This window comes from Caballeronia arationis (genome assembly GCF_001544975.2).
Classification (GTDB): Bacteria; Pseudomonadota; Gammaproteobacteria; order Burkholderiales; family Burkholderiaceae; genus Caballeronia; species Caballeronia arationis.
The window spans coordinates 112,798-154,274 of the sequence record NZ_FCOG02000008.1; the positions used below are offsets into that span (position 1 = coordinate 112,798).

General features: G+C 64.7%; 43 protein-coding genes (1 of these 43 running past the window's edge). 21 read left to right on the forward strand and 22 right to left on the reverse strand.

All coding sequences use genetic code 11. From position 1 onward, the window contains the following. The 3 genes in view from AWB81_RS07110 to AWB81_RS07120 are tightly spaced (each overlapping or abutting the next) and all read right to left on the reverse strand, a layout consistent with a single transcriptional unit that may run on beyond the window. A protein-coding gene (locus AWB81_RS07110) for a LutC/YkgG family protein (RefSeq protein WP_062633609.1) crosses the window boundary here: on the reverse strand, window positions 1–454 show its 5' portion. 131 nt of this gene lie to the left of the window's left edge; only the first 454 of its 585 coding nucleotides appear in the window; its start codon is at window positions 452–454; the stop codon falls past the left edge of the window. Next, entirely contained in the window at window positions 451–1,842 is a 1,392-nt protein-coding gene (locus tag AWB81_RS07115; RefSeq protein WP_062633611.1) for a lactate utilization protein B, read from the reverse strand. The genes AWB81_RS07110 and AWB81_RS07115 overlap by 4 nt, the downstream gene beginning before the upstream one ends. Further along, the gene (locus AWB81_RS07120) at window positions 1,839–2,582 is read right to left on the reverse strand and encodes a (Fe-S)-binding protein (RefSeq protein WP_062633613.1); all 744 of its coding nucleotides are present in this window, start codon (window positions 2,580–2,582) and stop codon (window positions 1,839–1,841) included. Before AWB81_RS07120 ends, AWB81_RS07115 begins: the two co-directional genes overlap by 4 nt. 152 nt (window positions 2,583–2,734) lie before the next feature. Between AWB81_RS07120 and AWB81_RS07125 the strand changes: the two genes are divergently transcribed. The 6 genes from AWB81_RS07125 (at window position 2,735) to AWB81_RS07150 (ending at window position 7,230) form a co-directional block, all read left to right on the forward strand. Beyond that, window positions 2,735–3,481: a FadR/GntR family transcriptional regulator gene (locus AWB81_RS07125; protein WP_062633615.1), complete on the forward strand. Its 747-nt coding sequence runs from the start codon at window positions 2,735–2,737 to the stop codon at window positions 3,479–3,481. Between the two features lie 269 nt (window positions 3,482–3,750). Further along, the gene (locus AWB81_RS07130; RefSeq protein WP_062633617.1) at window positions 3,751–4,239 is read left to right on the forward strand and encodes a CreA family protein; all 489 of its coding nucleotides are present in this window, start codon (window positions 3,751–3,753) and stop codon (window positions 4,237–4,239) included. Window positions 4,240–4,324: 85 nt separating this feature from the next. After that, on the forward strand, window positions 4,325–5,146 hold the full coding sequence (locus AWB81_RS07135; protein WP_062633619.1) for a helix-turn-helix transcriptional regulator: 822 nt from the start codon (window positions 4,325–4,327) through the stop codon (window positions 5,144–5,146). Window positions 5,147–5,318: 172 nt separating this feature from the next. Beyond that, window positions 5,319–5,987 (forward strand): AzlC family ABC transporter permease, encoded by a 669-nt coding sequence (locus AWB81_RS07140; protein ID WP_087134849.1) that lies wholly within the window; start codon window positions 5,319–5,321, stop codon window positions 5,985–5,987. Further along, window positions 5,984–6,334, forward strand: a complete 351-nt coding sequence (locus tag AWB81_RS07145) for a branched-chain amino acid transport AzlD family protein (protein ID WP_062633623.1) — start codon at window positions 5,984–5,986, stop codon at window positions 6,332–6,334. Before AWB81_RS07140 ends, AWB81_RS07145 begins: the two co-directional genes overlap by 4 nt. A 131-nt stretch (window positions 6,335–6,465) precedes the next feature. Next, complete coding sequence (locus AWB81_RS07150) at window positions 6,466–7,230, forward strand: DUF4088 family protein (RefSeq protein WP_062633625.1); 765 nt, start codon at window positions 6,466–6,468, stop codon at window positions 7,228–7,230. Window positions 7,231–7,245: 15 nt separating this feature from the next. Here the strand turns inward: AWB81_RS07150 and AWB81_RS07155 are convergent, their stop codons facing one another. The 3 genes from AWB81_RS07155 to AWB81_RS07165 form a co-directional block, all read right to left on the reverse strand. After that, complete coding sequence (locus AWB81_RS07155; RefSeq protein WP_087134842.1) at window positions 7,246–9,414, reverse strand: ATP-dependent helicase; 2,169 nt, start codon at window positions 9,412–9,414, stop codon at window positions 7,246–7,248. A 102-nt stretch (window positions 9,415–9,516) separates the two neighbouring features. Beyond that, entirely contained in the window at window positions 9,517–9,771 is a 255-nt protein-coding gene (locus tag AWB81_RS07160) for a hypothetical protein (RefSeq protein ID WP_062633627.1), read from the reverse strand. A gap of 80 nt (window positions 9,772–9,851) precedes the next feature. Next, entirely contained in the window at window positions 9,852–10,262 is a 411-nt protein-coding gene (locus AWB81_RS07165; protein WP_062633629.1) for a hypothetical protein, read from the reverse strand. A 308-nt stretch (window positions 10,263–10,570) separates the two neighbouring features. On the opposite strand from AWB81_RS07165, the gene AWB81_RS07170 reads away from it, so the two are divergent. The 4 genes from AWB81_RS07170 (at window position 10,571) to fumC (ending at window position 15,892) form a co-directional block, all read left to right on the forward strand. Further along, window positions 10,571–10,792, forward strand: coding sequence for an RNA-binding S4 domain-containing protein (locus tag AWB81_RS07170; protein WP_062633690.1), 222 nt, complete (start codon window positions 10,571–10,573; stop codon window positions 10,790–10,792). Between the two features lie 220 nt (window positions 10,793–11,012). Continuing rightward, a complete protein-coding gene (locus tag AWB81_RS07175; protein ID WP_062633631.1) occupies window positions 11,013–12,446 on the forward strand; it encodes an MATE family efflux transporter in 1,434 nt (477 codons plus the stop codon). A gap of 458 nt (window positions 12,447–12,904) precedes the next feature. After that, the gene (locus AWB81_RS07180; protein WP_062633692.1) at window positions 12,905–14,470 is read left to right on the forward strand and encodes a phospholipase D family protein; all 1,566 of its coding nucleotides are present in this window, start codon (window positions 12,905–12,907) and stop codon (window positions 14,468–14,470) included. Between the two features lie 15 nt (window positions 14,471–14,485). Continuing rightward, window positions 14,486–15,892, forward strand: coding sequence for a class II fumarate hydratase (fumC, locus tag AWB81_RS07185; RefSeq protein WP_062633633.1), 1,407 nt, complete (start codon window positions 14,486–14,488; stop codon window positions 15,890–15,892). 67 nt (window positions 15,893–15,959) lie between these two features. Here the strand turns inward: fumC and AWB81_RS07190 are convergent, their stop codons facing one another. From AWB81_RS07190 to AWB81_RS46380, 3 genes are all read right to left on the reverse strand, one after another. Continuing rightward, window positions 15,960–17,501, reverse strand: a complete 1,542-nt coding sequence (locus AWB81_RS07190; protein WP_159938839.1) for a class I SAM-dependent methyltransferase — start codon at window positions 17,499–17,501, stop codon at window positions 15,960–15,962. Window positions 17,502–17,681: 180 nt separating this feature from the next. Then, window positions 17,682–18,215, reverse strand: coding sequence for an acyl-CoA thioesterase (locus tag AWB81_RS07195; RefSeq protein ID WP_062633637.1), 534 nt, complete (start codon window positions 18,213–18,215; stop codon window positions 17,682–17,684). A gap of 111 nt (window positions 18,216–18,326) precedes the next feature. Then, a complete protein-coding gene (locus AWB81_RS46380; protein ID WP_167306315.1) occupies window positions 18,327–18,479 on the reverse strand; it encodes a hypothetical protein in 153 nt (50 codons plus the stop codon). Window positions 18,480–18,629: 150 nt separating this feature from the next. On the opposite strand from AWB81_RS46380, the gene AWB81_RS07200 reads away from it, so the two are divergent. Further along, window positions 18,630–19,376 (forward strand): ArsR/SmtB family transcription factor, encoded by a 747-nt coding sequence (locus AWB81_RS07200; RefSeq protein WP_062633639.1) that lies wholly within the window; start codon window positions 18,630–18,632, stop codon window positions 19,374–19,376. A 139-nt stretch (window positions 19,377–19,515) separates the two neighbouring features. Beyond that, on the forward strand, window positions 19,516–22,092 hold the full coding sequence (locus tag AWB81_RS46385) for a DUF6600 domain-containing protein (RefSeq protein ID WP_062633641.1): 2,577 nt from the start codon (window positions 19,516–19,518) through the stop codon (window positions 22,090–22,092). 75 nt (window positions 22,093–22,167) lie between these two features. Here the strand turns inward: AWB81_RS46385 and AWB81_RS07210 are convergent, their stop codons facing one another. Then, window positions 22,168–23,139 carry a thymidylate synthase gene (locus tag AWB81_RS07210; RefSeq protein WP_062633643.1) on the reverse strand — a complete coding sequence of 324 codons (972 nt, stop codon included), beginning with the start codon at window positions 23,137–23,139 and terminating at the stop codon, window positions 22,168–22,170. A 144-nt stretch (window positions 23,140–23,283) separates the two neighbouring features. After that, complete coding sequence (locus AWB81_RS07215; protein WP_062633644.1) at window positions 23,284–24,672, reverse strand: sigma-54 dependent transcriptional regulator; 1,389 nt, start codon at window positions 24,670–24,672, stop codon at window positions 23,284–23,286. Between the two features lie 511 nt (window positions 24,673–25,183). On the opposite strand from AWB81_RS07215, the gene AWB81_RS07220 reads away from it, so the two are divergent. Then, on the forward strand, window positions 25,184–25,597 hold the full coding sequence (locus AWB81_RS07220; RefSeq protein ID WP_062633646.1) for a hypothetical protein: 414 nt from the start codon (window positions 25,184–25,186) through the stop codon (window positions 25,595–25,597). Between the two features lie 140 nt (window positions 25,598–25,737). Beyond that, window positions 25,738–26,235 carry a dihydrofolate reductase gene (locus AWB81_RS07225; RefSeq protein WP_062633648.1) on the forward strand — a complete coding sequence of 166 codons (498 nt, stop codon included), beginning with the start codon at window positions 25,738–25,740 and terminating at the stop codon, window positions 26,233–26,235. 81 nt (window positions 26,236–26,316) lie between these two features. Here AWB81_RS07225 and pmbA read toward each other — a convergent pair whose 3' ends face one another. Continuing rightward, window positions 26,317–27,687 (reverse strand): metalloprotease PmbA, encoded by a 1,371-nt coding sequence (gene pmbA / locus AWB81_RS07230; protein WP_062633650.1) that lies wholly within the window; start codon window positions 27,685–27,687, stop codon window positions 26,317–26,319. 259 nt (window positions 27,688–27,946) lie between these two features. On the opposite strand from pmbA, the gene yjgA reads away from it, so the two are divergent. After that, window positions 27,947–28,558 (forward strand): ribosome biogenesis factor YjgA, encoded by a 612-nt coding sequence (gene yjgA / locus AWB81_RS07235; RefSeq protein ID WP_062633651.1) that lies wholly within the window; start codon window positions 27,947–27,949, stop codon window positions 28,556–28,558. Next, window positions 28,539–29,159, forward strand: coding sequence for a molybdopterin adenylyltransferase (mog, locus tag AWB81_RS07240; RefSeq protein ID WP_087134844.1), 621 nt, complete (start codon window positions 28,539–28,541; stop codon window positions 29,157–29,159). The genes yjgA and mog overlap by 20 nt, the downstream gene beginning before the upstream one ends. Window positions 29,160–29,168: 9 nt before the next feature. Here the strand turns inward: mog and orn are convergent, their stop codons facing one another. Further along, on the reverse strand, window positions 29,169–29,792 hold the full coding sequence (gene orn, locus AWB81_RS07245; protein WP_062633653.1) for an oligoribonuclease: 624 nt from the start codon (window positions 29,790–29,792) through the stop codon (window positions 29,169–29,171). A 143-nt stretch (window positions 29,793–29,935) separates the two neighbouring features. Between orn and AWB81_RS07250 the strand changes: the two genes are divergently transcribed. From AWB81_RS07250 to AWB81_RS07260, 3 genes are read left to right on the forward strand one after another with little or no spacing between them, the layout of a single operon-like run. Further along, entirely contained in the window at window positions 29,936–31,204 is a 1,269-nt protein-coding gene (locus AWB81_RS07250) for a M48 family metallopeptidase (protein WP_062633655.1), read from the forward strand. Further along, window positions 31,201–32,133 carry a ribosome small subunit-dependent GTPase A gene (gene rsgA / locus AWB81_RS07255; protein ID WP_062633657.1) on the forward strand — a complete coding sequence of 311 codons (933 nt, stop codon included), beginning with the start codon at window positions 31,201–31,203 and terminating at the stop codon, window positions 32,131–32,133. Before AWB81_RS07250 ends, rsgA begins: the two co-directional genes overlap by 4 nt. A 28-nt stretch (window positions 32,134–32,161) precedes the next feature. Further along, window positions 32,162–32,485 (forward strand): putative signal transducing protein, encoded by a 324-nt coding sequence (locus tag AWB81_RS07260; RefSeq protein ID WP_062633659.1) that lies wholly within the window; start codon window positions 32,162–32,164, stop codon window positions 32,483–32,485. A gap of 12 nt (window positions 32,486–32,497) precedes the next feature. Here the strand turns inward: AWB81_RS07260 and AWB81_RS07265 are convergent, their stop codons facing one another. From AWB81_RS07265 to rpsP, 6 genes are all read right to left on the reverse strand, one after another. Further along, on the reverse strand, window positions 32,498–33,436 hold the full coding sequence (locus AWB81_RS07265) for a CobD/CbiB family protein (RefSeq protein ID WP_062633661.1): 939 nt from the start codon (window positions 33,434–33,436) through the stop codon (window positions 32,498–32,500). A 124-nt stretch (window positions 33,437–33,560) separates the two neighbouring features. Further along, window positions 33,561–34,262, reverse strand: coding sequence for a CoA pyrophosphatase (locus tag AWB81_RS07270; protein WP_087134845.1), 702 nt, complete (start codon window positions 34,260–34,262; stop codon window positions 33,561–33,563). An 88-nt stretch (window positions 34,263–34,350) separates the two neighbouring features. Continuing rightward, on the reverse strand, window positions 34,351–34,737 hold the full coding sequence (gene rplS, locus AWB81_RS07275; protein WP_062633663.1) for a 50S ribosomal protein L19: 387 nt from the start codon (window positions 34,735–34,737) through the stop codon (window positions 34,351–34,353). A gap of 142 nt (window positions 34,738–34,879) precedes the next feature. Further along, the gene (trmD, locus tag AWB81_RS07280; RefSeq protein WP_062633665.1) at window positions 34,880–35,650 is read right to left on the reverse strand and encodes a tRNA (guanosine(37)-N1)-methyltransferase TrmD; all 771 of its coding nucleotides are present in this window, start codon (window positions 35,648–35,650) and stop codon (window positions 34,880–34,882) included. Between the two features lie 30 nt (window positions 35,651–35,680). Further along, window positions 35,681–36,409, reverse strand: coding sequence for a ribosome maturation factor RimM (gene rimM, locus AWB81_RS07285; RefSeq protein ID WP_062633667.1), 729 nt, complete (start codon window positions 36,407–36,409; stop codon window positions 35,681–35,683). A 97-nt stretch (window positions 36,410–36,506) separates the two neighbouring features. After that, a complete protein-coding gene (rpsP, locus tag AWB81_RS07290; protein WP_062633669.1) occupies window positions 36,507–36,761 on the reverse strand; it encodes a 30S ribosomal protein S16 in 255 nt (84 codons plus the stop codon). A gap of 309 nt (window positions 36,762–37,070) precedes the next feature. On the opposite strand from rpsP, the gene AWB81_RS07295 reads away from it, so the two are divergent. Continuing rightward, window positions 37,071–37,574 (forward strand): TM2 domain-containing protein, encoded by a 504-nt coding sequence (locus AWB81_RS07295; protein WP_062633671.1) that lies wholly within the window; start codon window positions 37,071–37,073, stop codon window positions 37,572–37,574. 7 nt (window positions 37,575–37,581) lie between these two features. Here AWB81_RS07295 and AWB81_RS07300 read toward each other — a convergent pair whose 3' ends face one another. Together AWB81_RS07300 and AWB81_RS07305 are read right to left on the reverse strand one after the other, a co-directional pair. Continuing rightward, window positions 37,582–38,730, reverse strand: coding sequence for a PA0069 family radical SAM protein (locus AWB81_RS07300; protein ID WP_062633673.1), 1,149 nt, complete (start codon window positions 38,728–38,730; stop codon window positions 37,582–37,584). Between the two features lie 68 nt (window positions 38,731–38,798). Beyond that, on the reverse strand, window positions 38,799–39,287 hold the full coding sequence (locus AWB81_RS07305) for an Lrp/AsnC ligand binding domain-containing protein (RefSeq protein ID WP_062633675.1): 489 nt from the start codon (window positions 39,285–39,287) through the stop codon (window positions 38,799–38,801). Window positions 39,288–39,439: 152 nt separating this feature from the next. On the opposite strand from AWB81_RS07305, the gene AWB81_RS07310 reads away from it, so the two are divergent. Next, window positions 39,440–40,732, forward strand: a complete 1,293-nt coding sequence (locus tag AWB81_RS07310) for a D-amino acid dehydrogenase (RefSeq protein ID WP_062633677.1) — start codon at window positions 39,440–39,442, stop codon at window positions 40,730–40,732. A 76-nt stretch (window positions 40,733–40,808) separates the two neighbouring features. On the opposite strand, the gene AWB81_RS07315 is transcribed toward AWB81_RS07310, so the two are convergent. Then, window positions 40,809–41,477, reverse strand: a 669-nt coding sequence (locus AWB81_RS07315; RefSeq protein WP_144444087.1) for an acyl-CoA dehydrogenase C-terminal domain-containing protein, incomplete at its 5' end; no start/stop codon positions are given.

The window sequence follows — 41,477 nt, forward strand, 5'->3', positions numbered from 1 at the left end:
GCCGATACACCTCCTGCAAGCCGTCGACGAGTTGCGCCGGATCGAGCAGCACGATGAGATGCTGCACGAGATAGCCGATCGAATTCACGATGTACTCGGCTTCGCTGAACCAGACCGAGCCCGTTTCCGCGACCCCGAAGCGCCCGCGCACCACGCCGACATCGACATCCTGCAGCGAAGCCGGCGGCGTGTCGGCGGCGAGCGGGCGATTTCCCCCGATCCCGTCCACTGCGGAAGCCACTACCGCATCCGACCCGAACCGCTCGACGAGCAGCGCGCGCACGTCGCCGAGACTCTGCGCTTCGATGCACGTGCCGCCCATCATCGCGAGCGCGGCCGTGAAGCGCGTGCGCCGGTCGCCTTCGGGCACGCTGAAAAGCGGCACGTCGGGACGCGGCCTTGGCGCCGGCTGTGCTGCGCGGATTCTGACGAGAAAGGCGTCGCGGGTCGTCATTTCGGTTGCTTCCGGTTTTTTCGATACCACTCGTGGAAAGTCTCGGCGGGCGCGTCGGGCAGGTCGCGCTGACGCCCCCAGATATTCAGCGGGTTGTAGAGCACGAAGTTCGGCAGACGCTTGAGCGCGCCGCCGAGCGAGGCGACCGTCGCGCGATACAGCGTCGGGCTCGCCAGCAGCCGACCCGCCATCTTCAGCACTTCCTTCTTCACGAACGGCACTTCATGGCGCTCCGCGATCACCTCGCGCCACTTGTAGATCTGCTCGTGGATGTTCACGCGCACCGGGCACACGCTCGTGCAACTGCCGTTCATCGTCGAGGCGAACGGCAGGCTGCTGTAGCGCTTCAGGTCGAAGGTCGGATTGATGATCGCGCCGATCGGCCCCGAATACGTCCCGCCATACGACAGGCCGCCGCTTCGCCGGTACACCGGACACGTATTCATGCACGCGCCGCAGCGGATGCACTTGAGCGAATACCAGAAGTCGTCCATCGCGAGGCGTTCGGAGCGGCCGTGATCGACGAGGATGTAGTGCATCTCCGTGCCGGGGCGCGGCGCGCGAAAGTGCGACGTGTACTGCGTGATCGGCGAGCCGAGCGCGCTTCTCGACAGCATCCGCACGAAGACGCCGAGATCGGAAATCTTCGGGATCAGCTTCTCGATACCGATCGACGCGATATGCAGCGGCGGCACGTTCGCGGAAAGGTCGGCGTTGCCCTCGTTCGTGCACACGACCACCGTCCCCGTTTCCGCCACCGCGAAGTTGCAGCCCGTCATGCCGGCGGTCTTTTCGCGCACGAAGTACGGCCGCGTATGCATGCGCTGGCTTTCGGCGAGATAGTGAATGTCGCTGTTCGCGGGATCGGTGCCGATCGTGCGGCCGAAGAGTTCCGCGACATCGGCGCGCAGCTTGTGCACGGCCGGCACGACCATGTGACTCGGATCCTGGTGATCGAGCTGCTGGATACGCTCGCCGAGATCAGTCTCCATCACCGTGATGCCGCGCGGCTCCAGGAATTCGCGCATCTTGCATTCGTCGGTGAGCATCGACTTGCTCTTGACGAGCGTCGTCATGCCGCGCTCGCTCATCAGTCGATGGACGATCGCGTTGTGCTCCTCCGCGTCCGCCGCGAAATGCACCACGACGCCGTTCTTCTCCGCCTCTGCGACGAACTGCTCGATGTAGTCGGCGAGATGCGAGAGCGTGTGCTCCTTGATGCCCGACGCGAGATCGCGCAGCGTCTCCCATTCCGCGATGCCGTGCGCCTGCGCATCGCGCTTGGTGCGCAGGTCCCACAGGCGCTTGTCATGAAATGCGACGTGATCCGCCTTCTGCAGGAACGCGCCGGCGGCCTTCGCGTGGTCGATACGGACGGTCTTGGTCATCCGCGTGCTCCGTTCAGAATCTGCGCGATATGGATGAAACGCGCGTCGAGCTTCATGCGTTCGGCGCAACCCTGCTGGTGCATCAGACACGACATGTCGCCGGAAACGATGTACTGCGCACCCGCCCCGACGTGATCGCGCACCTTGTCCTGGCCCATTCGCACCGATACGGCTTCCTCCGTCACGGAGAACGTGCCGCCGAAGCCGCAGCATTCGTCCGGGCGCGCGGGCGCGACAAACTCGATGCCCTTCACGCGTTCGAGCAGCGCGCGCGGCTTGGAAAACGGCGCCTCCGCGATTTCGGACGCCGAGCTTTCGCGCAGATGCCGGATGGCGCTGCAACTGTTGTGCAGCCCCACGCGATGCGGAAACTCGGCCCAAGGGAAATCGCGCACTTTCAGCACGTCGTGCAGGAACTCGGTGAGTTCGAACGCGCTCGCGCGCACCTTTCGCACGGCCGCAGTCTGCTCGATCGCCGTGAAATGCTGGCGCACATGATGGATGCAACTCGCTGACGGCCCGACCACGTAGTCGTAGTCGGCGAAATTGCGGGCGAACACGCGCTCCGCGCCCGCCGCGTCCTTTTGCGCGCCACTGTTGGCCATCGGCTGGCCGCAACAGGTTTGCTCCTCGGGGTAATCCACGTCGAGGCCCAGCCGCTCGAGCAATTCGAGCGTCGCAATGCCGACTTCCGGATAGAAGGCGTCGATGAAACACGGGACGAACAGGGCAACTTTCATGGCATGAAGGGGCGTGGGGACGTCGATGCGGGGTGCTCGCGCCAGCTTTGGTCAGCTTGGTCTGACCAAGACTTTAAAGTTTGTGATCTTTCGTGTCAAACTAGGGAAATCCGCCAGCTTCACAAAACGAAATCGACGAAAAGCGAAGAAAGATGACCTTCCAGCCCGTTCATTCCTATTCGCGCGTGCGTTTGTCCGATGTCGTGTCTGGACAAATCCGCGCGCTGATTTCGAGCGGCACGCTGCTGCCCGGCCAGCGTTTGCCGGCCGAGCGCGATCTCGCCGAGCAGTTGAACGTGTCGCGGCCGTCGCTGCGCGAGGCGCTGATCCGGCTCGAATCGGACGGTTTCATTCGCGCCGTCGCGCGCGGCGGGTTCATCGTGTCGGACGTGACGGCGCCGCTCGTCTCCGATCCGCTCGCGGCGCTCCTCGAACGGCATCCGAACGCAAGCGCCGACGTGCTCGAACTGCGCCACGGCCTCGAAACGCTCTCGACGGCCTACGCCGCCGAGCGCGCGACCGAAGCGGATTTGCAGCGTATCGCCGCGGCCTTCGACGCGCTGCGGTCCGCAGTCGCCGAGCCAAAGCGCACTCGCATCGCGGAAAAGGACGCGGCGTTTCATCTCGCCATCGCCGATGCCACACACAACGTCGCGCTCGCGCACGTGATGCATGGGCTGCACGAGTTGATCCGCGAATCGATGCTGACTTCGCATCGTCTGGTGGACTATGACGACGAGGTCGAAGCGAGGCTTCTCGCGCAGCATCGCGCGATCTTCGACGCGATCGTCGCGCGCGATCCGGCGCGCGCCCGCGAGGCGGCCGGCGCGCATCTCGACTATGTGCAGACGCTTTATCGCGACCGGCCGGCGAAACACGCGCGCGCCGATTCCGTCTGAGCATAGCGGTGCATAGGACAGCGCCTACACGCATTTCGGACATCCTCGGCTTTTTCTCGACTGGCGCGCGGCCGATACTGAAGCCGTCTAATCAGAAAACGAACGGAGGAACCCCAAATGCCTTATCTGCTCGGCTGGCTGCTCGGCGTACCGGTGATCGTGCTCGTGATCCTGTATTTGATTTTTCATTGATTGCGCGGCGAGACGCGCGTCATCGCGAAAGGCGTCGTTACAATACGACGCCTTTTCTTTTTTCCGAAGGAAATCCGATGAAACGCGCCCGTAGTCAAGCCTGCTCAGTCGGCGTGCTCGCCGCCCTCGCCTTCGGATGTGCACCGTTCGTGCAGGCCGAGGAAATCGCGAGCGTAAACACCAACTTCCGCTTCACCGGCTCGGATCGTGTGAGCGTCGAAGCCTATGACGACCCGCTCGTCACCGGCGTGACGTGCTACGTGTCGCGGGCACGCACGGGCGGCGTGAAAGGCACGCTCGGCATCGCCGAAGATCCGACGGAAGCTTCGATCGCCTGCCGCCAGGTCGGGCCGATCAAGATCGTCGAACCGCTCAAGCAGAAGTCGGACGTGTTCTCGGACCGCATGTCGCTCATCTTCAAGACGCTGCACGTCGTGCGGATCGTCGACGCGAAGCGCAATACGCTCGTCTATCTGACCTACAGCGACCGAATCGCGACCGGCAGTGCGAAGAACAGCGTGACAGCCGTGCCTGTGCCCTCGGACACGACGATCCCGGTCAAATAAGCGCGCCGGCGGTATCCGTCAGCCGCTGAAAAGCGCGTGGCGTGTAAGATCATCGGTTCGCCCCTGAAAAGCCCTTGCCCGTGCCATGACCGTCAACCGATTCAGCGATTCCGCGCGCTACTGGCGCTCGCCGCTCGCGCCCGGCGCGGACATGCTGACCGCCGAGTACCACGACCACACGTTCACGCCGCACTGGCACGACGCGTACACGGTGCCCGTGATCGAAGCGGGCGCCGAATGCTACGACTATCGCGGCTCGCACTATGTCGCCGAGGCGGGTTCGGTGCCGGTCATCAATCCCGGCGAACTGCACACGGGCGCGCGGGCGGTCGATGCGGGCTGGCGGTATCGCGTGTTCTATCTGCCGGTGGAATTCGTGCAGTCGATCGCGAGCGAAGTCTCCGGCCGCGCCGAGCCGCTGCCGTGGTTCCCCGCCGACATCATCCGTGACGGCGATCTCGCGCGGCGTCTCGCGCTCGCGCATCGCGCGCTCGAATCGAACGCCGATCCGCTTCACGCCGAAACCGCGCTCCTCGATGCACTCTCGACACTCCTCGCGCGCCACGCGGGCGAGCGCCCGGCGATTGCGCGAATCGGCAGCGACACGGTGCGCGTCGAAGCAATGAAGACGCGCCTGACCGACGATCTCACCGCGCCCGTCACCCTGGCGGAACTCGCGGAGAGCGTCGGATTGTCGACGTTTCATGCGGCGCGGCTCTTCACGCGCGAGACCGGCCTCGCGCCGCACGCATGGCGCAACCAGATGCGGCTCACGCGGGCGCTCGGCGCGTTGCGCGCGGGCGTCTCGGTGACGGAGGTCGCGGCGGCGAGCGGTTTCACCGATCAAAGCCATTTCACGCGGCATTTCAAGCGCGCATTCGGCGTGCCGCCGGGGCGCTGGCGGTAGGCGCGCCCGTCGTCGCCGCAATGCGCTTCTCTTGAGAAACCGCAAGAACGTACAAGCGCGCCTGTGCCGTCCCGCCCTATCCTCGCTGCCACAGGAGGACATCTTGAAAGCACCACCCGGCAACAGCACTACCCTCGGCGAATTCGCCGCCGGCGCCCGCGACACCATCCCGATGATGGTCGGCGCCGCGCCTTTCGGCGTCATTTTCGGCACGCTCGTGACCGCCAGCCCGCTCAGTCTGTGGCACGGACAACTGATGTCGCTTGCGGTCTTCGCGGGCTCGGCGCAGTTCATCGCGGTCGGACTGATCGCGGGGCATGCGAGCTTCGCCGTCATCTGGGCGACGACGCTCATCGTCAACCTGCGCCACATCCTCTACTCCGCGACGCTCGCGCCCTACGTGGCGCACCTGCCCGCGCGCTGGCGCTGGACGCTCGGCGCGCTGATGACCGACGAGGTGTTCGCAGTCGCCTATGCGCACTACCAGAAGCGTCCGCCGGGCGAGACGGGTCCGCATTACTTCTTCGGCTCCGGAATCGCGATGTACCTGAACTGGCAGTTGTGGACGCTCGTCGGTCTCTTCTTCGGCGCCGCGTTTCCCGGGCTGCAGTCGCTCGGCCTCGACTTCGCGATGGTCGCGACCTTTATCGCGATCATCGTGCCGCAGCTCGCCGCGGTGCGGTTCGTGGCGGCGTCGCTGGCGGCGGGCGTGCTGTCGTTCGCGTGGCAGGGCTGGCCGTACAAGCTCGGCTTGCTCGCGGCGGTGCTCGTGGGCGTCGCGGTCGGAATGGTGCTGACGATGCTCGAAGGCCGCCTTCATACGCAGGAGCGCACGCAATGACCCAGATCGCGCAAACTTCCTCGACGAGCTATGTCGTGCTGATTCTCGGCATGGCGCTCGTGACTTACCTGATCCGCGCGGCCGTCTTCGTGCTCGGCGAGAAGCTCGCGTTTCCGCCCGTCATGCGCACCGCGCTTTCCTTCGTGCCCGTCACGGTGCTGACCGCGATCATCGTCCCGATGACCGTCTCGCCGCACGGCAACGGCGCCGAGCTGAGCTGGCGCAACTCGCAACTGGTCGCGGCCGTGGTCGCGATCGGCGTGTGCGTCGCGACGCGGCGGCCGTTGCTGACGATCGCCGTGTCGCTCGCGGTGTTTTTCTTATGGCAACTCGTCGTGGTCGCCTGAAAGCTGATTCTAAAGTCCTCAAGTTCCCGGCGAAAACGCCGTAATAAGAGACGAACGGCCTTCGCCCTAGCGGCGCCGGCCGACTGCACTCCCGCCATCAGCATCTCTGACGCGCGGAACCGGGAACCATCATGCGTCAAATCACCCTTTCGTTTCGCGACGAGACAATCGCTTCGTTGCATCGCGACTTCGAGTCGTTCGTCCGTCTTTCGCTCAAGATCGATCCACAGTTCGTCACGCCGACGTTCGAGGATTTCCTGCGCGCAAAGCTCCTCGACAATCCGACGCCGCTCACCGAGCAGGCCGTCCAGCACATGCTGCAGAACGGCCAGTACGCGTGGGCGAAGCGCGCGCTCGACAAGGAGTTTCCGGATGTCGTCGAAATCCTGATCCGGCAGGCGGCCGAGCACGGATTCAGTTTCGCGATCCGCTCGGACTGGACCGCCGAGGACCTCATCAAGGCATCGCGCGCGTGGGCGACGGCGATCGTCACGGAAGCCAAGGGCGACGCGTCGCAGGTCGATGCGCTCGCGTCGCAGATCAAGTCGGCGGCGATGGACATTCGCGAAGTCGAGGAAAAAATGCAGACACCGGCATGGCGTCTCGCGGATTCGCTGCGTCAGCGCGTGTACGAGACGAAGATCGCGGTGGAGCACAGCGTCGGGTCGAGCTCGCGGGAAAAGCTCGGCGAGTTGCGATGCCTGCTGCGGCTCGGGATCTTCTTCGGGTCGATCCAGAAGCAGGAAGCGCAGCAGGTGCTGGAATACTTGCGGTCGATGCGGCCGGAACTGTTTATCGAAGAGCCCTACGACGGGTTCACGCGCTTTGCCAACTGGCTGCGCAGCGTGTTCGCGCCGGCGGCGAAGGTGCCGCGGGCGTCGCGGGCGCAGCGCTGACAACGCTGAGCGGTCCTACTCCCACATCCCCTTCAGCCGCGCCGCGATATCGATCTTCGCCTTCGCGGCGGCGGCCAGCCCGGCCGCCGTCGGCGCCGCGGCCACCGGCACGGGCGGCCACGCCTTTGTTTCGAAGCGGTCCATCAGCTGCGCGGGAATGAAGCGCGTGCGCGACGCCCACACGTGCCGGTCGCCCAGGTGCGTCTGGTTGTGCACGTAGAACCGCTGCGGCGTGACGATGTGCAGATCCTCCCTCGCCCGCGTCATCGCGACGTAGAGCAGCCGCCGCTCCTCGTCGATTTCCTCGTCGCTGCCGGTGCCGAGATCCGACGGAATGCAGCCGTCGACGCCATTCAGCACGAACACGTTGCGCCACTCCTGCCCTTTCGCGGAGTGGATGGTCGACAGGATCAGATAGTCCTCGTCGAGCATCGGCACGCCGGATTCGTCGCTCGTCGCGTCGGGCGGATCGAGCGTCAGTTCGGTGAGAAAGCGCTCGCGCGTCGGATAGGTCGACGCGATGCTTTCCATCTGCAGCACGTCGCCGTGACGGATCGCGGCGTCCTCGTGATTGCGCTCCAGATGGGGCTCGTACCAGCGGCGGATCATCTCGAACTCGGCCGGCCAGCCGGTCTCGCGCCCGCAGACCTTCGCCATTAGCGCGACAAATTGCGGCCAGTCCTCGCTCGCGCGAGCCGGCGCCGCGAACGACGCGAGCGCGCGAGTTGTATCGCCGCTCGACACCTGATCGAGCACGCGTCCCGCGATCGCCGGTCCGATGCCCGGCAGCAGTTGCACGACGCGAAAACCCGCGACGCGGTCGCGTGGATTCTCGGCCCAGCGCAGCACCGCGAGCACGTCCTTGACGTGGACAGAATCGAGAAATTTTAGCCCGCCGAACTTGACGAACGGAATGTTGCGCCGCGTGAGTTCGATCTCCAGCGCCGCGCTGTGATGCGCCGCGCGAAACAGCACGGCCTGCGATTTCAGCGTCATGCCGGCCTCGCGCGCCTCCAGCACCTTTTCGACGACATAGCGCGCCTGATCCGCCTCGTCCGCCACCGACACGACGCGCGGTTTTTGTTCGCACGCCTTGTCGGTCCAGAGGTTCTTCGTGTAGCGCTCGGACGCGAGCCCGATCACCGCATTCGATGCTTCGAGAATCGGCTGGGTCGAACGGTAGTTGCGCTCTAGCGTCACGCAGCGCGCGGGCGGATCGAAGTGGTTCGGGAAGTCGAGAATGTTGCGCACTGTCGCGCCGCGAAACGAATAGATCGACTGCGCATCGTCGCCGACGACGGTCAGGCCGCGCCCGTCAGGCTTCATCGAAAGCAGGATGGACGCCTGGAGCTTGTTGGTGTCCTGGTACTCGTCGACGAGGACGTGATCGAAGCGGCTCGACAGATCCGCGGCGATGGAAGGCTCGGCGGCGAGATGCGACCAGTAGAGCAGCAGGTCGTCGTAGTCGAGCACGCTTTGCGACTGCTTGGCGTTCACGTAGGCGGCGAAGAGCCGGCGCAGGTCCGGCTCCCACTCGCGGCACCACGGAAACGCCTGGTCGAGCACGGTGGCGAGCGACGCGCCCGTGTTCACGACGCGCGAGTAAATGGCGAAGCACGTCGACTTCGCGGGAAAGCGCTTTTCCTTCGCCGACAACCCGAGTTCATGCCGCACGAGATTCATGAGATCGGCGGAATCTTCGCGGTCGTTGATCGTGAACGACGGCGACAGGCCGACGAGATCCGCGTAATCGCGCAAGAGCCGCGCGCCGACGCCGTGAAACGTGCCCGACCACGTCAGTCCCTGCGCAATCGCGCTCTTGCTGCCGAGCGCGCCGATCGCGATGCGCGTCACGCGGCGCGTCATTTCGAGCGCGGCGCGGCGCGAAAACGTCAGCAGCAGAATACGGTGCGGATCGGCGCCCTTGACGAGCAGATGCGCCACGCGATGCGCCAGCGTATTGGTCTTGCCCGAACCCGCCCCCGCGATCACGAGCAGCGGGCCGCTGGGCGCACCCGGCGCATCGGTGCCGAATTCGACGGCCTCGCGCTGCGCGCCGTTGAGCTTCGCAAGGTACGTGGCGACCTGACTGGCGACATCGGTGTCGGAAGCGGCGGGAATGTCGGCGGTTGTCAGCACGGGCGATGGTTTGAGCGGGCAAAGTGACGCATACTGTATATCCATACAACCCGCTCACGCAAGTGCCTGTTGCAGTACGCTTTTGGCCCCAAAAGCGACGAAGCCCCGCATGCGGGGCTTCGTCGCTTCAGGCAGCAAATTTGGCGACTATTGCGACTTCTTCGCGTTCTTCAGGTTCGCGTCGGCGGCGGCTTCGTTCGCCTCCGACTGCGATTCGGTCTTCTTCTTGTCGGCCTTCGCCTGCGCGACGGCGGCGTCCTTGTCGGCTTCAGCCTGCTTCTTCGCCGCCTTCTTGTCGGCGTGGGTCATCGGGGCGTCGGTGGTCGTCTGCGCGAACGATGCCGTCGCGGCCGTTGCCAGCAGGCCGGCGAGAAGCGCTGCTGCGAGTTTGTGCGTGGTCATGAGTGCTCCTTGTGTTGTTATCGATGCGGCCGCCCGCGTTCACTGTGCGCGACGGCGGCTGTCCTGCAAGCGTTTCCGGCTTAGTGCTGGAGGCCGCTGTCCTTCGGCGTCGACGGTTCGGCCGCGTTCAGTTCATCCTTCGCGGTCTGCTTGTCGGCCTTCTGGTTGATCTTGGCGTTGCGCACTTCTTCCTTGTATTGCGCCTTCGCTTCCTTGTTCGTCGCCTTCAGTTCCGCCTTGGAGGCGTTCTTCGACGCGCGATATTCCGCGTTCGCCTTCGCGTTGGCGTTGCGCTTCTGGACGAGCGGGTCAGTAGGCGCGGGAGCGACCAGGTTCTGCGGCGGCGGCGTCACGCCCGGCGCGCCCTGCATTTGCGCGGACATCTGGCCGGAACTGTCCGCTTGCGCGGGTTGCGCCGTCTGCGCAAACGCAGAGGTCGAGGCGATCGCAGCGAGAGCCGAGCCGATCAGCAGCGTTTGAATCTTATTCATGAGTCTTTCCTCTCTTGTTGGTGTACCGGGCGAAGCGGTGAAACGCAGCGAAGCTCCTCTTGCCCGAATTCTTCGATTGATGAACAGCGACCGAAAACGCATCGATCACACGTACAGACCCGGAGTCCATGCGGCGAGTTCGCGGATACCAGTCATTGTTACCGACCGTTTCACTTGGCTACATTTGCAAACTCCGCCGATACAGACGCCGTTCCGCCCGCGCTGTCGGAGCAGCACACCCTGTGCCCGCGTGGTTTATCATGGGCGCCCTTCCCATGTTCCAGAGCGCACGACGCGCGCCGCCCACCATGCCGCAACTCGAATTCACACTGACGGGCGAGTTCATCGAACTGCACAACCTGCTCAAGCTGGTGGGTCTCGCCGACAGCGGCGGCTCGGCGAAGGCGCGGGTCGCGATGGGCGACGTGAAGGTCGACGGCAAGGTCGAACTGCGCAAGACGGCGAAGATCCGCGCGGGACAGAAGGTGTCGCTCGACGGATCGACGATCAAGGTTCTCAAGGCCGTCTGACGCCCCGGCGCGCGCCGGGAAACGGCGTCGTCATCGACATGCCGCCGGTGAGGCAATAAGCTAGTCGTCTTTCGCTCAGTTTCCGATGCACGGACGAGCGGGCGGAACGCGCTTTCCGGTCAGGAACCGCTTACCGGCCGCCGGCGTTTTTCCGTCCAATTCCCGTTTTCGTTTCCGGCCGCGCGCCCACCGCGCGCGGCGGTCTTCTCACCGATCCGACATGCAACCCGGCTTCACACGCGCAGCGACCCCGCCGCCCAGTTTTTCCCGTCACGCTGTCGATACCGCGCGGCTTGCCGCGCCGCTCGCGATCGCGCAGCTCTCGCAGATGGCGATGGGCGTCACCGACACGATCCTGCTCGGCTCGCTCGGCCCCGACGCGCTCGCGGCCGGCGGCCTCGGCGCGAACCTGTTCTTCGTCGTCGTCACGCTGCTGCAGGGCGTGCTGACTTCGGTCAGCGTCTCGGTGGCGCACGCGCGCGGCGCGAATGACGAGGACCGCGTGCCGCACATCTACTGGACCGGGCTCCTGCTTTCGCTGCTGCTCGCGATTCCCGCCTTCGCGCTGCTGAGCTACGCCGAGCCGCTTCTGCTCGCGTTCAACGAACCCGCGACGCTCGCGAAGAACGTCGGCGAATACTGCGCGGTGCTGCGCTGGGGCACGCCCGGCAGCCTGATCGGTGTGGGCATGATGCGCGCGTTCCTGCCGGCGATCGGCGCGGCGCGGCGGCTCCTGTGGGTGTCGATCGGCGGCATCTTCGTCAACGGCTTCCTCAACTACGGGATGATCCACGGCGCGTACGGCCTGCCGAAGTACGGTTTCCTCGGCTCGGCGGCGGCAACCTCGATCACCGTGTGGGCGATCGCGTTCGCGCTCGTCGCGTTCCTGCACCTGCGCCCGCGCTACCGGCACTTCGTCGCCCGGGCGCGTCCGCGCCTGCCGCTGATGGGCGAACTGTTCGGCATCGGCTGGCCGGTCGCGATCACCTACGGCGTCGAATCGACGCTCTTTCTCGCCACCGGCATGATGGTCGGCCTGCTCGGCGAAGCGCCGCTCGCCGCGCACCAGATCGCGCTGAACGTGGCGTCGGTGGCGTTCATGGTGCCGCTCGCGATCGGTCAGGCGGCCAACGTGCGCGTCGGCTACTGGATCGGCGCGGGCGTGCCGGTGGCGGCGCGACACGCGGGCTTCGTCGCGATCGGGCTGGGCGTCGGCTTCATGATGCTGTCGGGGCTCGTGCTGGTGGCGGCGCCCCACGCGATCGTCGGTCTCTACCTGCATCTCGACGATCCTGCCAACGCGCAGACCGTCGCGCTCGCCACGTCGCTGCTCGGGGTCGCTGCCGTATTCCAGATCGTCGACGGGATGCAGACAGTCGGCTCGGGCTGCCTGCGCGGCCTGAAGGACACGCGCGTGCCGATGCTCGCCGCCGCGTTCGGCTACTGGGGCATAGGCTTTCCGACGGGCTACGTGCTCGCGTTCCACTTCGAGGCGGGCACCAAGGGACTCTGGTGGGGACTCGCGGCCGGCCTCGCGAGCGTCGCCGCGCTGATGACGCTGCGCTTTCACCGGATGAGCCGGCGCATCGTCGAACGCGGCGTCGCGCAGGGCAGCATCGCGCCCGACACGGCGGCCGCGCGCCGCAACGCATGAGCATCGAATGCGATGCGCCATAAGCAAAGCACGCATCGTTGGTTGGAACGACATGGGTCGGCGGTTAGGATGAAGCCGTCTCCTCCTTGAGGGACTCCAGTGACAGGGGTATTGAGCCCGCCGCGACGGCGGGCTTTTTTTCGTCCGTGCGCCGGCGCGCATGGCAACCGCGAAAGCCCTTCAGCATCTCCCCTATTGCTTGCCCCCGATCGATTTCCCCTAGAATGTTTCGCAGATGGCATCCCGCGCGCACGTTCCTTGCTACCCACGCGAAAACAACGCGCCGCGCATCGTCGCCATGCTTCGCGGCAGATCAAAAAAGAGGAAAGCACGTGTCGGAACGCAGGGGAACGTCAGTCGCAGCACCGGCAGCACACGCGGCAACGCGTGACATCAAACCGATCTTCAGGCGCTTCGCCCGATACAGAAAAATCGGCGCGGCCGCCGCGGCCCTGCTCATGCTCGCGGGCTGCGCCACGCGCCCGCCCGCCACCGCATTCGACCGCTTCGTCACCCGCGCCCTTTCCCCCACTGTTCCGACACCGCTCCAGAACGCGCTCGCCCCGCTCGAAGCGGCGCATCCGGATCAGTCGGCAGTGCGCCTCCTGCCGAGCGGCACCGACGCGCTTCAGGCGCGCATCGCGCTCGCGCGCGCGGCGACGAAGACGCTCGACATGCAGTACTACATCGCGAACGAGGACAACACCGGCAAATTGCTGCTCGGCGCGGCGCTCTATGCGGCGGATCGCGGCGTGCGGGTTCGCATGCTGGTCGACGACCTGAACTTCAAGGACATCGACCAGATCATGGCGGCGCTCAACTCGCACGAGAACATCGATATTCGCGTGTTCAATCCGTTCGGCAGCGGGCAGCAGAGCTTCGCCCAGCGCACGCAGAACGTCTTCACGCAGATCGGACATTTCACGCGCCGGATGCACAACAAGTCGATGATCGCGGACAACCAGATTGCGATCGTCGGCGGGCGCAATCTCGGCGACGAATACTTCAGCGCGAGCCCGACGCTGCAGTTCCGCGATCTCGACGTGTTCGCCGCCGGGCCGGTCGCGCACCAGATCTCGTCGAGCTTCGACGACTACTGGAACAGTTCGCTGTCGTACCCCTTTCGCGTGCTGAACAAGCAGAAGTTCGATCCCGCCGATCTCGACAAGACCCGCGACGACCTGCGCCATCACTGGCGCACGAACGCCGAGCCACTCAACGCGAAGCCGCTGAACGCGACGCCGCTCGCGCAGCAGATCGCGCGCGGCGAAATGGGCCTCGTCTGGGCGCCGACCGAATTCGAAGCCGATTCGCCGTCGAAGATCGAACATCCAAGCGACGACTACAAGAGCCCGCCGATGGAGCGCCTCGCCGCGCTCATCAAGGACGCGCAGACCGAATTCCTGATCCTGTCGCCGTATTTCGTGCCGCACGATGTCGGCGTGAAGGCGCTCGCGGCGCTCACGCAGCGCGGCGTGCGCGTCGCGGTTCTGACCAATTCGCTCGCCGCCACCGACGCCGTCGCGGTCCAGGCGGGTTACGCGCCGTATCGCGTGCCGCTTCTGAAGAACGGCGTCGAGCTGTACGAATTCAAGCCCATGCAGGCCGAAGGAGAAGACCGGCCGAACGCGAGTCTCTTCGGTTCTCAATCGCGCGCGAGCCTGCATGCGAAGGCGTATGTCATCGATCGGAGTATTCTCGTGATCGGCTCGATGAATCTCGATCCGCGCTCGGCGCTTCTGAATACCGAACTCGCGCTCGTGATCCACAGCCAGCCGGTCGCCGACGAAGCCGCGCAGTTGTTCCAGCGCAGCATCCGGCCGGAGTCGAGTTATCGTGTCGAACTGGCGTCGCCGGACACGCTCGCGCGGCTCGCTTCGACCGGCTCGCCGCTTTCGCCGCTCGTCTGGACGACCGTCGAGCGCGAGGGCATCGTCACCTACAACTTCGATCCGCAAGCGGGCTTTTACCGCAACGCGATGACGGGTCTTTTCACGTTGCTGCCCGTCGACGGGCAGCTTTGAAGGAGCTTTCAAGCCATGACCGAGCAAGCGAAGGGCGATGTGCGGCTGGAAAAGGACACCTTCGGCGAAATCGCCGTGCCAAACAACAAGCTGTGGGGCGCGCAGACACAGCGTTCGCTGCAGAATTTCAAGATTTCGTCCGAGAAGCAGTCGCCGGAACTGATCACCGCGCTCGCGATCGTCAAGCGCGCGGCCGCCGAGGTGAATCTCGAACTGAAGGTGCTCGACGAGAAGAAGGCGCAGGCGATCATCCAGGCCGCCGACGAGATCATCGACGGCAAGCATCCGGACGAATTCCCGCTCGCCGTCTGGCAAACGGGCTCCGGCACGCAGACCAACATGAACCTGAACGAGGTGATTGCCAACCGCGCGAGCGAGCTGATGGGCGGCCAGCGCGGTGAGGAGCGCCTCGTGCATCCGAACGACGACGTGAACCGCGGACAGTCGTCGAACGACGTCTTTCCGACCGCGATGCACGTCGCCGCGGCCTACGCGATCGTCAAGCATCTGGTGCCGTCGCTCAAAATACTGCGCGAGACGCTCGACAAGAAAGCCAAGGCGTTCGATCACATCGTGAAGATCGGCCGCACGCACTTGCAGGACGCGACGCCGCTCACGCTCGGGCAGGAGTTTTCGGGCTATGTCGCGCAACTCGACCAGAGCGTGCGCCATGTCGAGGCGACGCTGCCGCATCTCTACCAGCTCGCGCAGGGCGGCACGGCGGTCGGCACGGGGCTGAATGCGCATCCCGAATTCGCGGCGAAGGTCGCGGCCGCGATCGGCAAGCTTACCGGCCTGCCCTTCGAGACCGCGCCGAACAAGTTCGAAGTAATGGCCGCGGCCGATGCGCTCGTCGCCGCGCATGGCGCGCTCAAGACCGTCGCGGCCGGCATGATGAAGATCGCGAACGACATCCGCTGGCTCGCGAGCGGTCCGCGCTGCGGGCTCGGCGAACTGTCGATTCCGGAGAACGAGCCGGGCAGTTCGATCATGCCGGGCAAGGTCAACCCGACGCAGTCCGAAGCCGTCACGATGCTCTGCTGCCAGGTATTCGGCAATGACGTCGCGGTGAACTTCGGCGGCGCGAGCGGCAACTTCGAGCTGAACGTGTTCCGGCCGATGATCGCGCACAACGTGTTGCAGTCGGTGCGCCTCCTCGCCGACGGTGCGCAGAGTTTCAACGACAACTGCGCGGTCGGCATCGAGCCGAACGAGAAGCGCATCGACAGCCTGCTGAACGAATCGCTGATGCTGGTGACGGCGCTCAATCCGCATATCGGCTACGACAAGGCCGCGCAGATTGCAAAGAAGGCGCACAAGGAAGGCACGACGCTGAAGGCTTCGGCGCTGGCGCTCGGCTATGTGACCGAAGCGCAGTTCGACGAGTGGGTGAAGCCGGAAGAGATGGTCGGGAAGCGTTGACCAGGCGTTGAACGAAGCGCGGCGGTGCAATGCCGCCGCGCTTCGTGTACTACGTACTACGGCAGGATCAGGCGTCGCGTGCGGGCCAGAGGTCGTTTTGATCGCACAGTGCGATGAGCGCCGGACCCGAGGTGTCGAGGATATTGCGGATCGCGGCCGGCATCTCTTCGCGCGTCGTCGCGCGCGAACCGACGTTCAGGTGCAGGCCGGTATTGACGAGCGAGCGTGCGGCGTGCGCGACCAGTTCGTCGATATCGCTCGTGAGCGCCGCTGTCGGATCGCGTTTCATGCGCAACGGCGCGATCAGCAACTGGTCGAGCAGGCCGACCGGCACGCCGCCCGCGAATTTCGGCGAAGCGAGCGCGTCCCACTTCTCGCCGCGTTCGGCGCGGTCCAGCAGCACGGTATTCAGACGATCGGCGGCGGCGCGCGGCGCGGCGTCGCCATAACGGATCGACGTCTCCCCGGCCGCGAGCGAAAAGCGCACGAGCTGCATGATCGACTCGATGTCGAATCCGGCGAGTTCGGGCGCGTCGAAGAGTTCGTCGAGCGTCGTTTCGGACTTCCTGCGTAGCAGGTCGAAGAGCGGCCGGTGAGCGTCGTCGCTGCGATTGACGCTCGCGTGCTCCAGCGTCACCGCCGGCTGGTACTCCGCTCTCGGATTCGCCCACAAATGAACGCGCTTCGCGTGCTCGCGCAGACGCACGTCGTTGAGCGGCGCCTTGCCGCGCACGAAGATGTCGGAACGGAACGACCGGTTGCAGAAATAATCGCGGACTTCTTCCGCGAAGACCGGATCCTTGATCGACTTCAGCACTTCCGACTGTTCGCTCGTGAGCCACGACACCGGCGACATCTGCACGTAACGGGCGCTGCCTGCGTACACGAGCTTGGCATCGGCGAGTTCGTTCGCCATGTCGGCGAAGTGGAACGGCGTCCATTGTTCGTGCATGTGCTCGTGCACGAGATAGCGCTGGTCGGCCGCGTCGAACGACTTCACGCGCGCGGCCGCGTCGGGATTGCGCTGGAGCGCGTTCGTGTCGAGCAGTTGCCGCGCGAACGCCGCCGCGCCCGCAAAGTGTTCGCCCTGATTGCCGGCATGCAGCGTCAGAAGGCGCTGCAGCGGCTGGACCTGCGCGCAGGCGGCCATCGCGTTGTAGCTGATCTGCACGACGCCGCCCGGCTTCAGATAGCGCGCGAGAAAGCGCACGATCTGCGCGCGCGTTTCGTTCGACACCCACGAGACGATGCCGTGCAGCGTCACGAAATCGAACATCGGCAGGTCGACCTGGCCGTCGGCCAGTTCGCCGAAGCTGTTTTCGAGCAGCGTGAGATTGGGAAGCTTCGCGTCGTCACGAATGGAGGACGCCGAGATCACGTGCAGCGGGTTGAAGTCGCATGCGTAGAAGTCGCCTTGCGGATGCGTCGCCGCCAGGATCAGCGACGTAAGTCCCTGCCCGAAACCGAGTTCGCAGTAGGTGAATTTGCCCTCGGCGGGCGGGGCGACGCGCTGCATCACGAGCGCGGCCTTGAGCCACGTCGGACTCTGTTCCTGATAGTAGCCGGTCGTGTATTCGACCGAATTGTTGTAACCCGCAGCCCAGTTCATGCTTGCTCCCTTCATCGATGTTCAAGTGTCGGCGTCGCGCGGCACGTCAGACGCGCCGGCGCGAGTGCGCTGCACTATGCCCGTCGAGGACGGATCGATGAATGAGATGCTTCTTATTTGTTACGTGAAACGGGCCGATCGGCGCAAGTTATTGCGCAAGTGCTACGGTTTGCAGGCGATTCAAACCTTGCCGGCCGCCACTTCCTCCGGCTTCAGTTCGACGATCGCATCGAGCGCGTCCTTCACGTCCATCGCGTACTTGGCGAGGCGCTTCTGCTCCTCCGTGACCGGAACGAAAGCGGGCACCGGCGCCGGCCGCCCCGCTTCGTCGACGGCGACGAACACGACGAGGCAATCGGTCGTCTGCTGGAGTTCGCCGCCCTTCGGATCGCCCGCGTGGACGGAGATGTGCAGGTGCATGCTGGTGCGGCCCGTCGCGACGACGCGCGCGCGCAGTTCCACCAGATTGCCGACGAGAATCGGCCGCCGGAAGCGGATGTTGCCGACGCTCACCGTCACGCAATAGCGGCCGGACCACATCGCCGCGCACGCGTAGCCGGTTTCGTCGATCCATTTCATCAGCGCGCCGCCGTGGACCTTGCCGCCGAAGTTCACCGAAGTCGGCTCGGCAAGAAAGCGGAAGGTGGTTTCGGAGCGCTCGGGCGTGGGGGTGTCGGTTTGAAGCGACGCGGGCGACGGGGTCGGCGTGGTCATGGCGGCTCGCGGTGCGGGAGGTTCCCGCGACAGGGATGGTTAAGAAGCGATTATAGGGGCAGCAAAAAGGCCTGGGCCCCCGCCTGGCCGAACGACAACGTGCGAACGCGCTTACTTGCGAATCGTCACGCCCTCGTCGATCGTGCCATACATCGTGATGCCGCTCGATCCGCCCGATGACGATGAGGACGATCCCGCCATGCCCGAACACCCGGCGCACAGCAGCAAGGCGGCCAGCAGCGCCGCGAAAGCAATCTTGGACATGACATTTCCTTGCAACGGCATGGATACGCGAATCGTCATTCTAGTCCCGTGCCTCTTGCGGACGCGCATCGACGTTTCAGCTGCGGGTGAAACATCGGATGCCGGCACCATTTAAAGTGGACACATCTTGTATCAGGACCCGGAGACGCCATGACACTCGCCCACGACGACCCCGACGCCCGCGCGCGCCATTTTCCGGGCCTCTCCCGCATCGGTGCGCTGCTCGCCGACCCGGGGCGCGCCGCGATGCTCTGGTCGCTCATGGACGGGACCGCGCGGCCCGCCGGCGAACTGACGATGATCGCGGGACTGTCGCCGTCGGCGGCGAGCGCCCATCTCGCGCGGCTGACCGAGGGCGGACTGCTCGCGCTGGAGGTGAGCGGCCGCCACCGCTACTACAGGATCGCGACGCCTGACATCGCCGCGGCAATCGAGGCGCTCGCAAATCTCGCGCAGGCGAGCGCCCCGCAGCGCTCGGCGCCCGAGCGGCCGCCCTCCGCCGTGCCGCTCGACATGCGCTACGCCCGCACCTGCTACGACCATCTGGCGGGCGAACTGGCGGTGCAACTCTTCGACCGGATGCTCGCGCGCCAGTGGCTGGCCGCCGGGAGCCGCGCGGACAACGGCCCGACCAGCCTCGAACCGACGCCCGAGGGCGCCAGCGAATTCGCGCGCCTCGGCATCGACCTGACGGCACAACGCGCCCGGCGACGGCGCTTCGCATGTACCTGCATCGACTGGAGCGAACGGCGGCCGCATCTGGGCGGCGCGCTCGGCGCGGCGTTTCTCGACAGTTGCGCCGCGCACGGCTGGCTCGAACCTACGACCAAGCGCCGCGTGCTGCGCGTGACGCCGGCGGGGCGCGCGCATTTCGAGCGCTTTCTCTCCGGCCAGTAACCGCCTGCAAAGCTTTGTTACGCGGCGACGCCGCCGCTTACAAACGACAGCGCCCTGATACAGGCGCGGAAGGTACATTGGATCGACAGGCTGCGTCGGCATTCACAACAACAACTCGACGTTGCCGCGGGAGATCCACATGCACGTCCATCGTCTTACCCGAATCGCCACGGCGACGCTCTGCGCTTGCTCGCTTCTGCTCGGACCGGCAGCCGTCTCGCTCGCGCAGACGGCTCCTGGCGTCGCGGCCGCCCCGGCCGACGCCGATCCGCCCGGGCGCGTCGCGCGCCTTAACTACATGGCCGGCACGGTGACGAGCGAGCCGGCCGGCGCCTCCGACTGGAGCTACGCGCAGATCAACCGGCCGCTCACGACCGGCGACCAACTCTGGAACGACGAGAGCGCGCGCTCGGAACTGCATATCGGTTCGACGGCGGTGCGGCTCGGGTCGTCGACGAATCTCGAAATCCTTTCGCTCGACGACGCCAACGCCCAGCTCAAAGTCGCGCAGGGCACGCTCTCGACGCGCGTGCGCTCGCTGCCGCCGGGCAGCGCGTACGAAATCGATACGCCCAATGCGGCGCTCGGCATTACGTCGCCGGGCGATTATCGCGTCGACGTCGCGCCGGACGGCAGCCGCACGACTGTCACCGTCAGGAGCGGCAGCCTCACCGCATACGGCGACGGCGGCACGGCGCCGATGCGCGCGGGCCAGCAGATCACCTTTGGCGGGACCGCGTTGCAGCAGGTCGCGGCGAGCGGCGTCCCGACGGCCGACGGCTTCGACCAGTGGGCCACGGAGCGCGACGCCGCCGAAGACCGGTCGGTCTCGGCGCGCTACGTCTCGCGCGATGTCCCCGGCTATCAGGATCTCGATGCCAACGGCAACTGGCAGAACGATCCGTCGTACGGCGAGGTGTGGGTGCCGAACGCGGTGCCGGCGGACTGGGCGCCGTATCGGCAAGGACACTGGGTGTGGCAGGCGCCGTGGGGCTGGACCTGGATCGACGATGCGCCCTGGGGCTTCGCGCCTTACCACTATGGCCGCTGGGCCTACGCAGGATCGCGCTGGGCGTGGGTGCCCGGGCCGCTCGTCGAGAGCGCGCCGCCCGCGTATGCGCCGGCGCTGGTCGCGTTCGTCGGCGATGGCGGCGGCGGCGTCGACTGGAACGTGAGCCTCGCGATCGGCGGCGCGGCCGCGGCGGGCGTGGCGTGGTTTCCGCTCGGCCCGGGCGAGCCGTGGCACGGACATCGCGACGGCTGGAGTCCGCGCTACTACGAGCGGGTGAACCGGAACGTGTACGTCGACCAGTCGGTGCATATCCGCAATTCCTACGCGAACTATCGCGCGCCGGGCGCCGTGACCGCAGTGCCGGCGACGGCATTCGTCCACGGAAGGCCCGCCGGGCGGGAAGCGGTGCGCGTGGATCCGACGCGCTGGCGCAATCCGCATTTCACCGAGGGCGGCCCGGGCATCGCGCCGACGCGGGAGAGCTTCGGACCGGGCCTGCGACGCGCCGATTACCGGCCGCCGCAGGGCGCGTTCGCGCGCCCTGTCGTCGCGACGCGCGCGCCGCTTGCGCCGCCCGCGCTGCACGACACCTACGCGCAGCGACTTGCGGTCGGTCAGGGAGCACGCGTCACGGGCGCCGGAAATCCGGCCGTGCGTGTGGCGCCCGACGCCAATGGCCCGCGTAATCCAAGGGGCAATGCGCCGCAGATGCCGAACGGACGCGACAACATTCATCTCGTCGCGACGCATGGGCCGGCGCGTTCCCTGGAAGACGCGGCATTCGCAGCGCGGGGCGGCGCAAAGCCGGGAAATCCCGGCGCTGCCGGGCCGCAGATGCCACGTCGCGACGATCCGGCCGCACCGCACGGCGGCTTGCAGGCAGGTCATTCTCCCGGCGATGCAGGGCGAAACGGCGGCGTGCCGCGACCGCCTCAAACCGCGCAATGGGGCAGCGGCCAGACGCCTTCCCCGGCACCTTTCGATGCCAACCGTCAACAACCGGGACAGCCACGTCCGGGGCTCGTCCAGCACGGACCGCAATGGTCCGGTAACGGCGGGCAGCACGTCGACCGGAATGCGCCAGCGGTTCAGACAAACGGCTCGCAGCACGACGGCTCGCCGGAGCAGCGTCCGCCCGGACAACCGGCGCGCCAGAACGGCCCGTTTGCCGTCAATGGCCCGCAGCAGCAACGGGACTCGGGCACGAACCCGCGACCACAGATGCAGCACGTCGACCAACGTGTCCCGCAGCAGATGCCGCAGGCCGCGCCAATGCGCAACGACCAGTGGTCCGCGTCGGCGCAACCGCCGCAGCCGGTGCACGCTCCGCAATCACAGGCACAGCCACAGTCACAGCCGCCCATCCGTCCGCAGCAGGTTCAGCAGCCGCAAAGCGATTTCCGGCCGACGCCACCGGCGCATCAGCAGCAGGCGCAGAACGTTCGGGAGCCGCGTCAGGACTTCCGTCCGCCGCAGGTCCAGCCGATTTCCCGACCCGAGGCTCATGCGCCGCAAATCCAGCAGGTGCCTCGCCAGGAGGTCCACGCGCCGCCACCGCAGCAGATGCCGCAACCACATCAGCAAGCCCGTCAGGAGCCGCGTGCGCAACCGCAGCAGCCCCCTCAGCAGCAGCATCAGGCTCCGCCACATCAGGAGCAGCCGCACACGGCGGGCGGCGGCGGCGATCAGCATCACCGAGGCTGAGTCCCGCGCGGCCCGAAAAAGCAAAACGCGCGGCCAAGGCTGCGCGTTTATCTCTTAAGTCTCAGACGAAAAAACCTACACCGCCATCGGCGCCTTGAGCGCCTCGTGATGCCGATATCCCTCCAGCGCAAAGTCCGCGGGCTCAATTTTCTCCAGCCACTCCGGTTCATAGCGCTTCGTCACGGCGTAGTCGGGCACGCGATCCGAGAGGATCAGTTGCGGACTGCCGAACGGCTCGCGCTTGAGTTGCTCGTTGAGCATGTCGAGCTGGTTTTCGTAGATGTGCGCATCGCCGATGAAATAGGTGAACCAGCGCGGCGCATAGCCCGTCAGCCGTCCGACGAGATGCAGGAGCGCCGCGCCTTCGGTCAGGTTGAACGGTGTCCCCAGCCCGACGTCGTTGCTGCGGATATAAAGGCATAGCGAGATTTCCCGCTTCGCCGCATTCGGAATGAACTGATACAGCAGATGGCATGCGGGCAGCGCGATCTCGTCGAGCTTCGCGGGGTTCCATGCATGAAACAGAATGCGGCGGTCAGTCGGATTCTCGATGATCGTATCGAGGCATTGCCGCAACTGGTCGATCGCCTTGTACAGCAGCACCTTCTCGCGCCCGCCCTCGACGAAGCCCACCACCACCTGATAGCCGCGATTGGTGGCGTCGGCGATCTGGTCGCCCGCGCCGGCATCGATGACCTTGTACGCCGGCCACTGGCGCCATTGCACGCCATATACGTCGCCGAGATCGTCGGGGCCCTGGCGATACGGGTTCGCAAGCCATTGCGGATTTTCGTTCGCGTTCGCGTCCCACACCTTGCAGCCGAGCGCGCGAAACTCCGCCGCGTTTCTCGACGCCCGCAGGAAACCGACCATCTCGCCGATCGCCGACTTGAACGCGAGCTTCTTCGTGGTGACGGCCGGGAAGCCCTGCTGCAAATCGAAGCGCAACATGGCGCCGGGCATGCTGATGGTGCGGATTCCCGTGCGGTTTTCCTGCCATGTGCCGGTGTCGAGGATCGTGCGGACGAGCTCGAGATACTGTTTCATGCGATTTCCTTCGACGCGCCTACACGGCTCGCTCTATATGGGCAGAAAGACGTGATTTTACCAAGCGCAGCAAGGCAATGCCGGACCGAAGTCGAGAGAAATGAAGCGAAGCAGGCAGGCGCGCGAACGGCGCCCGCCGATGATTCAACCGCGCGTCGCGTGTTCCGTGGGCGCGTCCACTTCGATGTGACGCATGCCGTGCGCACTCAGCAGACGATACAGCGTCACGCGCGAAATGCCGAGTTCGTGGGCCGCGTCGCCGAGGCGTCCACGATGACGCAAGAGCGCAAGTTCGATCGCCTGCCGTTCGGCCGCTTCGCGTGCCTGCGCAAGCGACACGGGCGCCACTTCGACGTATTCGCCCAGTTCTAGATCGCGCGCGGTGATCTGCCGCCCTTCCGACATCACGATTGCGCGCCGCACCCGGTTGATCAATTCGCGTACGTTGCCCGGCCAGCCGTAGTTGTGGATTGCCGCGATCGCGCACGGCGAGAAGCCGCGCAGACGCCGGCTCGCGTCTTTCTTGAAGCGGTCGAGCATGTGCTTCGCGAGCAACTCGATGTCCTTGCCGCGCGCGCGCAGCGGCGGCTCGTCGATCTGCAGCACGCAAAGGCGGTGATACAGGTCGGCACGGAAGCGGCCTTCGATCATCGCCGTCTGCATGTCGACGTGAGTCGCCGAGATGATGCGTACGTCGACGGGCGTCGAGCCGTGGCCGCCGAGGCGTTCGACCTTGCGTTCCTGCAGGAAGCGCAGCAGGCTCGCCTGGCTTTCGAGCGGCAGGTCGCCGATTTCGTCGAGGAAGAGCGTGCCGCCGTTGGCCGCTTCGACGCGGCCGATCTTGCGCTGGTTCGCGCCGGTAAAGGCGCCGCGTTCGTAACCGAAGAGTTCGGATTGCAGCAGGTGCGCCGGAATCGCGCCGCAATTGATCGCGACGAATGGCTCGCTGCGCCGCGCGGAGCGCTCGTGAATCGCGACGGCGGTGAGTTCCTTGCCCGTGCCCGATTCGCCGGAAATGAACACGGGCGCATCGGTCATCGCGACCTTGCGGATCGAGCGGAAGAGCGCGAGCATCGCGTCGCAGGAGCCCACCATTTCGCCTTCGGCGCGGCCCTCGCCGCCCGCGGCGCGCGCGTCGTTCGACGCGGCATCGTGCAGCGACACCATGCCGTACGCGTGGCCGACGGCATCGACAATGCGGTCGTTCGACGTCGGCAACGTGACGTAATCGAAACAATAATCGCGGATCAGGCGGCGCACGGCCGCGTCTTCGAGCTGGCCCGTGACGGTCGCCGCCACCCAGCCGACGTTCGTGAGCGTGAGCGACGCCTCGAACGCCGCCAGTTCGTGCGATTCAAACCGGCTCGACAAGTCGAGCAGGCCGCCCGTCGCGAGATCGGTGCGCAGCGACTTGCGCGCATCCCGCGCGCTCGCCACGACTTCAATATGCCATCCGCGCTCCTCGAATCGCGCGCACAGCGCCTCGCTTGGATCGCGAGTGACATAGATGAGTTGCCGCCGAGCGACTTCCATTATTCAGATCCTTTCTTCAACGGTAGCTGAAAAGGTCGCGTAGTTCAGGCCCTCGGTACATCCGATACACAGACGATTGCAGGGATACTCTCACTACCGTGCAATTATTTCAAACACCGTGACCCCGAACTGCAGATATTACTGAGCGCGCTTTTCCTCCGTTACCTTTTGTCTGATTGTGTGCTTTTTGAGAGACTACTATAACGCAGAAACTTCGAAAACAAATATCCATAAAAAGTCTTTGCACACTTCTCAAAAGCTTATTGGGCGGGCCTTCCGTCGATTTGTCACATATTTAATAAAAGTTGTTTCAGCTTGATTAATGAGAGAAAAGTTTGTACGTCCATTTACCTGATTCTCCGCTTTTTCGGCGTCGCGTTTCAGCCGTGAAACGTTTTCGCCGGTTTTTTGTGCGGCTTTCTTCGCAAATATGAGCGCTCTCCATATCCGACAAGGAATTCGGGGCGATGGCATAAATCTGGCTAATAGGAGAATGTGACAGGAGTAAGAGATGCGCATTACCGCACGTACGTTCGCACACATCGCTTCGAATTCGACGCTCGTATTCGCCAATACCAGCGTCGCGCTTTCGGCCGCCTCACCTGGCGTCGACGCGCGAGAAAACGGATCGGCCAGCGTGTTTGCCGAAGCGTCGATGCCGGAAACGCAGGCTCCTGCGCCGATCGTCATCGCCGATACAGCGAGCCCGCGGGAGATACAGTGCGCCGCGCCGGACGCCCGGATGCGCACCGATGCTCCGGCGAGCGCGCTCGTCGCACAAAGCAGCACGTCCATCACGCTGTGGGACGAGATCACGTCACCCGCGCCCGCCCTTCCCGGCCAGGCTCCGCCGGCTGTGCCGCAGCCGGTTCCCGTCCCTGTTCCCGTCGACGCGGGCCGCGACGCGGGCACCGTCAGCGCCTGAGCATTCTGCCCACGCTCCTCGCCACGCCACATCGGCCCTTTCGCGCCGTCGGTTAGAATTGGGGCCCCGCCGGGACCTGCCAACGTCGTCCCGGACGGCGAAATCCGGCGCAACCGCGCATCAACCCCAATTCCGCTTACATGACGACGCTGACCCTGATCGTCGCCCGCGCGCGCAATGGCGTGATCGGACGCGACAACGACCTGCCCTGGCGCCTGCCCGAAGACCTCGCGTTCTTCAAGCGCACGACGATGGGCTCGCCCATCATCATGGGCCGCAAGACGCACGAATCGATCGGCCGGCCGTTGCCGGGGCGGCGCAATATCGTCGTCTCGCGCGACGCGGCGCGCCGCTTCGAAGGCTGCAACACCGTCACGAGTCTCGACGACGCGCTCGCCCTCGCGGTCGCCGACGACGCGCGCGAGGCGTTCGTGATCGGCGGCGCGCAGCTGTATCGCGAGGCGATCCGCCACGCCGGCAAGCTGATCGTCACCGAAATCGACGCCGACTTCGAAGGCAACACGAAGCTCGACGCGTTCGATCCGGACGAATGGATCGAGGCATCGCGCGAGACGCATCGCGCCGCCGCGCCAAACGACTTCGAATACGCGTTCGTCGTGTATCGGCGCCGCGGCTGAAACCGGCGCGCCAAAAATGAAAAGCCCCGGATGACGCGAAGTCATCCGGGGCTTTTTTTGCCCGATGCGGCCAGTTGACGCTTACTGTCCCGCGATCGTCATCTTTTCGATCAACACGGAACCGATTTCCTTCGTTCCGCGCACGACGGTATCCGCGCCGATTGCCTCGATATGGCGGAACATCTCCTGCAGCGTGCTCGCCACCGTGATTTCCTCAACCGGGTACTGAATCTTGCCGTTCTCGACCCAGAATCCCGACGCGCCGCGCGAATAATCGCCCGTCACGTAGTTGACGCCCTGCCCCATCAATTCGGTGAGCAAGAGGCCGGTGCCGAGCTTCTTCAGCATTGCCTCGAAATCGTCTTCCGGTTTCGTAAGCGAGCTGCGCAGGGAAAGATTGTGCGAGCCGCCCGCGTTGCCGGTAGTCTTCATGCCGAGCTTGCGCGCCGAATACGTCGACAGGAAATAGCCCTGCACGACACCATCCTCGACGACGCTGCGGCGCTGCGTGCGCACGCCTTCTTCGTCGAACGGCGCGCTGCCCATGCCGCCGCGCACGTGCGGGTCTTCGACGACCTGGACGTGCGGCGCGAACACCGGCTTGCCGAGGCTGTCGACGAGAAACGTGGTCTTGCGATACAGCGCGCCGCCGCTTACCGCCTGAACGAACGCGCCGAGAATGCCGGCCGCGAGCGGCGCTTCGAACAGCACGCGGCACTTGCGCGTATCGAGGCTGCGCGCGCCGATGCGCGACAACGCCCGCTCGGCCGCGTATCGTCCGACGGCTTCCGGGTCGGCGAGGTCGGCGGCGTTGCGCTTCGAGGTGTACCAGTCGTCGCGCTGCATGTCGCGGCCGCTGCCGGCAATCGGCGCGCACGAGATGTAATGGCGCGAATACGGGTAGCCGGCCAGAAAGCCGCGCGACGTCGCGAGCACGAACTGCGAATGCTGTGCCGAGATGCTCGCGCCTTCCGAGTTCTTGATCCGCGGATCGACGGCGAACGCAGCATCTTCCGCGCGACGGGCGATCTCGGCGGCTTCCTCTGCGTCGATGTGCCACGGGTGATAGAGATCGAGATCCTGCGGCGACTTTTCGAGCAGTTCCTCTTCCGCGAGGCCGGCGGCGCTGTCTTCGGCCGTGAAGCGCGCGATGTTGTAGGCGGCTGCCACGGTGTCCTTCAGCGCCTGGCGCGTGAAGTCGGCGGTACTGGCATTGCCGCGCTTCTTGCCAATGAATACCGTCACGCCGACCATCTTGTCGCGGTTGTGCTCGATCGTCTCGACTTCGCCGCGCCGCACGCTGACGGATAGCCCGTCTCCCTCGGAGATTTCGGTGGCCGCGTCGGTGGCACCGAGTTCCTTCGCGTGACGCAGGATGTCGGACGCGATTTCCTTCAGCTCGTCCTGGGTATGCGGGAAAAAGCGTTGCTTGACGTCCATGTCTGCTGCCATTTTTCGTTGCCTTAGGGAGTCGGGCCGCACTGATGGCCCGCGTGTTCGTTGCGTGGGTCGGCTGCGTAATCTTGCCAAAGCGCTTGCTGCTGTAGCGCGATGGTCGTTCGCTACTGCGCTGCCGACGCACGGCGTGCTTCGAGCGCATCACGCGATCATAGCAAGGTCGGCGCGCATTCACTCGCCAACGTAAGGACTTGAACGCACACTCGCGCGTGCCCGGGAATTCACCGGGAGGCCGGCAAGCTACAATATCGCGATGAACCGAAAAACCCGCATTCAGCCGATCGAAAACGCGTCCGCCGACGAGCAGGACGCGAACGACAACGGCTACGACCGTCCCAGCAAATCCCAGTTGAAGCGCGACATGCACGCGCTGCAGGAACTGGGCGAGGCGCTCATCGCGCTGCCGAAAGACGCGCTCAAGCGCATGCCGATGCCCGAAAGCCTCGACGACGCCGTGCGCGAAGCCCGCCGCATCACCGATCACGAAGGCAAGCGCCGTCAGGTACAGTACGTCGGCCGCGTGATGCGCTCGCTGACCGACGAGGAAACCGCGGCGCTGCGCACCGCGCTCGACAGCTATCGGGGCGTGAACCGCGCCGAAACGGCGAAGCTGCACTGGATTGAACGCACCCGCGAAAAACTGCTCGCCGACGACGCCGCGCTGACCGAATTCATCCGTGAACATCCGGGCGTCGATGCGCAGGAAGGCCGCACGCTGATCCGCAACGCGCGCAAGGAACGCGAGCAGCAGAAGCCGCCGCGCTATTTCCGCGAGCTGTTCCAGTGGATCAAGAATGCGTCGGGTGTGGAAGAAGACGAAGAGGACGAATCGGCTGACAACGACGATGACGAAACCAACGCGTAATCATCCGGATGAAGTGCTGATCGGCCTCGTGTCGATCAGCGACCGTGCATCGCAGGGCGTCTACGAGGACAAGGGCATCCCGTCGCTCGAAACATGGCTCGGGGAAGCGCTCGCGACGCCGTGGCGCACCGAAACGCGCCTGATCCAGGACGACGCCGCGACCATTTCCGCGACGCTCGTCGAACTGGTGGACGTGATCGGCTGCGATCTCGTGCTGACGACGGGCGGCACCGGCCCCGCGCGGCGCGACGTGACACCCGAGGCGACGCTCGCCGTCGCAACCAGGCCGATGCCGGGCTTCGGCGAACAGATGCGCCAGATCAGCCTGAATTTCGTGCCGACGGCCATTCTGTCGCGGCAGGTCGCGGTGATCCGCGAAACCGACGATCACGCCGCGCTGATCATCAACCTGCCCGGACAGCCGAAGTCGATTCGCGAAACGCTCGAAGGCCTGAAAGATGCGGACGGCAAGACCGAAGTGCCCGGCATCTTCGCCGCGGTGCCCTACTGCATCGACCTGATCGGCGGGCCGTATATCGAAACGCGTCCGGAAGCGGTCGCCGCGTTCCGGCCGAAAAGCGCGATCCGCCCGAAGGCCTGAACGAAGGACTTAAGTCGCGTCGCTCACCGGAGCGGCAGGCGCGGCCGGAATCAGGAAGTGCTCGCGGTAATACTTCAGTTCGTCGATGGACTCGTGGATGTCGGCGAGCGCGGTGTGCATCGCGCGCTTCTGGAAACCCTTGTAGATCGCGGGCTGCCAGCGGCGGCACAGCTCCTTCAGGGTGCTGACATCGAGATTGCGGTAGTGGAAGAACGCTTCCAGCTCGGGCATCCAGCGCGCCATGAAACGGCGGTCCTGACAGATCGAATTGCCGCACATCGGCGACTTGCCCGGCGGCACGTACTGGCCGAGAAACTCGCGAATCTGGCGCGTGGCTTCGGCCTCGTCCACCGTCGACGCCCGCACGCGCTCGGTCAGCCCGGATCGGCCGTGCGTGTTGCGGTTCCATTCGTCCATTTTGCCGAGCGCTTCCTCGTCCTGATGAATCGCGAGCACCGGCCCTTCCACCAGCTTGTCGAGCGTCGAATTCGTCACGACGACCGCGATTTCGATGATGCGGTCGTTGTCGGGTTCGAGACCCGTCATCTCCATGTCGAGCCACACGAGGTTCATGTCGCTGCGCACGAGGACGGCGGAATTCGCTTCTTCGGAAGGATCGAGTATGTCGGTCATGGAGAACGCCTGGAATGGGAGACGGGCCGCGTCGCGTGTATGCTGGCGCCGAGGCGAAAAGCGACGGTCGCGCGTGCGCTCATTACCGGCGCCGGCGCGGCCAAGAACCTATAATTCTCGCATAGTTCAATCGGAATCCCCGGATGTCCAATCTCAATCTCATGGTCTCGGTGGTGTTCGTCGTCGCGCTCGTCGCGATGGTCGGAACCAAGCTCTGGCTGGCCTCGCGCCAGATCCGGCATGTCGCGGCGAACCGCAACCAGGTGCCACAGCAGTTCACCGGCACGATCGCGCTCGCCGCGCACCAGCGCGCCGCCGACTACACCGTCGAGCGCACCCGCCTCACGATGATCGAAGTCGTCGTGAGCGCGGCCGTGCTCGTCGCGCTGACGCTGCTTGGCGGCGTGCAGCAGCTCGATCTCGCGATCAGCGGCTGGATCGGCCGCGGCTACCTGGGGCAGATCGCGCTCGTGGCGTCGGTGATCGCGATCACGAGCCTCGTCGACCTGCCGTTCGACTACATCCGTCATTTCGTCGTCGAAGAGAAGTTCGGCTTCAACCGGATGTCGAAGAAACTCTTTTTCGTCGATCTCGTGAAGGGCGTGCTGCTCGGCATCGCGATCGGCCTGCCGCTGCTTTTCGTCACGTTGTGGCTCATGAATCGCGCGGGCCCGCTTTGGTGGCTCTGGACGTGGATCGTGTGGGTCGCGTTCCAGCTGCTCGCGATGATCATTTATCCGACCTTCATCGCACCGCTGTTCAACAAGTTCGAGCCGCTGAAGGACGAAGCGCTGCGCGCGCGCATCGAAAACCTGATGTCGCGCACCGGCTTCGCGGCGAAGGGCCTCTTCGTGATGGACGGCAGCCGCCGCTCCGCGCACGGCAACGCCTATTTCACGGGCTTCGGCGCGGCGAAGCGCATCGTCTTCTTCGACACCCTGCTCGCGCGCCTCAACGGTAGCGAAATCGAGGCAGTGCTCGCGCATGAACTCGGGCACTTCAAGCGGCGCCACGTGCTGAAACTGCTGGTCGTCATGTTCGCGATCAGCCTCGCGATGCTCGCGCTGCTCGGCTGGCTCGCGCAGACCGTGTGGTTCTACGAGGGCCTGGGCGTGCGGCCGTCGCTCGTCGGCAGCAATGACGGGCTCGCACTCGTGCTCTTCATGCTCGCGCTGCCGGTGTTCATGTTCTTCGTGACGCCGCTCGGCAGCCTCAGCTCGCGCAAGCACGAATTCGAAGCCGACGCGTTCGCGGCCAGCCAGACCGATCCCAAGGATCTCGTCAACGCCCTCGTGAAGCTGTACGAAGACAACGCGTCGACGCTCACGCCCGACCCGCTTTACACCGCGTTTTATTACTCGCATCCGCCGGCCTCTCAGCGGATCGACCGCCTGATGCAGCACGCCGCATGACGGCGCGCGCCGGCAAAACGACGCGCACGTCCGGTGCGCGCATCGAAGGAACAGTGATCGCGGCACACGGGCGGCATTATCTCGTCGCGCCCGCCGAAGGCGGCGCGATGCTCCAGTGCTTCCCGCGCGGCAAGAAAAGCGAAGTCGCAGTCGGCGACCGGGTTATCTACGAGCAGTCGTCCGCGGATCAGGGCGTGATCGTCGAGATCGGCGAGCGGCGCAACCTCCTCTATCGATCCGATCAGTTCAAGTCGAAGCTCTTCGCGGCGAATCTCGACCAGTTGCTGATCGTGCTCGCGACCGAACCGCATTTCAGCGAGGACCTGCTCGGGCGCGCGCTGATCTCCGCCGAGGCGCACGGACTCGAGCCGCTGATCGTGCTGAACAAGATCGACGTCGAAGCGGCGTTGCCGCTCGCGCGCGAGCGGCTCGCGCCATATCGGGACCTTGGCTATACGGTGGTCGAGCTTTCGGCGAAAGTCGCGCCCGGCGCCGTGCATCCGCAACTCGATGCGCGCCTGAAAGAACGCGCGACGATCCTGCTCGGCCAGTCGGGCATGGGCAAATCGACGCTCGTGAACATTCTCGTGCCGGAAGCCGAAGCCGCGACGCGCGAAATCTCGACGGCGCTCAACAGCGGCCGCCACACGACCACGTTCACGCGCCTCTATCCGCTGCCGGGCGGCGGCTCGCTGATCGATTCGCCGGGGTTCCAGGAGTTCGGGCTGCATCACCTGTCGGAAGGACAGCTGGAGCGCGCCTTCGCCGATTTCCGGCCATTTCTCGGCAAATGCCGCTTCTACAACTGCCATCATCTGCACGAGCCGGGCTGCGCGATTCTGGAAGCCGTCGATGACGGCAAGATCAGGCCGGAGCGACACGCGCTCTATGCGCAACTCGTGCACGAAGCCAGCCAGATCGTGCGATGACGGCGTGCTTTTGTGACGGCGCCTCGGCATGAAACGGCTCACGCGCGCGCCGAACCTGATTACGGCCCAGCATTGGGTGAACGTGCTTGCGACCGCGGGCGTGCCGTGCGAATTGCACAACCGCTATCTGAATGGCGCGTTGGGGGAAATTCCAGCGGACCAGTGCGCGCCGGAGATCTGGATCGTCGACGATCGCGATGAAACGCTCGCGCTGCGGATTCTGGAGCGCGCGAAAAACGGGCCGGCGTCGGACGCGCGGCCGTGGCGTTGCGCGAATTGCGGGGAAACGCTGGAAGCTCAGTTCACCGTGTGCTGGCAGTGCGGCACGGCGCGCAATCCGCTCGACGATTGATTGCCAGAAGCCTCAGGCGAGCCACACCGCGATGGTAAGCATGAGCAAGAGCAGCATCCACAGGATCACGGCGCGCCACACGAGCCCGACAGCCGATTGCAGCGTGCGCGGCGTGCAGTCGTCGCCGACGGGCAACGGGCTTGCATCCCCGACCGCCAGCGCCTCGACGCTCAAAGGCTCGGCCAGCGGCCCGGCCAGTCGCGCACCGAGCGCCCCGCTTCCGGCAGCGAGCAGCACGCCTTCGTTCGCATCGGGCCACTGCTTCGCGTGATTGCGCCACGCGTAGATCGCATCCTCAAAATTGCCGACGATTGCGAACCCAAGCGCGGTCAACCGCGCCGGCACCCAGTCGATGACAAAAAACGCCTGCTTCGCAAACGTCGTGAACGCGACCGAGCGCTCTTCGCTCGGCGTCGCCCACGAGCGGGCCAGATATTCGGTGATGCGGTAGAACACCGCGCCGGCCGGACCGATCGGAATCAGGAACCAGAAAAACACGCCGAACACATGCCGGTGCGACGCCACGACCGCATAGACCAGCGTATGCCGCACGATTTCGCTCACCGGCATGTCGACGGTGTCGAGGCCGGTCCACTCCGCGAGCACTTCGCGGGCGCGCGGCACGTCGTCGTTATTGAGCGCGAGATGGATATCGGTGAAGTAGTGGCTGAACTGCCGGAAACCGAGCGTGAAGTACACGATCACCACGTTCCACAGGAACGCGAGCGCGAAGTTGATCCGGTACAGCACGTAATAGATGAGCCCGACGGCCAGCGTCCACGGCAGCACGACCACCAGCCACGCGAGGATGCCGTGTTTGGGCTTGCCGGCATCGAACCCGTGCGCCGTGGATTCCGCATGATATTTGAGCAGCGCCGATACGGGATTGTGCGGCGAAAGCGCGCGCACCTGCTCGATGATGAGGGCCAGCAATACGGAGAAAAAAGTCATGCGATGCGCCGAGACATTCGAGTTTTACGAATTTCGCGTAACGATAGCACAGCGCCGCACGCGTTTAGCGCGCTAAGCATTTCGCGCAATAAACGATGACTTTGCCTCACGCGCTCGTGATCGCTCAAGCCGCGAGGAAACGATAGAAATTACGTAACATACCGGCCGTTGCGCCCCAGATGAAATACGGAGCCTTCTTTTCGCTCGCGACGTAGGGCATCGCAAAAAAACGACGCTCGCCGCCTTCCCACTTAAAGAGCCGCACTTCGTGGTGGGCCGGGTTCATCAGGAAAGCGAGCGGGACTTCGAAGATATCGGCGACTTCGAGCGTGTCGGCCGTAAGCGTAAACGGCGGATGAACCAGCGCGACGACCGGCGTCACGCGAAAACCCGTGCCCGTCAGGTAATCGGGCATCGCGCCGAGAACTTCCACGCGTTCCGGCGCGAGCCCGACTTCCTCGTGCGCCTCGCGCAAGGCGGTTGCGGCCGCATTGGCGTCTTCCGGCTCGCGGCGGCCTCCGGGAAAGCTGATCTGTCCGGCGTGGTCCGAGAGATGATCGGCGCGCTGGGTGAGCAGCACCGACAACCCCTGATCACGCACGACGAGCGCCACCAGCACCGACGCCACGCGCGGATCGCCCCCGATCGCCTTGATCCGCGCTTCGGGCGGTTCCTGCGACCAGTCGAGCGTCTCCTTGAAGCGCGCGCGCAGGCCGTCGGGCGTCAGCCGCGCGGCGGGAATGGGCGGCAGATTCGCGCCGGTCGAAACGACGGGCAGAAGTTCGGGCTCGAGGATGCGCGGAGTCGATTGCTTGCTGGCGGACACGGAGGGAAAGAATCGAGGCGGAAAACCAATTTGAACACATCAAAGAAAAAAGCACCCGGATGGGTGCTTTTTTTGGGTAGCGCAGCTCTTATTCCTTGGAAGCAGCACGGTCCTTCGAGACCAGCTTTTCCTTGATTCGAGCCGACTTGCCCGAGCGCTCGCGCAGGTAGTACAGCTTTGCACGACGCACGTCACCGCGACGCTTCACGACGATGCTCGCGAGCAGCGGCGAGTACGTCTGGAAGGTACGCTCGACGCCTTCGCCCGACGAAATCTTGCGGACGATGAAATTCGAGTTGAGACCGCGGTTGCGCTTTGCGATCACCACGCCTTCGTAAGCCTGGACACGCTTGCGCGTACCTTCGACCACGTTGACGCTGACGATGACCGTATCGCCGGGGGCGAATTCGGGGATGGACTTATCGCCGAGTGCGCGCGCGATTTCTTCCTTCTCGAGTTGTTCAATCAGATTCATTACTGACTCCTGGTGCCATCTTGCCGAAGTTGTGTGCCCGCTTCGCGTGGCCTCGGTAGAGGATGGGTTCACATCTGACGCCGTTCACGAATGGCCGGCGCCGCCTTGACGCCTCGTTCGATCGGCCGAAAGCGCGAATTGCCTATTGCGCCTTCGATGCCTCTTTCGCGAGACTTGCGAGCCATGCCTCGTCGGCACGGCTCAACATCTTGTTCCTGCGCGCCCGCGCGATCAGATCGGGGCGCTTTTCCAGCGTGTTCTTCAGCGACTCGCGCCGCCGCCACGCCTCGATTTCCTTGTGATGGCCGCCGAGCAGCACATCCGGTACGCGCATGCCTTCGTATTCTTCTGGCCGCGTGTAATGCGGACAATCGAGCAGCACATCGACGAAACTGTCCTGCACCGCCGACTGCGAGTCGTTCAGCACGCCCGGAAGCTGCCGCACGACTGCGTCCATCAGCGCCATCGCCGGCAGTTCGCCGCCGGACAGCACGAAGTCGCCGAGACTGACTTCCTCGTCGACGACTCGCTCGATCAGGCGCTGGTCGATCGCTTCGTAACGCCCGCACAGCAACACGAGCCCGGGCTCCTGCGCGAACCGCATTACGCGATCGTGATCGAGCGTCGCGCCTTGCGGCGACATCATCACCACCCGCGTAGTCGCGACGCCCTGTTCTGCCTGCGCGGCTTTCGCTGCGGCGATCGCGTCTTCGAGCGGCCGCGCCAGCATGACCATGCCCGGACCGCCGCCATACGGACGATCGTCGACGGTCCGATAGTTGTCGGTGGTGAAATCGCGCGGATTCCACGTGCGCAGACCGAACCGTTCCTGCTTCACCGCCCGGCTGGTGATTCCCCAGTCGGTCAGCGCGCGAAACATTTCGGGGAAGAGCGTCACGACATCGAACTGCATCGCTCTCTCCCCTTGCTGTTCATGACAGATTTAATAGTCGGCGTCCCAGTCGACGACGATTTTCTTCGCCGCCTGATCTACCGTTTTGACGTACACACCGACGAACGGAATCAGCCGTTCGCCGTTGACCGGCTTGCCGTCTTTCGAGGTAGCCGGATACTCGATGCGCATGATGGAATGCGCGCCGTTGTCGATCATGTCGGCGACGCGGCCCAGAGCCACGCCCGCCTCGTTCTCGACATCCAGGCCGATCAGGTCGACCCAGTAGAATTCGTCTTTGTCAGCAAGCTGCGGGAAGTCTCCACGCGGTATATGCACCGTATGGCCGCGCAGTGCAAGCGCCGCGTCGCGGTCATCGCAGCCGGAAAGCCGCGCGACGATGGTATCGCTATGCACCTTCGACTGCATGCACCGCGCCGACGTCAGGTCGCGACCCTTCACGAGCCACCAGCGTTTCGCCGAAAGCATCGCGTCTCCGCCGTGCCCCGCGTTTGCGTGCGGCACCACTTTGACCCAGCCCTTCAGGCCGTAAGCATCGACGATTGCACCGACTTCGATCGCATCGTCCGGCAGGGTTTCGACCGGCTCGATGGCGGCGGATTGCGCATTTTGCGCATCCTCGCCAGAAGCGTCAGCGGCCACGCGACGTGCGCCCGGCTTGCGGACGAACGCACCGAACGTGGCAACATCTTTTTGCTCGGGCTTTGCTTCCGGACGCACATCATGCGCCTGACCGGAACCCGAATCACGCGCGGACATCGACGACCTCTCGAGCAAACTTCAACCGAACCTCGGCAGCGAATATCGACCGGACGATGCGCGCCGGTTGGCGGCATACGTCACCGTCGACTTTCACTCAGGCAGCCGGTTGAGCTTGTTGCGATTGCTTGACCAGACGCTCGACGGTCGGCGACAGTTGCGCGCCAACGCCTTGCCAGTAAGTCAGGCGGTCTTGCGCGATGCGAAGCGCTTCGCCCTTGGTGGCGACCGGGTTGTAGAAACCTACGCGCTCGATGAAGCGGCCGTCACGGCGGCTACGCGAATCGGTTGCAACGATGTTGTAAAAGGGGCGCTTCTTCGAGCCGCCACGAGCCAAGCGGATGATGACCATGCTGAAATCCTTGAAAAACCGGGGTTCGGAACTACCAAAACACGCGATTATAGCGGGAAAGCGGAGCCTTAACAAACACTTAACCGGATAAATCGAGATGGCGCCAGCCGCAAGTGCCAGAGAAGCCGGCAAATTATCGTCTTCGGCGAACGCGGCCAGACATGAATTCTAGCGCGCCAGACCATCCTGGCGGCGGATCTCGGGGAGCCTGCTTGGCGGCGAGCCTGTACGGGGGCGTAGAATGCGGCGTCGGGCGCGCGGCAGGTCTGCGCGCCTTCGCCTCAGGTCCACCGCTTTCACCCATCGCCGATGAATCCCTCGTCTTCCGCTACCAAACCGCCCACCTCCAGCACGTCCAACCGGCCCACCGAACGCTTCCGCTCGAAAACGCTGACCGCCGCCCTCGCCTTTCTGCTGGGCAGCATCGGCGCGCATCGCTTCTATCTATATGGAATGCGCGACAAGTTCGGCTGGGCGCATATCGTTGGCATCGTGCTCGGCGCGTTCGGCTATATGTTGCTGGCCTCGACGGAGCGCGCGTCGCTGCTCGGCTGGGTGCTCGTCTTCCCCGGCGCCGTCTCGCTGCTTGCCGCGTTTCTCTCCGCGATCGTCTACGGTCTGCGCCCCGACGCGAGATGGGACGCGCAGTTCAACGCGAACACGGGCCGGCACAGCCGCTCGGGCTGGACGGTGATCTTCGTCGTGATGTTTTCGCTGCTGATCGGCGCATTTCTCCTGATGACGGGGCTCGCGCTGACGTTTCAGACCTATTTCGAAGGCCAGGTGCAAGCAGCGAAGGCCCTTTCGCAGTAACGCCGGCTCAGAAAAGCTTCAACTGGACGCTATCGGCCGCCTTGCCGCGCGCGCTCGACGCGTCCGGCCGGTGGAACCCCGACATGTCGAGAATCCCGCGCTGCCGCGCGTTCAGGCCGAGGCGCTTCGTCGCTTTCTGGAATCGCTGTTTCAGCATGTCGGCCCATAGTCCTTCGCCTTTCATCCGCGTCGCGAAACTGGAGTCGTAGTCCTTGCCGCCACGCATGTCGCGCACACGGCTCATCACACGATCCGCGCGATCCGGAAAATGCGCCGCCAGCCAATCCTTGAAAAGCGGCGCGACCTCCCACGGCAGACGCAGCACGATATAGCTCGCGCTCGTCGCACCCGCCTCGGCGCAAGCCTCCAGCACACGCTCCATATCCGGCTCCGTCACGAACGGAATCACGGGCGCGATGCTGACGCCCACCGGAATGCCCGCCTCGCTCAACGTGCGAATCGTGCGCAGTCGCCGCGACGGCGTTGCCGCGCGCGGCTCCAGCGTGCGCGCGATATCGGCATCGAGCGTCGTCACGGTGATGGCTGCCATCACTTGTCCGCGTTGGGCCATCGGCGCGAGCAGGTCGATGTCGCGCTCGATTAGCGAAGACTTCGTGATCGCCGCGAACGGATGCCCGCGCTCATGAAGAATTTCGATCACCCGGCGCGTGAGACGCAAATCGCGCTCGACGGGTTGATACGCGTCGGTATTCACGCCGAGCGCGATCGGTTCCGGCTCATAAGACGGCTTCGACAACTCCCGTTCGAGCAGTTCGCCCGCGTTGACCTTGGCATAAATGCGGCTCTCGAAGTCGAGACCGGGCGAAAGCCCCAGGTAACTGTGCGTCGGCCGGGCGAAACAGTAGATGCAGCCGTGCTCGCAGCCGCGATACGGATTTAGCGAAACGGAAAACGGGATATCCGGCGACGAGTTGCGCGTAAGGATGCTCTTCGCGCGCTCTTCGAAAACCTGCGTGCGCAGAACGGGCGAGCCGCTGCCATCTTCTGCATCGGTGTGCAGCCAGCCATCGTCGATGCGCTCGCGCTCGTCTCTCTCGTAGCGCCCCTGCAGATTGGTGACCGCGCCCCGCCCCTTGAGCGGCGCCGGCGGCGCGACTGGGAATTCGAGGTCGTCGGGGGGATCGTCGGGAGACATTGCGGCTGGCCATGAAGCGTTGTGATACTGTATAAATATACAGTATCACGGACCAATCGCAAGCAGAATCAGACGTCGACGAGGATCGTCAGCGTCTCCTTGATCTCCTCCATCACCACGTAGCTTTTCGACTGCACTGCGCCCGGTAATTGCAGCAGGATGTCGCCGAGCAGTTTCCGGTAATCGGCCATTTCGCCGATGCGCGCCTTGATCAGATAGTCGAAATCGCCCGAGACGAGATGGCATTCGAGCACTTCGGGAATGCGCTGCACCTCGCGGCGAAATTGCTCGAACATGTTGCCGCTCTTGTGGTCGAGCGTGATCTCGACGAAAACCAGGAGCGCCGCGCCCAACTCGGCCGGATTCACGCGAGCGTAGTAGCCCGTGATCACGTTGTCGCGCTCCATGCGCTTGACGCGCTCGATGCACGGCGTCACCGACAGTCCAACGCGCTCCGCGAGGTCCTTCATCGCCATGCGGCCGTCCTGCTGGAGCAGGTTGAGGATCTTGTGATCGAGCTTGTCGAGCGTGCGAACTGGATTTCGCTGAGTTCTCATGTGTTTTTACTGAAAATCGAGCAAATACAATAACAAAAACTAGAGTTTGATCAATAGTATAGGCGATAACACTAGACCAACCGTCAATCCTGGCTTCGATTCCTCTTTCGAAAGCGCGCGAGTGACGACCATCGAAATCTCACGGAGAACTCATGCGAATCGTCATTCTGGGAAGCGGCGTCGTCGGCGTCACGAGCGCCTATTACCTCGCTCGCGCGGGCCACGAAGTCACGGTCATCGACCGCGAAGCCGGCCCCGCCCTCGAAACGAGTTTCGCCAATGCCGGCCAGATTTCGCCGGGATACGCATCGCCGTGGGCGGCACCAGGCGTGCCGCTCAAGGCCGTCAAGTGGATGTTCGAGAAGCACGCGCCGCTCGCCATCCGGCTCGACGGAACCGCGTTCCAGTTGCAGTGGATGTGGAAGATGCTGCAGAACTGTACGCAGGATCGCTACACGGTCAACAAGGGCCGCATGGTGCGCCTCGCTGAATACAGCCGCGACTGCCTGCAGGCCCTGCGCGCCGATACCGGCATCCAGTACGAAGGACGCACCGGCGGCACGTTGCAAGTGTTCCGCACCCAGCAGCAACTAGACGGCGCCGCGAAAGACATCGCCGTGCTGAAGGAAGCGAACGTGCCGTTCGAACTGCTGTCGCCTGCCGATCTGTTCAAGGCCGAGCCCGCGCTCGCCGCCGTGTCGCACAAGCTGACGGGCGGCCTGCGCCTGCCGAACGACGAAACCGGCGACTGCCAGAAGTTCACCACGCGCCTTGCCGCGATGGCCGAAGCGCTCGGCGTGAAGTTCCGCTACAACACGCCGGTCGACGCGCTCGCCATGGCGAACGGCCGCATTGCGGGCGTGCAGTGCGGCAGCGAACTCGTACGCGGTGATTCGTATGTCGTGGCGCTCGGCTCGTATTCGACGAAGCTGCTGGGCGACCTCGTGAAGATTCCTGTCTATCCGCTCAAGGGCTATTCGATCACCGCGCCGATCGTCAATACGAACGCCGCGCCCGTTTCGACTGTGCTCGACGAGACCTACAAGATCGCGATCACCCGTTTCGACGACCGGATTCGCGTCGGCGGGATGGCTGAAATCGTCGGTTATGAGAAATCGCTCAAGCAAGCGCGCCGCGAGACGCTCGAAATGTGCGTGAACGACCTGTTCCCCGGCGGCGGCGACACATCGAAGGCATCGTTCTGGACGGGCCTGCGCCCGATGACGCCGGACGGCACGCCTATCGTCGGACGGACGCCGGTGCCGAACCTGTTCCTCAACACGGGACACGGCACGCTCGGCTGGACGATGTCGTGCGGCTCGGGCCAGTTGCTCGCCGACCTGATGTCGGGCAAGCAGCCGGCGATCCAGTCGGATGACCTGTCGGTGCATCGCTACTTCGGCGACACGCGCGTGAACACGCGGCCGTCATACGCAGGGGCATGACGCGGCGCGTTCCCAGACGCGATGAAACTGAAACGGCGCCCGAGGGCGCCGTTTTTCGTTGACGTCGCGATGACCGTCAAAACTGATCTTCGTGCAATGCCAGAATCCCCTGCTCGCCGTTCGCGCTGACGATCGACGCTTCGATGCCCGGCGCAAGCGTCAGCACGTGTTCCGCAAAAAACTGCGCGGTCGCGATCTTAGCGCCGTAGAACGCTTCGTCCTCGCCGCGCTTCTCGCTCGCGACGAGCAATGCACGCGCCATCTGCCAGCCCGACAGCACAATGCCCGCGAGTTTCAGATACGGCACGCTGCTGGCGAACACGGCGTTCGGGTCGCTCTTCACCTTCGCGACGACGAACTCGACCGCCCGCGCAAGCGACAGGCTGCCCGCGCTCAGATGGCGATGCATCGATTTGAACGGCTGACCGTCGCGTTCCGCGAGCGCCGCGATGGTCTCGTCGACCTGCGCGAGCAATACCTGCGCGGTCGCGCCGCCGTCGCGAACCGTCTTGCGGCCGATCAGGTCGTTTGCCTGGATCGCGGTCGTGCCTTCGTAGATCGTCAGGATGCGCGCGTCGCGGTAATACTGCGCAGCGCCCGTTTCTTCGATGAAGCCCATGCCGCCATGCACCTGCACGCCGAGGCTCGCGACATCAATCGACATTTCCGTGCTCCAGCCCTTCACGATCGGAACCAGGAATTCGTAGATTGCCTGATGGTTCGCGCGTACCTTCTCGTCCGGATG

Bases quoted from the DNA above. Each gene is read 5' to 3' on its own strand.
- AWB81_RS07130 (WP_062633617.1), top strand. From the start codon at position 3,751: ATGAAACGCGCCCGTAGTCAAGCCTGCTCAGTCGGCGTGCTCGCCGCC.
- rimM (WP_062633667.1), bottom strand. From the start codon at position 36,409: ATGTCCGCGCGTGATTCGGGTTCCGGTCAGGCGCATGATGTGCGTCCG.
- AWB81_RS07220 (WP_062633646.1), top strand. From the start codon at position 25,184: ATGCGCATTACCGCACGTACGTTCGCACACATCGCTTCGAATTCGACG.
- AWB81_RS07300 (WP_062633673.1), bottom strand. From the start codon at position 38,730: ATGTCTCCCGACGATCCCCCCGACGACCTCGAATTCCCAGTCGCGCCG.
- AWB81_RS07155 (WP_087134842.1), bottom strand. From the start codon at position 9,414: ATGGATATACAGTATGCGTCACTTTGCCCGCTCAAACCATCGCCCGTG.
- AWB81_RS07165 (WP_062633629.1), bottom strand. From the start codon at position 10,262: ATGAATAAGATTCAAACGCTGCTGATCGGCTCGGCTCTCGCTGCGATC.
- AWB81_RS07210 (WP_062633643.1), bottom strand. From the start codon at position 23,139: ATGAAACAGTATCTCGAGCTCGTCCGCACGATCCTCGACACCGGCACA.
- AWB81_RS46380 (WP_167306315.1), bottom strand. From the start codon at position 18,479: ATGTCCAAGATTGCTTTCGCGGCGCTGCTGGCCGCCTTGCTGCTGTGC.
- AWB81_RS07170 (WP_062633690.1), top strand. From the start codon at position 10,571: ATGCCGCAACTCGAATTCACACTGACGGGCGAGTTCATCGAACTGCAC.
- AWB81_RS07195 (WP_062633637.1), bottom strand. From the start codon at position 18,215: ATGACCACGCCGACCCCGTCGCCCGCGTCGCTTCAAACCGACACCCCC.
- mog (WP_087134844.1), top strand. From the start codon at position 28,539: ATGACGAAACCAACGCGTAATCATCCGGATGAAGTGCTGATCGGCCTC.
- AWB81_RS07135 (WP_062633619.1), top strand. From the start codon at position 4,325: ATGACCGTCAACCGATTCAGCGATTCCGCGCGCTACTGGCGCTCGCCG.
- AWB81_RS07180 (WP_062633692.1), top strand. From the start codon at position 12,905: ATGCTCGCGGGCTGCGCCACGCGCCCGCCCGCCACCGCATTCGACCGC.
- AWB81_RS07175 (WP_062633631.1), top strand. From the start codon at position 11,013: ATGCAACCCGGCTTCACACGCGCAGCGACCCCGCCGCCCAGTTTTTCC.
- fumC (WP_062633633.1), top strand. From the start codon at position 14,486: ATGACCGAGCAAGCGAAGGGCGATGTGCGGCTGGAAAAGGACACCTTC.
- AWB81_RS07295 (WP_062633671.1), top strand. From the start codon at position 37,071: ATGAATCCCTCGTCTTCCGCTACCAAACCGCCCACCTCCAGCACGTCC.
- AWB81_RS07200 (WP_062633639.1), top strand. From the start codon at position 18,630: ATGACACTCGCCCACGACGACCCCGACGCCCGCGCGCGCCATTTTCCG.
- AWB81_RS07265 (WP_062633661.1), bottom strand. From the start codon at position 33,436: ATGACTTTTTTCTCCGTATTGCTGGCCCTCATCATCGAGCAGGTGCGC.
- AWB81_RS07215 (WP_062633644.1), bottom strand. From the start codon at position 24,672: ATGGAAGTCGCTCGGCGGCAACTCATCTATGTCACTCGCGATCCAAGC.
- rpsP (WP_062633669.1), bottom strand. From the start codon at position 36,761: ATGGTCATCATCCGCTTGGCTCGTGGCGGCTCGAAGAAGCGCCCCTTT.
- AWB81_RS07115 (WP_062633611.1), bottom strand. From the start codon at position 1,842: ATGACCAAGACCGTCCGTATCGACCACGCGAAGGCCGCCGGCGCGTTC.
- trmD (WP_062633665.1), bottom strand. From the start codon at position 35,650: ATGCAGTTCGATGTCGTGACGCTCTTCCCCGAAATGTTTCGCGCGCTG.
- pmbA (WP_062633650.1), bottom strand. From the start codon at position 27,687: ATGGCAGCAGACATGGACGTCAAGCAACGCTTTTTCCCGCATACCCAG.
- AWB81_RS07310 (WP_062633677.1), top strand. From the start codon at position 39,440: ATGCGAATCGTCATTCTGGGAAGCGGCGTCGTCGGCGTCACGAGCGCC.
- AWB81_RS07125 (WP_062633615.1), top strand. From the start codon at position 2,735: ATGACCTTCCAGCCCGTTCATTCCTATTCGCGCGTGCGTTTGTCCGAT.
- AWB81_RS07305 (WP_062633675.1), bottom strand. From the start codon at position 39,287: ATGAGAACTCAGCGAAATCCAGTTCGCACGCTCGACAAGCTCGATCAC.
- AWB81_RS07150 (WP_062633625.1), top strand. From the start codon at position 6,466: ATGCGTCAAATCACCCTTTCGTTTCGCGACGAGACAATCGCTTCGTTG.
- AWB81_RS07225 (WP_062633648.1), top strand. From the start codon at position 25,738: ATGACGACGCTGACCCTGATCGTCGCCCGCGCGCGCAATGGCGTGATC.
- rsgA (WP_062633657.1), top strand. From the start codon at position 31,201: ATGACGGCGCGCGCCGGCAAAACGACGCGCACGTCCGGTGCGCGCATC.
- AWB81_RS07260 (WP_062633659.1), top strand. From the start codon at position 32,162: ATGAAACGGCTCACGCGCGCGCCGAACCTGATTACGGCCCAGCATTGG.
- AWB81_RS07250 (WP_062633655.1), top strand. From the start codon at position 29,936: ATGTCCAATCTCAATCTCATGGTCTCGGTGGTGTTCGTCGTCGCGCTC.
- rplS (WP_062633663.1), bottom strand. From the start codon at position 34,737: ATGAATCTGATTGAACAACTCGAGAAGGAAGAAATCGCGCGCGCACTC.
- AWB81_RS07145 (WP_062633623.1), top strand. From the start codon at position 5,984: ATGACCCAGATCGCGCAAACTTCCTCGACGAGCTATGTCGTGCTGATT.
- orn (WP_062633653.1), bottom strand. From the start codon at position 29,792: ATGACCGACATACTCGATCCTTCCGAAGAAGCGAATTCCGCCGTCCTC.
- AWB81_RS07190 (WP_159938839.1), bottom strand. From the start codon at position 17,501: ATGAACTGGGCTGCGGGTTACAACAATTCGGTCGAATACACGACCGGC.
- AWB81_RS07140 (WP_087134849.1), top strand. From the start codon at position 5,319: ATGATGGTCGGCGCCGCGCCTTTCGGCGTCATTTTCGGCACGCTCGTG.
- AWB81_RS07160 (WP_062633627.1), bottom strand. From the start codon at position 9,771: ATGACCACGCACAAACTCGCAGCAGCGCTTCTCGCCGGCCTGCTGGCA.
- AWB81_RS07120 (WP_062633613.1), bottom strand. From the start codon at position 2,582: ATGAAAGTTGCCCTGTTCGTCCCGTGTTTCATCGACGCCTTCTATCCG.
- AWB81_RS46385 (WP_062633641.1), top strand. From the start codon at position 19,516: ATGCACGTCCATCGTCTTACCCGAATCGCCACGGCGACGCTCTGCGCT.
- yjgA (WP_062633651.1), top strand. From the start codon at position 27,947: ATGAACCGAAAAACCCGCATTCAGCCGATCGAAAACGCGTCCGCCGAC.